Here is a 53,805-nt window from a genome sequence, read left to right as displayed (position 1 = left end):
GGATGGGGAATGTTCACCACCATCGTGGCAGAATGAATCTGCGGCTCTTGACGACCCCGGGCCCTGCCGCGCCCAAACCCAGTTTTTGATAAGTCTCGACCAAGTTCGACGGAGAGGTGTTCGTGTCCTCGAACGCGCGCAAGATACCCGCTGAGGTACTCGCCCACCCTGCCGTGAAGGCGCTGATCGACCAGGCCAAGCCAACCGGACGGGTCAGTCCCGACCAGGTCCGCCAGGCCAGCGAGGATGCCGCGGTCGAGCCCAGGCACCTCAAGGCACTGCTCGGTCACCTGAGCACGCTCGGCATCTCGGTGGACCTCGGCACCGCCGTCACCGGCCGTGCCGCGGCGGCGACTACCTCGACCCGCAAGACGACCACGGCCAAGGCGCCGGCGAAGAAGGCCGCCGCCAAGAAGGCGGCGGCTGCGCCCGCGAAGCCGGCCACCGAGGTCGCGGCGAAGAAGGCCGATGAGCCCGAGCCGAAGAAGACGACCGAGATCGACGAGGACGGCGAGGAGATCGTCCTCGAGGACGTCGAGGTCGATGTCGACGACATCGAGGTCGATGACACCGACACCGACGACGAGACCCCGGTCGTCCAGCTCGGTCCCGACGGCAAGAAGATCCTGCCCGACATCCCCGACGAGCAGTTCGAGAAGGATGTCGCCGCCGATCCCACGATCAAGGAAGACGAGAAGGAGGCCTCGAAGCAGAGCTTCGTCGTCTCCACCTCCGACGACACCGACGAGCCCGAGCAGACCGTCATGGTCGCCGGCGCGACCGCCGACCCGGTCAAGGACTACCTCAAGCAGATCGGCAAGGTCCCGCTGCTCAACGCCGAGATGGAGGTCGAGCTCGCCAAGCGGATCGAGGCCGGCCTCTTCGCGGAGGAGAAGCTCGGCAAGGGCGGCAAGATCACCCCGAAGATCCTCGATGAGCTCGAGTGGATCGCCGAGGACGGCAAGCGCGCCAAGAACCACCTCCTCGAGGCCAACCTCCGACTCGTCGTCTCGCTGGCCAAGCGCTACACCGGCCGCGGCATGCTCTTCCTGGACCTGATCCAGGAGGGCAACCTGGGTCTGATCCGTGCGGTCGAGAAGTTCGACTACACCAAGGGCTACAAGTTCTCGACGTACGCCACCTGGTGGATCCGTCAGGCGATCACCCGCGCCATGGCCGACCAGGCCCGCACCATCCGTATCCCGGTGCACATGGTCGAGGTCATCAACAAGCTCGCGCGCGTCCAGCGCCAGATGCTCCAGGACCTGGGCCGCGAGCCCACCCCGGAGGAGCTGGCCAAGGAGCTCGACATGACCCCGGAGAAGGTCATCGAGGTCCAGAAGTACGGCCGTGAGCCGATCTCGCTCCACACCCCGCTGGGTGAGGACGGCGACTCCGAGTTCGGCGACCTGATCGAGGACTCCGAGGCGATCGTCCCGGCCGACGCGGTCTCCTTCACGCTCCTCCAGGAGCAGCTGCACGCGGTGCTCGACACGCTCTCCGAGCGTGAGGCCGGCGTCGTGAGCATGCGCTTCGGCCTGACCGACGGTCAGCCGAAGACTTTAGACGAGATCGGCAAGGTCTACGGGGTCACCCGCGAGCGCATCCGCCAGATCGAGTCCAAGACGATGTCGAAGCTGCGACACCCGTCCCGATCGCAGGTTCTGCGCGACTATCTCGACTGAGGCTGTAGGGGTGTAGCACCTGTTCTCGCAGGTCAGACACGCTATTCGCCGTCCGACAAGCGACAGGCTACACCCCTACAGCGTTGCTAGTCCAGATATTCTGGGTCTACGATTCGTCTCATGGCGAGACGAGGTAGCGCATCCGAACCCGGACTGAGCGTGGCCGAACTGCGCGACCTGGCCGAGTCCTGGTCCCTTGCGCTGCGGGCCGAGCGCAAGAGTGCCCCCACCCTGAAGTCGTACGGCGACGGGGTCCGGTTCTTCCTGGACTGGTGCGAGGAGACCGAGGCTGAACCGCTGCTCCGAACCAGCCTGCAGGGATGGGTCGCGCACCTGCTCGAGGAGGGTCGGGAGGCCTCGACCGCAAACGCCCGACACCTGGCCGTGCGTCGGTTCGGGGAATGGCTGGACACCGAGGGCGAGATAGATGTCTCGCCCTTCATCGGGCTCAAGGCGCCGAAAATCGACGCGAAGGTCATCGAGCCGCTCAGCGACGACGAGCTGCGCGCCATGCTCCGCGCCTGTCAGGTCGCCCGCGGCACCGACGAGAAGGAGACCTTCCGCCGACGCCGAGATGAGGCCATCATCCGCGTCATGTTCGAGACCACGGCGCGCGCGGGGGAGACCGCGAACATGACCCTGGCTGACCTCGACCTGAAGGCCGGGATCATCATCATCCGCCGCGGCAAGGGCGGGAAGGGGCGACGCGTGCCCTTCGGCCCTGACGCCGCCCGAGCCATCGACCGCTACCTACGACTCCGCAAGCACCACCGCCTCGCCGACTCGGATGCACTCTGGCTAGGCGACCGTGGCAAGGGCTTCACCTACGACGCCCTGCACAAGACGCTGGCCAACCGTGCCGCCGACGCCGGCCTCGAGGGGTTCCATCCGCACCGCCTGCGCCATACCGCCGCCCACCGATGGCTCGAGAAGGGCGGCAGCGAGGGCGGCCTCATGGCCGTAGCAGGCTGGACCCGGCCCGACATGCTGCTGCGCTACACCAAGGCCCGCGCCGAGGACCGCGCGGCCGAGGAGGCTCGCTCGCTCAACCTGGGGGACCTGTGAGCGACTTTCCAGACGGTGGGTCGGAAGAGGCGTACCCAGAGAGTTGGTCGGAAGAGACTCGGGAGAAGCATCGACGGTTCGTAGCGGCGACGCAGGCGCCGAGCATGGTTGTTAGCTTTCGCTGCGACTGCGGCAACTACGTCGGGTACATGAAGTTCCACCCCTTCTACGGCCTCGAGGGACTGGGCGAACTCGCGACCGGTGTCGAGAGCATCGCTGACGATGGGACGCCGTTGCCCGGGGACATCACAGAGGCGGCGATCGCCGCCTTCAAGAAGGCGCACGGAGAGCTCCGGACGCGCTACCGCCTCACCTGCTCCGCCTGCGGCACCACGTTGCCAGTGAGGGCAGAGAAGCTCGCCGAAGTGGCTCGGCGCATCCATGAGCGACCGGCCGAGATGATTGCCGCCCAGCGGATCGTCCTGGTCAACCGCGTGCCGCATCTCAAACTAAGCGCTCTGCGCGCTATGCTTAGCGATATCTAAACCGGCACTGCATCCAGTGCAGGGCAGTCATGCCCTGACGTTTGCAGGAGCCGAACGTGGCCGAACAGACCACATCCACCGCGTCCCAATGGGGACGTATCGGCGCCCACCTGAAGTGGGCCAACACCGCCGACCGCACCGCCGCCACCGCGCCCGCTCGGGCTGCGCTCGACCAGAAGTTCCTCGACCAGGCCGATGGTGACCCCGACCGTGCGGCGCACCTGCGCAAGGCGCACTTCCAGCGACTCGCGCTGAAGTCGGCTGCGTCCCGTCGTGCGAAGGCCGCCGCCCGCCGAGGTGAGGCCGCATGAGCCCCGGGAACGACAGAGGCCGCCCCCGCCAGGACGGCCCCACGCTGTCGAACACCAGCGATTCTAGCGTCCGCTGCTGGCTCTGTGGTCGACCGCTGACCGCCGAGTCGAGTCGCGTGCTCGGCATCGGGCCGAAGTGCTGGGCCGACCGGATGGGCGGTGCGGCATGAGCGCCCCTGACGAGACCTTCGCCGAGACCTTCGCCCGCGCGAACCTGCTCACGCCCGCCCTGGTGCGTGACCTACACGCCGGCGACCAGGGCGCAGCAGCCGAGCGGCTCGTCGCCTACATCGAGCGGCTGCACGACGAGGCCGAAGACAAGCGCGCGCTGTTCCGGGCCATCTTCCTGACCGTCTACGACTTCGCCAACGCCCTGACCAGCACGGTCGAGCAGATGTGCGACGAGGACGACGCGGCCATCGCCGAGCTACTCGACGGGTGGGAGCGAATCGGGCTCGCCGCAGACGCTCGCCGGGGCGAGGAGGGCTCTTCATGAGTGGCTACTGGAGCGACCGCGTCCGGGTCGAGCAGCTACTCGACGAGACCGCCGAGGACGACCTGTCACCGCTCGACGTGCGCCTGTTGGCCATCCGCCGGCGCAAGGCCGCCGCCGAGGCCAGGGACCGACGCCGGGCCGAGGCTGACGAGCGCCAGAGGTACTGGCTGAACGAGATTCTCGGGGAGAGTGGCGCATGAGGGGCCGCGAGGTCTGGGTCGGCCACAAGGGCACGCTCGGAGCCCCGCCGTCTTACGCCGGCACCATCCGGCCTCAGCAGCTCCGGGTCGCCTACTGCAACCGCTGGGCCGCCTATGCCCGGGGTGTCCTGGCTCGAGTACTCATCGGCGACCTCGGTATTCGCCCGATGTACTCCGCACCTTCGGGCGCGTGGGCGATGTTGCCCGCCCGCCTCGATGAGCTGCGCGCCGAGGCCGCCCGCCGTGGCATCCCCTGCGAGGTCGTAGAGCACGAGCACCTGCGGAGCCTCGCCCGTCGGGAGAGGGACGAGAAGAACGCCGAGGCTGCCGTGCTGAAGGCCGAAGAACGAGGGCAGCTCTGGTGATTCCGTTCGATGAGTGGTGCGCCAGTGACCAGCACCGGCTTCGCCAGATGGCCCGCGACCCTGAGCTCAAGCCCCTCAAGTTCCGCGTGATGTTCGCGGCCGAGGGCTGGGCCAACCTGATTGGTCACGCCGAGTTCGCCCCTGGTGGCTTGGGGCTGGTCCTCCAGTCCGCGAACCCCCGGACCGGAGAGCTACGGATCCCGTCGAAGACCACGATCGCGCACGCGATCAAGGAGGCGATCGACCTCGGGCTGATCGGCAAGGAGTCGACCGCACGATGCCTGGTCGCCGACCCCGAGAAGTTCGCCAAGTCTGGCGGACATGGCGGGAAGACCTGCCGCACTCATGGGCTGAACGCGCGACCTCGAAGAGGGGTGAATCGGTGATGGTTCACGCTCAGAAGTTGCTCAATCTCAGCAACTCGACCTGCAAGAAGTTGCTCAATCTCAGCAACCCGGTTGCTCAATCTCAGCAACTTTCACGCTCAGATTCCCTATCTCTTTTCTGTTCTCAGGAGCGCTCGCGCGACTTCCTTCCGCGCCAGCGGCCGGCGCCCCGCGCCTATGCCCCCGCAGGGGGACGCCGTCACGGCGAGGACCACGCGGCCCTCGCCGCCCCGAGTGCCTGCGCCCTGCCAAGTGGACCGGGCAGCGCCTGGTCATCAACCACGCCTCCGGCTGCACCCTGGCCGGCGAACCGAAGCAGGTGAGCTGATGCCGCGCCACGACCGCCACACCCACCCCGCCATCAAGCGCCGGCGAGCAGAGGCCCGGCGACGGCACCGCGAGCGCGTGGCCGAACGCGCCGCTGGCGGACACCACAAGACCGAACACCCAATCCACCGAGGAGAACCCAGATGAGCACGACCACGAAGGAACCGACACTCACCCACGTCAAGGGCTGCCGGCGCGACCCCGGCCGACTCGAGGTCACCGACTACCCCGATCAGGGACTACGCACCCTGCACTGCGTCGACTGCGCCGCGCACAGCGCCATCGTCATCGACACCGGCGAGGAGCTCCCCGAGCCGACCGCCGTCGGCGCCTGGTCCGGCGTCAGGCAGACGCCCGTCTCCATGGAGCGCGCACCGGTGGACGGTCCGCCGCGTCGCCAGCGCGGCTCGCGAGGTGTCCTCTGATGGCGAAGCACGGTGAGTACCAGGTCGGCAGGGGTTGGTTCGACTCCTCACGCAAGGGCTGGGTCGACAAGCCCGACAAGCTGACTCCGGTCGTCCTCGGCGCCCCGCCACGGGAGGACCAGCGCGAGCAGGTCCGGGCGTGGGGCAAGCCGCGCGCCTTCAAGGAGCGCGAGGACATGGAGTCACTCATCCGGCTCCGCGACTCCGACCGCGTCGAGGACCGGCAGACGTTCGACAAGATCGCCAAGGGCGGGATGCGGATCCAGATGCACGACTACGAGGCAGCCAAGGCTGCCGAGGCGAACGGGGGCTGAGATGCCAGCCGTGCACGGCGTGAACGTCACCCATCGGGAGAGCAAGGGCCCGGATCACATGGGAGCGAAGGTTGCGAGCGAGGTCCTTTCTCCCGCACAGACCAGCCTGCGCCGTGCCACGGCGGGCGTTCCCCGCACCCCCCGGCGACCCCCTCCACCTGGCCCCAGCGGGACCGGGGGGAAGGCGTCTCGGAGGTGCGTCGACCAATCAACCTCAACGACGAACGACCGGACGGAGGGCTCTGATGCCTGCTGCTAGGAACGCTACGAAGCCACACAGCCGAGCTCACCGCGGCCAGATGGGCGCCCGCGTGCCGCTCCTCGACCTCCCCTCGGAAGGCTGTTCGCTCCCGGTCCCGGACATGCCGGCCGGTCGCGAGTGGACCAACGACGAGGCCGACCGCTGGGCGGAGCTGTGGAGCAGTCCTCAGGCCACGCAGTGGGACGAGACGGCCCGGGGAACGGTCGCCTGCCTGGTGATCTACGAATCGGCCATCTTCGCCGGTACCGCTTCGGCCTGGCAGGCACAGGAGGCCCGCTACGCCACCGAAGCCCTCGGCCTGACCCCCAAGTCGCTGGTCGCTCTCGGATGGCGGATTGCCGAATGAGCGCCCGACGACAGGCACGCGCCGCGCAGACCGCGACCGCGGTCCAGACGCTCGGCGGAATTCCTCGCTGCCTCGCCATCGGCCCCTGCCTCGAGGTGTGGGCCGATGGCGACGTGATCGACATCGGTGAGGACTTCGCCGTCAGCATCACGCGTGACGTCGCCGTCCTTGGCGGCGCCCGCCGGCGCTACGGATCCGCGCGCCGCCACTGGGTCGAGGGATCCGGCATGGATCCCCGCAAGTCCTGGGCGATCCTGCCCGCCCGCCGCGCCTGGTCGATCACGGAAACCAACGAAACAGCCGCACGCCTCCGGGCCATCGGCTGCACCCTCGCCGACCTCCCGGCACTCGCCGACGAGGCAGACGAGCTTCACCGTCGGGCCACGCTCGACGACTCACGGAAGGCACCGACTTCATGACCGCCGCACCAACCATCGACGACCCAGTCGCGGAGTTCACCGAGCTCCCGCCGAACGCGCAGCAGGAGCTACTCAAGCTGTACGCCGCAATGGAGCTGATGCTCCCGGAAGAGCGTTACGCCTGCGCCGCCACTCAAGCCGACGTCGCCGAGACGCTCGAAGCACTGGGCGCCCTTCCCCTCACCCACCGCGTGAGCATCGCGGTGATCCAGCTGCTGACTGCGGCCACGCTCGCCGAGCGGGCCGCCGACGAGAGGAGTCTCTGATGGGAGTGAAGCGTGAGCTCATCATCCTCGAGCTCGAGGACCGCGCGAGCCGCGAGGCGCTGGAGGCCGCCGCGGCCTTCAAGACGCTCGGCGGCTCCATCAACAGGCTGTCAGGCGTCGCGTCGACCAACTCCCGGGCGTTCCGCTCGATGGGCCGCGACGTCGACGGCATGGGCGCGTCGTTCATCCGCGCTGGAACCAGCATCGACACGTTCTCGGGTCGCCTCAGCGTGCTGGGCCAGTCCGCCCTGGTGCTCGGCCCTGCGCTGGCTCCCATCGGTGCAACGATGGTTCCCGCGGTCGCTGGCCTCGCCTCCGGTCTCGCGGGCGCCGCTGGCGCTGCCGCCGCCGCTGGCCTCGCGTTCGCCGGAGTCGGCGACGCCCTCGGCGCGCTCAACGCCTACCAGCTCGAGCCGACCACGGCGAACCTGGAGAAGCTGAACCAGGCCATGGCCGTCCTCGGTCCCGCCGGCGAAGGGTTCGTGCGCTATCTCGACTCCATCGGCGGCTCGCTGGAGCGCCTGCAGCGCATCGCCGGGGCCCACATGTTCCCGGGCATGCAAGCGGGCCTGGAGTCGCTGCTGGGCATCATGCCGCGCGCTGAGTCGCTCGTGGCCGAGTTCTCCGCCCGCCTCGGCAACCTGTCCGCCGACGCCGGCGCTGCGCTGGGCGGCCCGGAGTGGGACTCGTTCTTCGCCTTCCTGCAGCGCGACGCCGCGCCCATCTTCGACGAGTTCGCGCGGTCGGCCGGCAACGTCGCGCTCGGCTTCGGCAACCTGATGGCAGCGTTCGCGCCCCTGTCGCGTGACTTCGCCTCGGGGATGCTGGAAGCCTCCCGTGCGTTCGCAGCTTGGTCGGCCGACTCGAGCAGGTTCGAGGGCTTCATCGACTACGTGCGCCAGGTCGGACCCCAGGCCACCGAGTTCTTCGTAGCTCTCGGCGAAGCCTCCGTGGCACTGGTCCAGGCCATCGCGCCGTGGGGCTCGGTCGTACTGCCCGCGCTGACCGCGGCGCTCAACGTCTTCACCGCGATTGCCGACTCTCCGATCGGTCCCGCCCTGACCACCGCGGCCCTGGGATTCCTGGCCTTCAACAAGGCGGCCGCCGCCAGCACGGCCATCATGGGCCGCTTCGGCCCGGCAGTCGGCGGGATGAGCGCCTCCTTCGGCCAGATGCGCGCCGACCTGGGGACCGTGGCGACCACCTGGGCCACTGCGGGCGCAGCGAGCGAGCGCGAGTCCAAGAAGATGGCCGCCGCGACCGGCCGGCTCAAGTCCAACATGGCCACCATCGGCAAGGGTGCCGCCGGCGTCGGTGCGGTCGGCGTCGCTGCCTCGGGGGCCGCCCAGGGCATCGGCCTGCAGAACACCGCCATGCTCGGCCTTGCCGGGACCATGGCCGGCCCCTGGGGCGCTGCTGCGGGCGTTGGCGTCGGGCTGCTGCTCGACTTCAAGGCCGCCCAGGACTCGGCCAAGCAGTCGGCCTCCGACTTCGCCGCCGCTCTCGATCAGCAGACCGGCGCACTCACCCAGACCAACCACGCCATGGCCCTGGACGCGCTCAGCGCCGAGCAGCTCCAGATCTTCAAGGACGCCGGGGTCAGCATCCAGGAGATGACCAACGCCGCACTGGTCGGCGGGGAGACCTGGGAGCGGTTCCGCGCCGAGATGGTCGCTGCCAACCCGGAGTTCACCAACTCGGCCTACGGCTGGAACTTCATGGCGACCGAGGCCGAGCGCGCCATGGGCGCCATCGACGGCGTGGCGAAGCAGTCGGCCGAGGGGCGCAAGGAGTTCCAGCTGGAGAAGCCAGCCAAGGACGCAGCCGCCGACTCCACAACGCGCTATGCCGCCGCAGCCCGCGAGGCAGCGGCTGCCATCGAGGCCGAGCGCAACGCCGCCCGTGCCACCGGCCGCCAGTTCGTCGGCCTCGGCAAGTCCCTCGATGACGCGAAGGTCTCTCTCGGCGGATGGCTGGCCGAGATGGAGAAGTCAGCCCGCGACCTCGAGCGCTTCGGGGCGAATGCACAGCGTGCTGCACGCCGCGGCCTCGACAACGGGCTGATTGCCTCCCTCAACGAGGCGGGACCGGCCGGCGCTCGCCGCATGGCGCAGCTCGCCAACGCGACCGATGCCGAGATCGCCCGCGCGAACGCCGCATGGCGCCGTGGCCAGGCCGCCATTCAGAACTACGTCAACACCCGAGTGCCCCCGAAGCAGATCACCGTGGACATCTCTCAGGCGGTCTCCAACGTCCGCGCGGTGCAGGCGGTCATCAACTCGCTGCAGGGGAAGACCGTCACGGTCACGACCCTGCAGAAGTCGATCTACATGTCGGGCAAGCAGTCCAGCATCGCCAAGGGGAACTGGCCAGACATGGCTGACGGCGGCACCATCCTCGGGGCTCGCTACCCGTACGGAGACAAGGTCTTCATCCACGCTGCACCTGGCGAGGAGATCATCTCCAACCGCTACGGCCAGGCCGACCAGTTTCGCGCCGACCGCGCCGCCGGCCGTATCCCTGCCTACGCCAACGGCGGAACGGTCGGGATCCCTGCCTACGCCAACGGCGGAACGGTGCAGGGCTCGCCGACGAAGTCCCTGGAGCGCTCGCTGGGCCGCCTGGAGAAGGCGGTCGACCGCCAGCGCGACCGCCTCGACTTCTGGAACAACAAGCGCTCCGAGCTCAGGTCGGACGTCTCGAACTCCCTCAAGCTGGACTGGCTCTCCGGCGGCTCGTCGAACCCGTTCTCCGGTGCGGGCATGAGCGGCACCGCCGCCTTCGCCCAGCAGCAGTGGGCCAAGCAGCGAGACAACTCTCGGCTCCTCTCGCGGACAATCGCGAACCTGCGCAAGAACGGCGCTGGGGATGCGTTCATCGCCGAGGTACTGCGCTCCGAGGACCCGCTCGCGGCCGCGCAGATGTTCAACCGCCAGTCCAAGGGCGGGATGCTCCACAGCCAGAGCCTGTTCCTGCAGGCCACCCGCGCCACCGCCTCGGCCGCGAACTCGACCTCTTCCATCTACGCCGACGAGCAGCGCGCAGCAACGAGTGTGCTCCGACGCATGGACAAGAGGGTCGCCGGCCTCGAGAAGGCCATCAACCGCAACCACAAGGACGCCAACCGCTCCCGCGACAAGAACGGCGCCCGCAAGGCCGTCTCCTCGGGGTCCCGTTCCCGGACCCGGAGCAAGAGGGGCAGCTGACAGGCAAACGGGTGGACGCTCGGTCATGCCATGCTCAGAGCATGGCGTTCATGGTGACCTTCCCCGACGGAACCGAGAAGAAGTACCTCGACCTAGTTGTCTGCTCGGTGGACGACGTCGGCGCACTGACGATCACTGACGGTGAGGACGTGCGGACCTACTCTGCGCTCGAGTGGGAGACGGTCGCCCCGCTGAGGCGCCGAGCCCTCTAGGTGGAACGACAGCAGCCCCGGACGAGATGCCCGGGGCTGCTGGTCCTCTTGCGCGCTACTACTGCGACTCGAGCCACTCGGCGGCCTTGAGCGCGTCCTCGGCGAGCTGGCGGAGTGCCGCCGGACCCTCGATGTCACGGCCCCTCGACTCAAGGAAGAGGTCGACGGTCGGCGCCGTCAGTTCGGCCACCTTTTCCGCTCCGTACTCACGGCGGTACCTCGCGATGGTCAGGTCCGAGTGCCCTTCAGTGATGGCGATCTCGAACAGCCCGAGCTGTCCCCTATGCGTGCGCACGGTCGGGTCCTCGAACTCGTCCTCGTCGATGTCCCGGTGCCCGGCAGGCTCCTCACACCAGGACGGGCAGGCCGAGAGCGCTCGGGCAGCGACTGCGGCGCTCATCGGATGTCCTCTTCGGCGTCCTTGACAAGCTCCGACGGCTTCACGCCGAGAGCCTGGGCAAGCAGGTCGAGGTGGGCGATGTTGAACTCGTCGGGGTTCTGGCACAGGTGCATCAGCATGCGGCAGCCGAAGTCGGCCCATGCCTTCTCCTCGGCCGCCGGGTCCTCGATGTTGTCGAACCGGCTGGAGATGCTGCGGGTGACGCGCCAACTCGTGGTCCGCGCCTCCTCCTCGATGGTGTTGGTCATGGTTCTACCTCTCTGGGTTACTTGGTCGGACTGCAGTGCGTGGGTGTCGCCGTAGAAGACCGCGCTGGTCTTCATGATGAAACCGCTACCGGTCGCGCCACACGAGCAGCGCCAGCGGTAGCGTCGGAGCAGCCGGCCGTAAGGCTCGACCTGGAAGACGTGCGGGTTGACCGACTCTTCCCCGCTCATCAGTTGACCTCGCGCGGCCGTGCGGCGCTAGTAGAAGATGTGGTCACGGTGCTGGACCTGCTCTCTCAGGTTGAGTGCCTAGGCCCTGGTCGGGTGCTGCAACACCTGCCGGGGCCGCTATTGTCAGTCGGTGATATTCCGGCCCACAGCGCTTGGCCCGCGATGGCTGGTGAGCACGACACCTACAGCGTTCGTTCGTCCCTAATGCGCGACTATCTCGACTGAATCTGGCTAAGATCTCCTCGAACGCCTTCCCGGACTTCTGGGAGGGCGTTCGCCATTTCCTGCACTTCTCGGGCATTGCAGCGCCTGAGAAGTGCAGGGATACCCGGTTGACCGGGTATCCCGAACCGGCGACTACGGGGTGATGACGAGCCCCACGACCCAGGTGATGGTGGCGAAGGTGGCGGCGGTGGCGTCGATCAGGATGAACAGGCCCATCGCCTTCAGGGCGGTCCAGGTGGAGGTCCAGGCGGCACCTGCGTCACCGCCGTGGCGGCGGAGCTCGGCGAGGAAGACGCCGACGGGGAAGCCGACGAAGATGCCGACGACGGGGATCACGAAGAAGCCGATGATGGCCAGGACCGCGCCGACGATCTGGGTGGACAGCGGCATCCCGGAGTCCTTGAGGCGCTTGCCGGGGATGGCGTACTTGGTGATCAGCCCGATGGCGATGAAGGCGGCCGAGATGCCGAAGATCACCCACCCGGTGGACTCTCCCAGCCAGATGGCCCAGCCGAGGATCGCGGCGGCGACGAGCAGCGCTCCGCCGGGGAGGACAGGGACGATGATGCCGGCGATGCCGAAGGCGATGGCCAGCGCGACGAGAACTTCGACGAGACTCACGGAGCGAACCCTAGCCCTGTGGCACCCCGCAGACGCCGAAGGCCCGGACCGTCGTGGTCCGGGCCTTCGGGGAGTCGGTGGGTGGGGTCAGTTCTTCTCGGTGAGCTTGTGGGTCTCGTCGGTGATCGAGCTCGCGATCTCCTTGAGCTTCTCACCGTGCTCGCGGGCGTGGTGGGCGCAGAACAGCAGTTCGCCGCCGGAGTGGAGCTCCGCGCGTACGTAGGCCTGCGCTCCGCACCGGTCGCAACGGTCCTCGGACGTGAGCGGCGAGCTGGTGGCAACGGCAGTGGTCACATCGGCCTCATTTCTGAATCATGATTGCGCCGGGATAACGTACGTGAGTCTTAGAAGATTCCCTAGATCGCTAGCGTTTCCTCGTGGACTCTTACCGCCGCCGCACCTCTAATCCTTGCAGTTGTCGCTCCGGGTTGGGGATCCGGGTCGGACCTACCCCGCGGGACATCGCTGTCCGTGACAGACATTCTTACCTGTCGACTGACCATTTCGTGCATCGAAACCCGCAAGTTCCACGTAACGGACCGATCACGACGTACGTGTGCCGCCCGATGGCGCGTGGGCGGTTGCCGCGTGCCTGCGTGAGACCCGGGCGTGTCGCACGGTAGATTTCTTCCAGGAAACACCCCCACGCAGTACCCCGGGTACCACGCAGTTACGCAGGAGCCGATCATCTCTGACAACACCTACAACGCCGCGCACCTCCTCGTCCTCGAGGGCTTGGAGGCGGTGCGCAAGCGTCCCGGTATGTACATCGGCTCGACCGATACCCGCGGCCTCATGCACTGCCTGTGGGAGATCATCGACAACGGCGTCGACGAGGCGCTGGCAGGAGTCGCCGGCCACGTCGAGGTGACGATGCACCCCGACGGCTCGGTCGAGGTCTACGACGACGGCCGTGGCATCCCGACCGACAAGGAGCCCCGCACCGGGCTCCCGGGCGTCGAGGTGGTCGCGACCAAGCTGCACGCGGGCGGCAAGTTCGGTGGTGGCTCCTACAACGCGACCGGCGGTCTGCACGGTGTCGGCCTCTCGGTCGTCAACGCGCTCTCGAGTCGCATGGACATCGACGTGGACCGCTCGCCGGCCCAGCAGGGGATGTCGTTCCGCCGGGGTGTGCCCGGGGTGTTCGACGGCGACGGCCCGACGGCCGCCTTCACACCGCAGAGCGGCCTGACCCGCAAGGGCAAGCGAGTCGCCAAGGGCAAGACCGGCACCAGGGTCAGGTTCTGGCCCGACCGGCAGATCTTCACCAAGGACGCCCGCTTCGAGCTCGAGGGCCTGCTCGGCCGGGCCCGGCAGACGAGCTTCATCGTGCCCGGGCTCGAGCTGGTCATCCGCGACCTGTCCGGCGATGACCCGGTCGAGGAGAAGTTCCGCCACGACGGCGGCATCGCTGAGTTCGTCGACTTCCTGGCCAAGGACGAGCCGGTCAGTGGCGTACTCCGCCTGCAGGGTTCGGACACCTTCACCGAGACCGTGCCGATGCTCGACGACGCCGGCCACATGACGCCGCAGGACGTCGAGCGCGAGCTCGGCGTCGACATCGCGGTGCGGTGGGGCAGCGGCTACGACAACGAGATCCGCTCCTTCGTCAACGTGATCGCCACCCCGAAGGGCGGCACCCACGTCAGCGGCTTCGAGAACGCGCTGACCAAGACGTTCAACGACGCCATGCGCGCCACCAAGGTGCTCAAGGTCAATGACAAGGACATCGTCAAGGAAGACATCCTCGAGGGTCTGACCGCGGTGGTGACGGTGCGTCTGGCCGAGCCGCAGTTCGAGGGCCAGACGAAGGAGATCCTCGGCACCCCGGCTGCCCGCAGCGTGGTGCGCAAGGTCGTGGCCGCGGAGATGAAGACGTTCCTCACCGAGTCGCGCGGGGCGCAGAAGCAGCAGGCCAAGCTGGTGATGGAGAAGGTGTACGCCGCCTCCAAGACCCGGCTCTCGCTGCGTCAGCAGAAGGAGAACCAGCGGCGCAAGAACGCGCTGGAGTCTTCTGCGCTGCCGTCCAAGCTCGCCGACTGCCGCACCACCGACGACCGGGCGGAGCTGTTCATCGTCGAGGGTGACTCCGCGCTCGGCACCGCGAAGGTGGCCCGCAACTCGGAGTTCCAGGCGCTGCTGCCGATCCGCGGCAAGATCCTCAACGTCCAGAAGGCCTCGGTCGGCGACATGCTGAAGAACGCCGAGTGCTCCTCGATCATCCAGGTGGTCGGGACCGGCACAGGTCGCAGCTTCGACCTGGACGCGGCGCGCTACGGCAAGATCATCTTCATGGCCGACGCCGACTCCGACGGCGCCCACATCCGTACGCTGCTGGCGACCCTGTTCTTCAAGTACATGCCCGAGCTGATCGCCGCCGGCAAGGTCTACACCGCGGTCCCGCCGCTGCACCGGATCGAGATCTCCAACCCCAAGAAGGGGATGGAGAAGTACATCTACACCTACTCCGACCCGGAGCTGCAGCGGAAGCTCGCCGAGCTGAAGAAGAAGAACATCACCTGGAAGGACCCGGTGCAGCGCTACAAGGGTCTGGGTGAGATGGACGCCGACCAGCTGGCCGAGACCACCATGGACCCGCGCCACCGGACGCTTCGCCGGCTGACGCTGGACGATGCCGACGAGGCCGCGGCGGTCTTCGATCTGCTGATGGGATCCGAGGTCGCTCCGCGCAAGGAGTTCATCGTCGCCGGGGGCGGTCAGCTCTCCGAGACCGACCTCGACTTCTAGGGCCGTGACCTCAGCGATGGACCAGAAGGCAGCCCGGACCGCGGCGACCAAGGCGTTCAAGACGGGCGGCATGCCACTGCGCAAGGGCCATCACCGGCTCGGCGACCCCAAGACCGACGACATCGTCTGGTACGTCGACCTGCGCGCCCAGGGCGCCGGGCCGAGCGCGCCGCTGCGCTATGAGATCGGCTGCTGGGTCGCCGCCCTGGGCCACCCGGAGCCGGAGGGCGGCCCGGTCGACTGCCCGCTGCTGCTCGACCGGCCGGTCGCGGCCACCACACCCGCCGAGATCGGCGAGGAGGTCGACGAGCTGGTGACACTCGTCGCCGATCTCGACTCGGTCACCGCGCTGCGTGACGCGCTGGCGGAGGGGACGCTGGGGCGGCCGCTGGTCGACCAGTCGCTGCGTACGTTCTTGGACGGGTAGAGCCTGGACGCTGACGCTCGGTCAGCGCTCGGCCAGCAGGGCGAAGAGGTCGCCGACCTCACCCAGGTGACCGAGCTTGTCGGGGTTGAGGACGTTGTGCATGCGTACGATCCGGCCGCCGTCAACGTCGAGGGCGATGACCCCGAGCAGGGCGCCGTCGGCGCCGCGGGTGAGCATCGCCGGCTGACCGTTGGCGTGCGAGAGCTCCAGACGTACGCCGAAGCGCTCGCCCTGACGCATGAGCCCGAGCAGGAAGCGGGCGACGGCGACGGCGCCCAGCATCGGCTTCTGGATGGCGGGAGCCCGGCCACCGCCGTCGGCGACGAAGACGACGTCGTCGGCGAGGAGGCGTTCCAGGCCGGCGATGTCGCTCGCGGAGAGCGCGGCGACGAACTGGGAGGCGAGCTGGTCGCGGCGCTCGCGGGACGGGTCGAACCGCGGCGTGCCGTCGGCGATCCGCTTGCGGGCACGGGTGAAGATCTGGCGGCAGTTGGTCGCGCTCTTGTCGACGACGGGGGCGATGTCCTCGTAGTCGTAGCCCAGCACCTCACGTAGCACGAACACGGCGCGCTCGACCGGCGTGAGTGACTCCAGCAGGACCAGGAACGCGGTGCTGACGGTCTCGTCGAGCTCGAGGCGGTGGCTCGGGTCCTCGTCGGAGACGAGGATCGGCTCGGGCAGCCACGGCCCGACGTACTGCTCACGGCGGTGGCGGGCCGAGCGCAGGGTGTCGATGGCGATCCGGGTGGTCACCGTGGTGGCGTACGCATCGAGGTTGTCGACCTCCTCGCTGCTGCGATGCATCCGTAGGAACGCCTCCTGCACGACGTCCTCCGCCTCGGCGACGCTGCCGAGCATCCGGTAGGCGATCGAGAACATCAGCGGGCGGAGCCCGTCATGGGCGGTTGCGAGGTCCACGAGTGCAGGACCTTACGCCAGCTGTCACAGGAGCGCAGGTTGTTTCGTCGGTGGGGTCAACAACGACGAAAGGAACAGAACGATGCGTATCTTCATCGCAGGCGGAACCGGGGCGGTCGGCGTCAGGATGGTGCCGCTTCTGGTGGCTGCCGGACACGAGGTCTACGGCTCGACCCGGCACGAGGCCGGGTGCGAGACCCTGGCCGGCATGGGTGCGACCGGGATCGTGATGGACCCGCTGGACGCGCAGAGCGTCCACGACGCCGTCGCCAAGGCGGCGCCCGAGGTGGTCGTGCACCAGCTCACCGCGCTGGGCGGGCTCAGCGGGAACCTGAAGAAGTGGGACCAGGACTTCGCGATGACCAACCGGCTGCGTACCGAGGGCACCGACCACCTGCTGGCGGCGTCCCGGGCGGCCGGGGTGCGGCGGTTCGTCGCGCAGAGCTTTGGCGGCGGCTGGACCTACGAGCGCACCGGCGGCTGGGTCAAGGACGAGACCGCCCCGCTCATCGTCGACCCCGGCAAGGAGGCGCGCGGCACCCTGGCGGCGATCCGTCACCTGGAGTCCGCGGTCACCGCGGCGACCGACCTCGAAGGCGTCGTGCTCCGCTACGGCAACTTCTACGGCCCCGGCAACGCCACCTCCCGCGAGGGAGCGCTCGGTGAGATGCTGCGCAAGGGCAAGATGCCGGTGGTCGGCGGTGGCACCGGGGTGTGGTCGTTCGTCCACATCGACGACGTGGCCTCCGCGACCGTCGCGGCCCTCGACCGGGGTGCGCCGGGCATCTACAACATCGTCGACGACGAGCCGGCTCCGGTGAACCAGTGGATCCCGCTCCTCGCCGAGGAGGTCGGCGGCAGGAACCCGATGCGGCTGCCGGCCTGGCTCGCCCGGCCGCTGATCGGCGAGTTCGGGGTCGCGCTGATGACCTCCGTGCGCGGCTCCTCGAACGCCAAGGCCAAGCGGGAGCTCGGCTGGACGCCGTCGTACGCCACCTGGCGCGAGGGCTTCCGGACCGGGATCGGCTGATCGTGGTTATGGTGGCGCGGTGAAGATGATCGCGTTGCAGGACGAGTGGTGGCCGACGATGACCTGCTTCGGGTGCGGGCCGGCCAACGCCGAGGGGCTCCGGCTGAAGAGCTATCCGCAGCTGGACGGTAGCGTGACCGCGACCTTCCAGCCGTGGCCGCAGCACGACAACGGCGGCGGGTTCCTCAACGGCGGGATCATCGCGACCGTCCTCGACTGCCACAGCGCCGCCGCGGTGCACCAGGAGGCCTTCCTCAACGGCTGGATGCCTGCCGAGGGGGAGTCGCTGGCCTACGTCACCGCAGGGATCGACGTACGCTACCGGCGGCCGGCCCCGCTCCGGGAGCCGGTCACGCTGATCGCGTCCACCAAGGACGCCAGCGAGGACCAGATCACCTCGCTGGTGCGGCTGGAGTGGGACGGGAAGGTCCGTGCCGAGGGCGAGGCGCTGTGGAAGCGGTGGCGCCCCCGCGACTGAGAAATGGGAGACGGCCCCCACCAGGTGAGGGCCGTCCCATCTCGTCGAGCAGCTCAGTCGAGAAGCTCGGTCACGGTGCCGGCGGCGACGGTGTGACCGCCTTCGCGGACCGCGAACCCGAGTCCGACGTTCATCGCGATCGGCTTCTCCAGCTCCACCCCGAGCTCGATCGTGTCGCCGGGCGTGACCAGGGCGATCTCACCCAGGTCGATCCCGCCGGGCACGTCCGTGGTCCGGAAGTAGAACTGCGGCCGGTAGTCCGCGGCGAACGGCGTGTGCCGGCCACCCTCGGCGGTGGACAGCGCGTGCAGGTTCGCCCGGAACTTCCGGTGCGGCCGTACGCTGCCCGGCAGCGCCACCACCTGGCCGCGACGGACCTCGTCGCGCTTGACGCCACGCAGCAGCACCGCCGCGTTGTCGCCCGCGTCCGCGGACTCCAGCGACTTGCCGAACGTCTCGAGCCCGATCGCCGTGCTGGTGATCGTCGCGCCGAGGCCCACGACCTCGACCGCGTCGCCGACCTTCAGCGACCCGCGCTCGACGGCACCGGTGACCACCGTCCCGCGGCCGGTGATGGTGACGACGTTCTCGATCGGCATCAGGAACGGCTCGCCGAGCTCGCGCTCCGGCACCGGCACGTAGCCGTCGATCGCGTCGAGCAGGTCACCGATCGCGGCGGTCCACTCCGGGTCGCCCTCCAGCGCCTTCAGTCCGGAGACCCGGACGACAGGTACGTCGTCGCCGGGGAACCCGTACTCGGAGAGGAGGTCACGGACCTCCAGCTCGACCAGGTCGAGCAGCTCCGGGTCGTCGACGGTGTCGGCCTTGTTGAGCGCCACCACCAGGTACGGCACGCCCACCCGGCGCGCGAGCAGCACGTGCTCGCGCGTCTGCGGCATGGCGCCGTCCTGCGCGGAGACGACCAGGATCGCGGCGTCCACCTGGGCGGCGCCGGTGATCATGTTCTTCACGTAGTCGGCGTGCCCGGGCATGTCGACGTGCGCGTAGTGCCGGGTCGCGGTCTCGTACTCGACGTGCGAGATGTTGATCGTGATCCCGCGCTGCAGCTCCTCCGGAGCACGGTCGATGCCATCGAAGGCGATGAAGCGGTTCACGCTCGGGTCGCGCTCCGCGAGCACCTTGGTGATCGCGGCGGTCAGAGTGGTCTTGCCGTGGTCGACGTGACCCATCGTCCCGATGTTGAGGTGCGGCTTGGTCCGCACGAACTGGCCCTTGGCCATGAGAGTTCCTTTGTGTGTCAGAAGATTTCGGGGTGAGCCAGGACCCTCCGGCAAGCCCTCACAGCGCTGTCACCGCGATGAGGGGGCCGGTGCGGGCCACCCTCCTCCGCGGGTCCTGCAGAGCAGGAGGAGGGTCAGCTTCGCGCGCCGGTGCAATCGACTGACGGTGCCCACGTGGGAGCGCCCGTCAGGCTCGTGCCTGACAGGTGGTGCTCGGAAACCACGCGGAACATGCTCATCACGTTAGGCATCAACACCGGCCCCGGCAAAGTAATTCCGACGCCCCACAACCTGTCGAGTCGGCGCGTCATGACGCGCCGACTCGGCAGGGATTGCGGTCAGGATGAGCCGACTCGACCGGATTTCAGGTCAGGACGAGCCGACTCGGCGCGGGTCGAGGCGGACCACGACCGACTTCGAGGTCGGGGTGCGGCTGCCGTCGGCGTAGGAGTCGAGCGGGATGAGGACGTTCGTCTCCGGGAAGTACGCCGCGGCGGAGCCGCGAGGGGTGGCGTAGGCGACGACGCGGAAGCCCTCGGCCCGGCGTTCGCCGTCGGTCCAGACCGAGACGATGTCGACGGTGCCGCCATCCGCGATGCCGAGCTCGCGGAGGTCCTCGGGGTTGACGAAGACGACGTGGCGCCCGCCCTTGATGCCGCGGTAGCGGTCGTTGTAGCCGTAGACCGTGGTGTTGAACTGGTCGTGGGAGCGCAGGGTCTGGAGCAGCAGGTGGCCCGGGGGAGCCGAGACCGCGGTCAGCGGGTTGGCGGTGATCCGGGCCCGGCCGGTCGTGGTGTTGAAGGTGCGTGAGTCGCGGGGGCCGTTGGGCAGGGCGAAGCCGCCGGGGGCCTTCAGCCGGGTCTCGAAGTCCTCGAACCCGGGGATCACCGCGGAGATGTGCCAGCGGATCCGGGAGTAGTCCGAGCCCATCGTCGCCCAGTCGACGCCGTTGTCCGAGCCGAAGAGCGCCTCGCCGATGGCGCAGACGATGCCGACCTCGCTGCGCAGCTCCTTCGAGCCCGGAAGCAGCCGGCCGTGAGAGGCGTGGACCATACCCATCGAGTCCTCGACGGTGACGTACTGCTCGCGGCCGCCGGTCTCGTCGCGCTCGGTGCGGCCCAGGCAGGGCAGGATCAGACCCTCGCGGCCGTGGTGGAGGTGGCTGCGGTTGAGCTTGGTCGAGATCTGGACGGTGAGGCCGACGTTGGCCAGCGCGGCCGTGGTGACGGCGGTGTCGGGGGTCGCGGCGGCGAAGTTGCCGCCCAGAGCGAGGAAGACGTCGACGGCGCCGTCGCGCATCGCCTCGATCGCGGCGACCACGTCGAAGCCTTCCTCACGGGGCGGCGTGATGCCGAACTCGGCACCGACCGCGTCGAGGAACCACGCCGGCGGCTTCTCCCAGATGCCCATCGTGCGGTCGCCCTGCACGTTGGAGTGGCCGCGGACCGGGCAGGCGCCCGCGCCGGGCTTGCCGATGTTGCCGCGCAGCAGCAGGAACGAGGCGATCTCGCGGATCGTGGCGACCGAGTTCTTGTGCTGGGTCAGACCCATCGCCCAGCACACGATGACGCGCTCGCGGGACTCGACCAGGTCGGTCAGCGATTCGATCTCCTCGCGGGAGATGCCGCTGAGCCGGGTGATCTCGTCCCACTCCATCGCTGCCCACGCCTGCGCCGCGACCTCGAAGCCGTCGGTGTGCTCCTCGATGAAGGGGTGCGCGATGGCGTCGCGCTCGACGAGCAGTTTGTTGATCCCGGCGAACAGCGCCAGGTCGCCGTTGACCTGCACGGGGACGTGGACGTCGGCGAGCTGGGTGCCGACGCCGGTGACGCCGCGTACGGTCTGGGGGTTGCGGAACCGCCCCAGCCCGGCCTCGCGCAACGGGTTGATCGAGACGACCTTGGCGCCGTTCTCCTTGGCGGACTCGAGCGCGGTCAGCATCCGGGGGTGGTTGGTGCCGGGGTTCTGGCCGACCACGAAGATCAGGTCGGAGTGTTCGGCGAGGTCGTCGTAGGTGACCGTGCCCTTGCCGATGCCGATCACCTCGCCGAGCGCGGTGCCGCTGGACTCGTGGCACATGTTGGAGCAGTCGGGCAGGTTGTTGGTGCCGAGCTGGCGGGCGAGCAGCTGGTAGACGAACGCGGCCTCGTTGGACGCCCGGCCGGAGGTGTAGAAGACCGAACGGTCGGGGTCGGCCGCGCGCATCCGGTCGGCGATCAGCGCGATCGCGTCGGACCAGGTGATGGGGGAGTAGTGCGTCTCGCCGGGGGCGACGTACATCGGCTCGGTCAGCCGGCCCTGCGACTCCAGCCAGTGGTCGTCGCGCTCATTGAGCGAGGCGATCGAGTTGGCCGCGAAGAAGGCGCGGTCGACCCGCTTGCGGGTCGCCTCCCAGGCCACCGCCTTGGCACCGTTCTCGCAGAACTCCGCCGCCTTGCGGTGGTCGGGGTCCGGCCAGGCGCACGAGGGGCAGTCGAAGCCGCCGACCTGGTTGACCTTGAGCAGCGTCTGCAGGCTGCGCCTGGGGCCCATCTCGCGCAGTGCGTACTCCATCGAGTGGGCCACGCCGGGGAGTCCGACCGCGGCCGTCTCCGGCTCCTTGATGCGGAGAGTGGGTTCGGGCAGGTCTACGGAGTGCTCGGTGCTCACCCGAGGCACACTACTCCGAGGCGATCGCCTTGAGGACGTCTTCCCTCCCGGCGCGGATGGCCGGGAGGAGCGCGGCCAGGACGCCGACGACGACGGCGATCGCCATGAAGATGGCCAGCTGGTCGAGCGGCACCCACAGGCTGGTGAGGTCGTCGCGCAGCGCGTCGCGCAGCAGCACCCCGAAGAGCACCCCGAGTGCGAGCCCGAGCACCGCGCCGAGGACCGCGATCGTCACCGACTCCAGGGTGATCATCCGGCGCAGCTGTCCGCGGGAGAGGCCGATGGCGCGCAGCAGCCCGATCTCGCGGGTGCGCTCGATGACACTGAGGCCGAGGGTGTTGACGATGCCGATCACGGCGATCACGATCGCCAGCGCGAGCAGGCCGTAGATCATGTAGAGCAGCTGGTTGACCTGCCCCTTGATCGACTCGGCGAACTCTTCCTTGTCCTGCACCGCGACCACAGGACGGTCCTCGACGAGCTTGTCGAGACGGTCGTGGACGACGGCCTGGTCGGCTCCGCGGGCGAGCATGATGCTCAGCGATGCGTCCTCGCGCGGCACCTTGGCCGCGACCAGGTCCTCGATGCGCACCGTGATGTCGCCGGTGACCTGGGTCCGGGCGATGATCCCGCTGATCTGCGGGCGCTGCTGGCGGCCGCTGACGAAGGTGAGGTCGATGCGGTCACCGAGCTGCCACTTGTGCTCCTTCGCGGCCTCGTCGGTGACCAGCACCTGGCCGGGCTTGACGTCCTCGCTGCCCTCGAGCACCTCGAGGTCATAGACCTGTGACAGGTGCTCGTCGACGCCGAAGAGGAACTCGACCTCGTTCTTCTTCGGGTTCTGCAGGTCCACCTTGCCGACGACGGCCTGGGCGATCTGGGAACGAGAGACGGTCGCGACGCCCTCCACCTTCTCCATCTCGTCGCCGATCGAGGTCGGGAACGGGGTGAACGTCGGGCTCTGCACGACCAGGTCGGGCTTGAACTGCTCCTCGACCACATCGGAGATCGAGGCGTTCATCGAGGCGGCGAGCACGCCGATCAGCGAGACCAGCGCCAGGCCGATCATCAGCGCCGACGCGGTGGCGCCGGTGCGCCGCGGGTCGCGCATCGCGTTCTGGCCGGCCAGCTTGCCGGTCATCCCGAAGACAGCCCCCGAGACCGTACGCAGCGCCGCCAGCACCGGGCGGCCCAGGAACGCGCTGATCCAGGCGACCGAGAGGATCGAGATCCCGGCGCCGACGCCCACCCACAGCGCCGGGCTGGTCGGCACCTCGAAGCCGCCGGGGAGAGTGATCTCCGGGGCCCCGACCCGCGGCACCGCGGCGATCGCGAGCCCGGCGGCCAGCAGGACGAGCCCCACCGACGTACGCAGGACGGTGGATCTGGCCGGAGGCTGGGTGTCCTCGCGCATCGCCGCCACCGGCGGGACCTTGCCCGCCCGACGAGACGGGAGCAGGGCCGCGGCGAGCGTGACGCAGACGCCCACGACGTAGGAGATCCAGATGGTACGCGGGGTGAGGACGAGGACGTCGGAGGCGATCTCCAGACCCGCCTGACGGAAGACGGCGGCCAGGGCGTGGGCCAGCCCCCAGCCGGCGAGGACGCCGATGGTGGCCGCGATCAGCGACATCACCAGCGCCTCGAAGAGCACCGAGGCGGTGACCTGGCGGCGGGAGGCCCCCAGGGCGCGGAGCAGCGCCAGTTGGCGGGAGCGCTGCGCGATCAGGATGGAGAAGGTGTTGACGATGATGAAGGCCCCGACGATGACCGCGATCACCGCGAAGACGATCAGGAAGACCGAGATCACGTCGAGGAACTCGCCGATCGCGTCCTCGGACTCCTCGACCATCTTGTCGCCGGTGACGGCCTCGAACCCCTGCGGGACCACCGTCTCCGCGGCCTCGACGAGCTCCTTCTGGGAGACGCCGGGGGCGGCGGTCAACGAGATCCCGGAGTAGACGTCCTTGCCGTCGGTGAACAGGCTCTGGGCACCGGCCGTGCTGAAGATCAGCAGCTGCGCGCCCGCGGTGCCACCGCCGTTGAAGGAGGCGGTGCCGGTGAGGGTGACCTTGCGGCGGGTCTCGCCCTGGGGTGCGATCAGGGTGACGGAGTCGCCCACCTGGTAACCGGCCTTCTCCGCGGTCGCCTCGTCGAGGACGAGCTCCTTGTCCGCGGTCGGCCAGCTCCCGCGGATGAGCTCGAGCGACGGCTCGCCGAGCAGGTTGGGGGTTCCGGTGCGGTTGAACGCCAGCGTCGGCGCACCCGAGCTGCTGACCAGCTTGTCGTCGGAGTCGAGCACGTAGAGCCCGGCGCCCTGGACGACGCCGTCGGCGCGGGCGACCTCCGGCAGCGTACGCAGCTTCTCGATGGCCGCCGGCCCCAGAGTGGCCGCGCCGCCGCTGCCGGGGCGGCTGGCCTCGGCCGAGCTGGCGCTGTTGGTCGGGCGTACCTGGCCGTCGGGCGTGGAGCCGTTGATGATGCCGGAGAAGGTGCGGTCGAGCCCGTGCGAGAAGGTGAGTACGCCGGCCAGGAAGGCCACGCCCAGGACGATCGCGAGCGTCGACATCAGCAGGCGCACCTTGTGCGCGGCGAGGTTGCGCAGCGTCAGCCGGAGCACCTCAGGCGCCTTCGCGAATCGGGTCCAGGCCCATCGCCCGTGCCTGCAGGTCGGCCATGTGGGCCAGGATCTCCTCGCGGCTCGGCCTGGCCAGCTCGTCGACGATGCGGCCGTCGGCCAGGAAGATCACCCGGTCGCAGTAGGAGGCGGCGACCGGGTCGTGGGAGACCATGACGATGGTCTGGCCCAGGTCGTCGACGCTGTGGCGCAGGAAGTCGAGCACCTGGGCGGCCGAGGTGGAGTCGAGGTTGCCGGTCGGCTCGTCGGCGAAGACGATGTCGGGCTTGGAGACCAGCGCCCGGGCACAGGCGACCCGCTGCTGCTGTCCGCCGGAGAGCTCGCTCGGCTTGTGCGAGAGCCGTGGTCGCAGGTCGACGGTGTCGATGACCTGGTCGAACCACCCCGGGTCCGGCTTCTTCCGGGCCAGCGAGAGTGGCAGCAGGATGTTCTCCTGCGCGGTGAGCGTCGGGACCAGGTTGAACGCCTGGAAGACGAACCCGATCTTGTCGCGCCGCAGCGAGGTGAGGCGGCGGTCGCGCAGCTTGCCGAGCTTGCGACCGCCGACGATCACCTCACCCGTCGTGGGCTTGTCGAGCGCCGCCAGGCAGTGCATCAGCGTCGACTTGCCCGAGCCTGATGGACCCATGATCGCGGTGAACTGCCCCGCATAGAGGTCCAGGCTCACGCCGTCGAGCGCACGGACCTCTGCGGCGCCCTTGCCGTAGGTCTTGTGCAGGTCGATCGCCTGGGCGGCGATCTCGAGTCGGTCTGCGTCGGTCACGACCCCAACTCTGGCTCACCCATGGTGAGCGCGCATCGGGGTTTGTACCGATTTTCAGATCTTCTGGTTGAGCAGACCCGTGTCGACGTCGTAGATGAACCCGCCGACCTTGACGTCCTCGGGGACGAACGGGTGCGAGCGCACCTTGGCGACATCCTCGGCGAGCGCGCGGGCCTGGTCGTCGACGACGACGGTCAGGTCGAGCCAGGACGCGTCCTGGCCCGCGGACTCGGAGAGCTTGGCGCGCAGCTCGGCCTCGGTGTTGGAGGCGACCGCACAGCGGGTATGGGGCACGACCAGGATGCGCTTGACGTTGAGGAGGTGCACGCCGAGCACCAGCGCCTCCATCGCCTGCGGGGTCACCCGGCCACCGGGGTTGCGGAAGATCTTGGCGTCCCCGAGGCTCAGTCCCAGCATGGCCAGCGGCTCGATGCGGGAGTCCATGCAGGTCACGATCGCCACTCCGGCGTGGGCGACGCCGTCGAAGCCGCCGGTGTCGAACGTGTCGGCGTAGGTCTGGTTCGCGGCAAGCAGGTCATCGAAATCGGCCATGGGGTCAAGGTAGCCGATATCGCGGCGCCGACCCCGACCTGTGTCAGATAGCGTGCGTGATGTGATCGACGCCCTACTCGAGCCCAGTGACCTGCCCCACCGCCTGCCCCGTTTCGCGGACATCTCGATCGAGGACTACGGCCCGGCGATCGAGCAGGGGATGGCCGAGCAGCTGGCCGCGCTGACCGCGATCACGGCCTCGGCCGAGGAGCCGACGTTCGAGAACACGCTGGTCGTCCTGGAGCGGTCCGGGGAGCGGCTGGACCGGGTGCTGCGGATCTTCTTCTCGCTGCTCTCCGCGGACTCCGACGACGATCTGGACGAGCTCCATGCTGCGTACGCTCCACGGCTGGCGGCCCACCACGACGCGCTGCTTCTCGACGATGCGCTCTTCGCCCGGGTGAACGCTGTCTACGAGAAGCGAGCCGAGCTGCAGGGCGAGGACCGCTATCTGGTCGAGCGCTACCACCGCGACTTCGTGCTCGCCGGCGCTGCGCTGGGGCCCGCGGAGAAGGCACGCCTGCGGGAGCTCAACCAGGAGATCTCCGGGCTGGAGGCGGCGTTCGGGCAGGCGGCGCAGGCCGACTCCAACGACCTCGCCGTGGTCGTCGACACCGTCGAGGAGCTCGCCGGGCTGACCCCGGGGGAGATCTCCGCGGCCGCGGCGGCCGCCGAGGGCAGGGAACTGGCGGGCAAGTTCCTGATCACGCTGACCCTGTTCACCGCCCACCCCTACCTGTCCGTGCTGGAGAACCGGGAACTGCGCCAGCGGCTGTTCGAGGCCCAGCTCGCCCGCGGCTCGCGCGGCAACGCCAACGACACCCGCGGCATCGCGCTCGACGCGCTGCGGCTGCGGGCGGAGAAGGCGCAGCTGCTCGGGTTCGACAGCTACGCCGGCCTGGTGACCGCCGACAACACCGCCGGCACCCCGAAGGCCGTCCGCGACATGCTGGAGCGGCTGGCGGCGCCGGCGGCTCGCAACGCCCGGGCCGAGCAGTCCGCGCTCGAGGCATCGGCGGGCGGACCGATCGAAGCCTGGGACTGGCCCTACTACGCGGAGAAGGTCCGGGTCTCGGAGTACGACGTCGACCTGGCCGTCCTGCGGCCGTGGTTCGAGGCCGACCGGGTGCTGCGCGACGGCGTCTTCTTCGCCGCCGGCCGGCTCTACGGGCTGACCTTCGATGAGCGCCCCGACCTGCAGGGCTACCACCCCGAGGTACGCGTCTTCGAGGTCTCCCGCGACGGCGAGCCGATCGGCCTCTTCCTGCTCGACCTCTACACCCGGGACTCGAAGAAGGGCGGCGCGTGGATGAACTCCTACGTCACCGCCAACACGCTGCTGGGTGAGCCGTCGGCGGTCGTGACCAACAACCTCAACGTGCCCAAGCCGGCGCCGGGGGAGCCGACGCTGCTCACGTTCGACCAGGTCAACACACTCTTCCACGAGTTCGGGCACGCGCTCCACGGGCTGCTGGCGCGGGCGACCTACCCGCGGTTCGCGGCGACGTCGGTCTACCGCGACTTCGTCGAGTACCCGTCCCAGGTCAACGAGATGTGGATGCTCTGGCCCGAGGTGCTCGCCAACTACGCCGTGCACCACGAGACCGGTGAGCCGATCCCGGCCGACGTTCTCGGCAAGCTCGAGGCGTCCGCCACGTTCAACGAGGGGTTCGCGACCTCCGAGTACCTGGCCGCCGCGCTTATCGACCTCGCCTGGCACGAGCTCGGTCCGGCCGACGTGCCGACCTCGCCGGAGGCTGTCGAGGAGTTCGAGGCGGCCGCGCTCTCGGCGGTCGGCCTCGACAACCCGGCGGTGCGCCCCCGCTACTACACGGCGTACTTCAAGCACATCTTCGGCGGCTACGCCTCGGCCTACTACTCCTACATCTGGTCTGAGGTCCTCGACGCCGACACGGTCGCGTGGTTCAAGGAGAACGGTGGCCTGACGAGGGAGAACGGCGAAGCGTACGTCCGTTACGTGATCGGCATCGGCGGCACTCGGGACCCGTTGGAGTCCTATGCGGAGTGGCGCGGCCGGCCTGCCCCGATCGCTCCGCTGCTGGAGCGCCGCGGCCTCGTCTGAGGCGCTCGGATCAGAACCGAGCGGCGCCGTTTATCAACTAGATGGTTGACAAGCGGCGCCGCTTCGAGCTTTCCTGGTAGTCAACCAATCGGTTGACTAATGGAGAGTGGTGGGGACGATGACGGTGATCATGCAGGCGGTCGTGTCGGTCGACGGGTTCATCGGCTACGAGGACGACATGCCGGGGCACCTGTTCGACTGGTACAGCAACGGCGACGTCGAGGTGCTCGGCGGTGCCGGACGGATCTCGAAGGCGTCGTGGGACTACGTACGCGACTTCTGGGAGACCTCGACGACGATGGTGATCGGACGCCATCTCTTCGACATCACCAACGGCTGGGAAGGCAAGCCGCCGACCGGCGATCATGTGGTGGTCGTCAGCCACCGGCCCAAGCCCGAAGGGTGGCATCCCGACGCCAGCTACCACTTCGAGACCTCGGTCGAGGCGGGCATCGCCAAGGCGAAGGAGCTGGCCGGTGGCACTCCGATCGGCCTGTGCGCCGGCGAGGTGGCGGGTCAGGCCCTGGCCGCCGGGCTGGTGGACGAGATCCAGCTCGATGTCGCCCCGTTGCTCATCGGGCGGGGAAAGCCGTTCTTCGGGACGTACGCATCCTCGGTGCTGCTCAGCGATCCGGAGGTGGTCCAGGGCGACCGGGTGACGCACCTGCGATACCGCGTCGAGGGTCCGGCCGACCCTGGCCACACTGCCTGGAAGGCCTGAGGCTCAGCGGTCCCGCGGGTCCGCAGGGCCGGCCCAGCTGGACTGCGGATCGCTGGCGGGAAAGGTCTCTTCCTCGGTCTCGTCCTGGCGATCGCGCTCGGTGCCTTCCTCCTCGACCCGATCTGGGGTGGGGAAGGGGATCGGAGACTCGGTGCTCTCGTCAGCGCCGGTCACCGGGTCCTTGGTTTCCTTCTCGACCATGTTCTCTGCTCCCATCTGAAGACTTCGATGCTGTCGTCGATGCCGTTCAGCATCCACTGTGCCACGGGCCACGTCAGGATCGGCTCAGCGCATCCTTGACGCGGTCCGCGATGGAGTGGAACGGCATGGTGGCCAGCTGCTTGGGCACCGATCCGGCGGAGCCGGGGTGGGGGTGGGTCGGTGCGATGAGCTCGGTCGCGGTCAGGCGCTTGCCCATCATGTGGCGAGCCGTCTCGTCGATCGTGCTGAGGAGCAGCGGGAACTCGACACGCTCCTCCTCCTCGGCGTGCTGCTCGACCGCGATCTGGAAGATCGGGAAGGTCTCGTCGAACTCGGGGCTCTCGACGCCGACCTCCTCGAGCCGGGCCAGCATCTCGGTGGCCTCCTTCTCATCGGCGTTGAGCGCCTTGGCGAGGGTTTCGCCGCCATGGGTCGAGGTGACCGTGTGGACGACGATCTGCTCGGCGGTCTCGTGCACCGCGAGCAGGACCCGGAGGTCGTCGAACGCCTGTCGCTTGGCCGGGCCTTCGGAGTTCTCCACCGTGGCGCAGAGCTGCCGGATGCCGGCGTGCTGCTGCAGCAGGATCCTGACCACGTCGCCCTGGGGTAGCTCGGAGGCCTTCTTGAGGTCTTCGGTCACGTGGGACATGGGCTGCTCCTGTCTCGAATTTGTGTACATAATCCCAGGTACCCACGGCGTGTTCTGTCCATACGCCTGTCCAACTGACCACCGATCTGAGAAGGTTCAGGGGTGATGAGGATGGGGGTGTTACGGGTCGCGGTGGTCAGCCCGCAGGAGGTTGTCATGCGCGGGATCATCAGCATGCTCGCGGACTTTCCTGACCGGGTCGTCGTGACCGCTCTTCCGTCTGTCCGCAGCCGGGCTCCGGGCGTCGACGTGATCCTCTACGACACCTTCGGCCTGTACCTGAGTGACGGGTCCGACCTGCAGCATCTGCTGCACGAGACCGACGCCGAGGTGCTGATCTTCAGCCGCGACATGCGCCCCGATCTGCGGGCCCAGGCCTACTCGCTGGGAGCCCATGCCTGGGTGTCCATGAGCGTGCACGCCGGTGAGCTCGTACGCAGCATCGAGCTCACCGCCGCCGGCGAGCCGATCGGTGAGCACGAGGACCGGATGGGCACGCTCGCCGGGCTCAGCACCCGTGAGGTCGAGGTGCTCGCGCTGATCACCCAGGGGCTGTCCAACAAGGAGATCGCCGCCAAGCTCGTGGTGAGCGTGAACACGCTCAAGAGCCACATCCGTCAGGCCTACCGCAAGATCGAGGTCACCACCCGCAGCCAGGCGGTGAGCTGGGCGATCACCCACGGGTTCGCGCCGCCCGACGAGAATTCCATGGAGTCGGGCGCATCGGTGGCGGCACGGATGGTTACCGATAGCGTATCGACAGAGCAGTCTGGGTGACTGCCGCCGGCCACGTGTACGGGGGTGGACACCACGTCGGTGCTGTCGGTGCCGCGGTCCCGGCAACGGACCCGGGACCGCGGTTCTACCCCTAGGGGTGAGTGAGCTGTGGGGGTTGAGCTCACCCCTGGGGGCCATTTCTCGTCTGAGCAGGTGTCATTCGCACGTCCGCGCGAAAGACTCGGGTCATGGATACGACACGGGATGCATCGCCGCTGCCTCCGCCTCAGCAGGAGGATCTGGTCGTACGCCACCTCCCGGTGGCACGCTCGCTTGCCGCCCGCTACTCGGGCCGCGGCATCGAGGCCGACGACCTACGCCAGGCCGCCCACATGGGGCTGGTGAAGGCAGCCCGCCGCTATGACCCCGCCGAGGGCGAGTTCCTGAGCTATGCCGTGCCGATGGCCAAGGGCGAGATCCGCCACTGCTTCCGCGAGCTGGCCCGCTGCGTACGTCCGCACGGTGCAGACGACGAGCTGCTCGAGCAGATGGGGGAGGCCGACCCGGGCTTCGACCGCGCCGAGGCGCGAGTCGTGGTCGCGGAGGCGGTCGGCGATCTCCGTGAGGCGGACCTGATGATCCTGCAGCTGCGGTTCGTCGACGGTCTTTCTCAGGCCGAGATCGGCGAGCGGATCGGCGCCACCCAGGCGCAGGTCTCCCGCGCCCTGGCCCGGATCCTCCGCCGGATGCGGGTCGCCGTCGCCGCGTAACCGACGCATCGAGGGGGTACCGGAGGGTATGACTACCCAAGCCGTCATCTTCACCGTGATCGGGGTGATCGTCGTCCTGGTCGGCGTTGCCGCCTGGCTCTACGACGCCCGCCGGAACAAGCGCGTCGCCGATGACGAGGAGCGCTTCGATCAGCCGAGAAGGAGGAGGAGCTGAGATGCCGCAACGTGCCTGGAGCAAGAAGCGAGAACGACAGTACGAGCACATCAAGGAAGGTCTGCTCGAGCGCGGTGAGAACGAGGACACCGCCGAGGAGATCGCGGCTCGTACGGTGAACAAGGAGCGTGCCCGCGGGGGAGAGTCCCGCGAAAGCAGCCGCACCTCGACCAAGGACATCTCCTCAGGCCGCCGCGGTGGCTTGCGCAGCCACCGCGGCTCCGGCGGGCGGACCAAGGCCCAGCTGTACGAAGAGGCCAAGGACAAGAACGTCAAGGGGCGTTCGAAGATGAGCAAGGCCGAGCTCGAGAAGGCGGTTGGGCGCTAGTTCCGTTCTACGGAGACCTGTGGGCCGCCGACCCGTGATCGGGTCGGCGGCCCACAGCTGTGTGCTGAGCCGGCAACCATCTATGGATGCGGCCGAGAGACGTACGCCGTCGAGGTCCGCTCGAACACACCGTCGGCGTTGTCGGGAGGCGGGTTGGTGGGGGCTCGGTGGTGGCCGGGCCGCCCGATCGGGAAGGTCTCGGACATGATGCCGATCCGCTCGCGGGCCAGACCCAGGGTGATGCCGGCTCCGTCACGTAGCTTCTCGTACGTGGCGGCGGGGTAGCGGCCGACGACGTAGCCGGCTACCCCACCCAGGGCGAAGGTGAAGAGGTGGCGCTTCGTCCTCACTTCTTCTTACCTCCCTTGACCTTTCGCAGCAGTGCCTCGGTGCCCTTCTTGCGGATGACCGTGGTGGCGACGGTGATCACGATCGGGACCGCGAAGGCGGCGACAGCCGTGAGCCGCTTGCCCCAGGACGACTCCTGCCACTTGGTCTTGGGCGTCGTGCCGTTCCACAGCGAGCGCTGAGCGTTCTTGGAGCGCTCGCCGGTGATCGTTGAGTACGTCATGCCAGATCTCCTTGTGTCGGGGTCGGCTTTCGTGTCCCGTACCCGTCGTGGGTGCGGGTCATGCGGCGAGTCCTACGCCTTCGAGCTGCGCACGGAGCTCGTCGATGATCCGGGTCAGGATCCGGGAGACCTGGGTCTGGGTGACGCCGATGGCCTCGCCGATCTCTGCTTGGCTGCGGTCCTCGATGAAGCGCAGCCTCACCACGAGCTGGTCACGCGGGCACAGCACGTGAATCGCCTGCTCCAGGGCCAGACGGGTCTCGCAGTCGGCGAGTCCGCCGTCGACTCCCGGCAGCATGTCGCCGATGGTCGCCTCGGCCGAGGACTGGGCCTCGCCGGGGCGCAGCGGAGCGTCCAGCGAGGAGGGGGTGAAGCAACCGCGGGCATCGAGCGCCTCGCGTACCTTCTGCTCCGGCACGTGGGCGATCTCGGCCAGCTCGGAGGTGGGCAGGTTGCCGCGCTCGGACCCGATCCGCAGCAGCGTGCTCTGCAGCTCCTGGATGGGTCGCGGCGGCCGTACCGTCCAGCCGTGGTCACGGAACCAGCGCTTCACCTCACCACGGATCGTGGGTACCGCATAGGTGAGGAAGTCGTCGGCACGATCGGGGTGGAAGCTCTTCGCGGCCCGGACCAGGGCGATGTACGCCACCTGCTCCAGGTCCGCACGGGGGATGCCACGGCCGGTGTAGCGGTGGGCGATCGAGCGGGCGACCGCGGCGTTGAGGAGGATCACCTCCTCGAGGATCCGGTCCTGCTCCTCACCTTCCGCGGTGTGTGCCTTCGCCAACAGCTCTGAGGTCAGACGCTGTCGCTCGGCCCGGGGTAGGTCTGTCTCGAAAGTTGTCGTCGTCATGTGTAGGTAGTGCCGGACACGACCGCCGCCCAACGGTTTCGCCGCAAGGTTCACCCCCGTGGGTGTGCGTCTTCGCGGGCGCAATCACCCCTGCGGGTGGTAATCGGGAGGGTCGGGCTGGGATGGGTGGCCGCGGGTACCGGTGCAAGCGAGACGGACACACGCCCTGGGAGGAACACCGATGGACGCCTGGGAAGAGTCATTGCGCGGCGCCCGGGTGGTGGTCACCGGCGGGGCCGGGTTCCTCGGCTCATGGGTGAGCGAGCGACTCCTGGACGCCGGGGCCCAGGTGTGGATCGTCGACAACCTGCTCACCGGCTCGGCCGACAAGATCGAGCATCTCTTCGGCCGCCCGGGGTTCGCGATCACCATCGCCGACGCCAGCGATTCGACCCCCGACCCGGGTGGAGTCGACCTGGTGATGCATCTGGCCTGTCCCGCCTCTCCGGTGCACTACGAGCGGCTGCCTCTCGAGACGCTACGAGCGGCGAGCGAGGGTACGGTCAACGCACTCGAGCTGGCCGCCCGCCACAACGCCAGGTTCGTGCTCACCTCCACCTCCGAGGTCTACGGGGAGCCCGAGGAGCACCCCCAGCGCGAGGAGGACTGGGGACACGTCAACCCGATCGGCGTACGCAGCGTCTACTACGAGGGCCAGCGGTTCGCGGAGGCGACCACGATGGCCTATGCCCGCGAGCGAGGTGTCGACGTCGCGGTGGCGCGTCTCTTCAGCACCTACGGCCCGCGGATGAGTCGCGACGACGGCCGGGTCGTGCCGGCCTTCCTCGACCAGGCCTTGGGCGGGGCCCCGCTGACGGTCGCCGGAGACGGCTCGCAGACCCGGTCGCTGTGCTGGGTCGAGGACACCGTCGAGGGACTCCTGCGGCTCGCCTGCGCCGACGTGGCGGGACCCGTCAACATCGGCAACGACCACGAGGTCACGATGCTCGAGCTGGCCCGGATGATCATCGAGCTGACCGGGTCCGAGTCGCGGATCCACCATGTAGCGCTGCCGACGGACGCCCCGCACGTACGCCGCCCGGACCTGACCCGCGCGCGGGTGCTGCTCGGCTGGGAGCCGGAGATGCCGCTCGAGGAGGGGCTCAAGCGGACGGCGCGATGGCGCGAGGAGACGAGCCCGACGGCGGCAACGGACGCAGAGCCGGTGCGCTGACCTCGGAACTTGTCCTGATTCGCCGCATCACCACAGGGGCTCCCGGGCACCGAGAGGGAATGAGAATTCTGATCTGGCACGTGCACGACTCCTGGACGAGGGCGTTCGTGCACGGTCGCCACGACTATCTCCTCCCGACGACCGCCGACCACGGCCCCGACGGTCTCGGCCGCGCCAGCACGGGGGAGTGGCCGTCGGCGGCCCGCGAGGTGAGCAGCGAGGCCCTCGCGGACGAAGAGGTCGACGTCGTCGTCCTGCAGCGACCGCACGAGGTCGAGCTGGCCGAGCGGTGGCTCGGCGGGCGGCGCCCGGGTCGCGACCTACCCGCCGTCTACGTGGAGCACAGCACTCCCGCCGGCGCGATCCCCGACACCCGTCACCCGATGGCGGGCGGTGGTGTCCCGATCGTGCACGTCACCGGCTTCAACGACCTCCTCTGGGACTGCACCGGCACTCCGACCACCGTGATCGAGCACGGCATCGTCGACCCGGGCCGTCGCTACGCCGGCGACATCGAGCGCGCCGGAATGGTCGTCAACGATCCGGTACGCCGCGGCCGCTCGGTCGGCGCCGACCTGATCCCGGCGCTGGCCGAGGGTGTCGGCGCCGACGTCTTCGGCCGGCGCGTCGAAGGCCTGCCCTCCTGCGAGGGGCTGCGGACGTACGAGGACCTGTCGCAGGAGGATCTGCACGACCACCTCCCGCGGCGTCGCGTCTACGTCCATCTCAGCCGCTGGAGCTCGCTGGGCCTCTCGCTGATCGAGGCGATGCACCTCGGTATGCCGGTGGTCGCCCTGGCCACGGCCGAGACCCCGGTCGCGGTGCCGCACGAGGCCGGGTTCGTCACCACCCGCCGCGACGAGATCGTCCCGGCCGTACGCCACCTGATGAAGGATCCCGACGTCGCCGAGGAGGCCGGGCTCATCGGGCGCCGGCACGCGAGAAGGCGCTACGGCCTGGAGCGGTTCCTCGATGAGTGGGACGACGTGCTCCGGTGGGTCGCCGCGCACTGATCGGAGGAGAGGTTCTCGCTCTGCTGACGGGTTTGCCGGATCGAGAGGTTTGCGAGGGCGCGGATGTGGGTACCGACAGGGCTGCACGAACGAGAGGTCATGAGGAGTGATCCCCGTGAGCGACTTCGTGAGCATCCCCCGCAACAACTACACACCGAGGTGAGATCCACATGGCACTAATTCTCTGGCTGATCGCGGCAGTCCTGGTTATCGGCGGCATCCTGGCCCTGGTACGCGGCCAGATCCTATGGGGAGCAGTCCTCATCATCGTCGGCCTGTTGGTCGGCCCTGGTGGGGTCAGCATCTTCACCTAGACACCATGCGGCCCGGGCCTTCGAGGCCCGGGCCGCGTGGCGTCCGGCGTGAAGTCCGGGACGAAGCAAGGAAAGGACCGAACCATGGGTAAGTGCGTCACGTGCGGCAACGACTACGACGAGAGCTTCGAGGTGACGACGGCTTCGGGTGAGCACCACGTCTTCGACTCGATCGAGTGTGCTGTGGCGGTGATCGCGCCCGTGTGCGTCAACTGCGGCACCCGCATCCTCGGGCACGGGGTGCAGAACGAGGAGCACATGTTCTGCTGCGCCCACTGTGCCCACTCGGTCGGAGTGACGGGTGTGAGCGACCGGGTCACCAGCGGCTCCTGACGGGAGGCGACCGGATGTCCCACGATCTCGCCGCGGACCTGCTCCGGCACGGCTACCACGCGATCCCCGACGCTCGGCGGCGGGCCGGCGACCCGCCGGTCTGCCCCGTCAAGCTCCTCGGGGACGATGCCGTCGTCGTGAGCGGTCCTGCCTCCGTACGCCGCTTCTACGACCCTCGGCTCATCCGCCGCTCCGGTGCGGTGCCCCCACCTCTGGCGACCCTGCTCTTCGGCCGTGGCGCGGTCCACGGACTCGACGGTGAAGAGCACCGACACCGCAAGGGGCAGTTCCTCGGCCTGCTCGACGATGCCGCTGCCTCGACGCTCGAGGATCTCGTACGCCACCACCTCGGCACAGCGATCCGGGAACGCCACGGGGAGACGGTGAGCGTGTTCCACCTGCTGTCCGAGGTCTACGCCCGCGCGGTCCTGGCATGGGCCGGCATCTCGGTGCGCCACCCGGACAAGGTCGGGCGTCGGCTGGCCGGGATCGTCGACGGGTTCGGTATCTCCGGTCCCTCCTATGCGACGGCGTGGGCTGCCCGGCTGTGGGCCGACCGCTGGGCCCGAGGGCTCATCCGGGAGGCGCGCTCGGCCACGACCCAGCCCACCACGCCGGTGGAGACCATCGCCACCTGGCGGGACCCGGAGGGCGAGCTGCTGCCGGTTCCGGTGGCGGCGGTCGAGCTGCTCAACGTACTGCGGCCCGCGGTCGCCGTGGCCTACCTCGGCACCTTCGCCGTCCAGACCCTCGACGACGAACCCGCGCTGCGCCCGATGCTCGCCGAGGATCCCGCGCGACGCCACGCCTTCACCCAGGAGGTACGCCGCATCTTCCCGTTCGTCCCGGCGCTCGCCGGCATCGCGCGCCAGCACGGCGACTGGGACGGCCAGATCGTCCCGCGGGGGAAGCGGGTCGTCCTCGACGTCCCCAGGACCAACCTGGACCCGGCCTCGTGGTCCGCGCCGTACACGTTCTCGACCGAGCGGTTCCTCGGCCGAGAGGTCGACGAGTTCGAGCTGGTGCCGCAGGGCGGGGGAGACCCCGCCGAGGGACACCGGTGCCCGGTGAGCCGTCGACGATCGCGATGATCTCGGCAACCGTCGAGGTCTTCGCCGCCGCTCCCTGGCGCGTGGTCGAGCGTGGAAGCACCTATCCGCGGATCCCCGCCCGCGAGCGGCTCCGCGTCCGGATCGGGTAGATCAGCGGCGCCCGGCGAACCGCAGGGCACTGTGGTGCTCGTGGGCCAGCCGGCGCAGGCAGAGGAGGAACTCGCCGAGGACCACCTGACCCACGACCATCTGCTCCATCATCGCCTCGCGATCCTGGGTGTCGTCGATCTGGCCGAGCTCGTAGGCAGCGATCGCATCGACGAGGGGAAGATAGGTCGCCGCGCCCTCGGGGTCGGTCGGCAGACCGCTGTCGAGGATGACCTCGATGATGCCAGCGAGATGGTCGCGCTCGGGGGCATCGGCCCTGACCTCGGTCCACCCCGCTTGGGCGACGATCTGGTCGGCGAGCTCGCGGGTGTGATCACCCCGGGACACGGGGACGGTCGTCTCGATGCGGAGCGCGTCGCAGGCCTTGCCGAACATGTCGTGCACCGACGCGGTGCGGTCCTGGGTCGCGTCGACCAGTGCCTTGAGCGCCCCGACGGGGACGGCGCCGACATCGCGTAGCACGCGGAGCAGGCGAAGGCGGCGTACGTGCTGGTCGTCGTAGTCGGCCAGACGCTCGGAGAGTTTCTTGCCGGGGGAGAGGAGGCCCTCGCGCACGTAGTACTTGATGGTCGCGACGCTCACGCCGGTCGAGTCGGCAAGCTCGGAGATCCGCATCGTTCCTCCGTGAAAGGGGTTGACGGCATTGCTGGATAGGAGCACTATCTTAGACTAGATACTAATGCTATCCAGCCAGGAGGACGGCCATGTCGAAGATTGCCCGGGGCTATCGAGGGGCTCCCGAGAACGTCCCGGACGGCGTCACGCCCGGCCACAGCGTCGCCGACGTCGGCACCGACGAGGTCGTCGTGTTCCTGATCGGGATGCGCATCCACCGCTGGCACAAGGTGCGCAGCTGGTTCCCGGCGTTCGTCGGGATGCCCCGGATGCTCGCCGAGCTCGCCAAGAACCCCGACCTCGGGCTGCTCTCGGCGCGCAGCTACTGGTCGGGGCGCGTGCTGATGACGGTGCAGTACTGGCGCAGTGTCGAGGACCTGGGCCGGTTCGCCAAGGACCCGTCCCTCACGCACGCTCCCGCCTGGGCCGCCTTCAACCGGCGCGCGGCCTCGACCGGCGACATCGGGATCTGGCACGAGACCTACCGGGTCCCCGGCGACCAGGTCGAGACGCTCTACGGCAACATGCCGGCGTTCGGCCTGGGTGCCGCCCTCGGGGCCATCGAGCGCGCATCCGGACGGCGGAACGCGACCCACGAACGGATGGGCTCGACCCGCCCGGAGTACGTCCCTACAGCGCGGTGACGGTCTCGGTGGGGGACAGCGCCCGGGTGGGCGCGCCTCGCAGGAGCACCACGGAGAGCAGGGCGGCGATCCCGGCGCAGACCGCGGCGCCGGCGAAGACGGTGTGCTCCTGGGCGATGGCGGCGCCGATGAGCAGGTCCTGATACTCCTCGCACATGCCGCCGCCGGTGCACACCGACGACAGCGACGGCAGGTCGGCCTGGGCGGCGTAGTAGCTGCGCAGGCCGATCGTGGTCAGCGCCGAGATGCCTACCAGCATCCCGACCATGCGGGCCACCACGGTGAAGGAGGTGGTCAGGCCGTGCATGGACTGCTCGGTCGTGGCCAGGATCGCCGCGTTGACCGGCGCCAGGGCGAGGCCGAAGCCGAGGCCGCCGGCGACGAGCACGACGGTCGCGGACAGCGAGCGCAGCGCGTCGGCGTCCCAGCGGGCCATGAACACGAACGCCACCGCGGCCAGCAGCATCCCGGCACCCGCGATCACGCCCGCCGGCAGCCGCCGGGTCAGGAAGCCTCCCGCGATGGCACCCACGGGCAGTGCGACCAGGAACTCGAGCAGCACCAGGGCCGCTTTCAGCTGGCTGTCGCCGTAGATCGTGGTGCGGGCGAAGAGCGGTACGTCGATCAGCGCCGCCACGAGCGCGGCGCCGACGAAGAACGAGATCAGCACCGAGCCCCACGCGGGCGTGCGGGCGAACGCGCCCCGGGGCACGATCGGGTCCTGCGCCCGGCGCAGGTGGAAGACGAATCCGAGCAGTGCCAGCCCGCCGGCGACCAGGTACCAGGTGCCCTGCTCGGAGAAGACCGCCACCTCGGGGTCGGCGGTCGCGAAGGCCAGGATCACCCCGGCCAGGGCGAACGAGAGCAGCAGCGCCCCGAGGAGGTCGACCTCGGCGGCGATCCGGCCGAGCACGCGGCGTACGCCCGGCCGCAGGCCGCACTTCACCAGGAACCCGACGGTGGCGATGATCGTGACCAGGCCCAGCGGGGTCAGCCAGCGCGTCGATCCGGCCGCGGGCACGTAGAGCGCGCCCCAGGTCAGGTCCTGGACCAGGGCGGTCGGCTCGACCGCCAGCAGCACGAACGCGACGCCGGCGACCAGCAACAGCAGCAGCGCCAGTACGTCGGTCGAGCCGCCGGAGCCGCTAGGCGGAGGCGTGTCGAGGCCAACAGAGTTCGAAAGCGACTGTGTTGGTCTCGACACCGGCTCGCTGCGCTCGCCGGGCTCGACCAGCGACGGCTGCGGGTGTGTGGTTCGGCCCATCTGCCTGATGGCGATCGCCAGCACGACGCCGACGACGAGGTTGAGCCCGAAGATCGCCCGCCAGTCCGCGACGGCGAGGACGGCCGCGCCGATGAGCGGCCCGAGCACGGAGCCGAGCTCCTGGACCGCCGAGACCAGCCCGAGCGGGACCCCGCGGCGCTCAGCGGGGTAGAGCACCGCGACGAGCGCGAGGGTCGCCGGTACGAGCGCGCCACCGCCCAGCCCCTGGAAGAACCGGCCGACGACCATCGCGGCCAGGTCCCATGACAGGGCGGTCAGGAACGAGCCGAACGCGAAGACGACCAGCCCGCCGACGAGCACCGGCAGGTGCCCGAGCAGGTCGGCGAGGCGGCCGATCAGCGGCAGCACCGCCACATAGCCCAGCAGGAACCCCGAGATCAGCGGTGCCGCCCGCTGCAGTTCCTCGATCGAGAGCCCGACGCCCGCCATCATGTCCGGCAGTGCCAGCACCACGACATAGGTGTCCGCGGCGGCGAACGCCACCGCGATCGCGGCGAGCCAGAGAACGGCTCTCACGGCTTGGCGATCTCCTTCTCGACGCCGTACTCGGTCACGTCGATCGTGTACGAGTACGCCGCCTCGCCCTCACCGCTGAACTTGCCCTCGATGGTGGCCTCGGTGAGCTCGTCGGAGTCGTTGATGATGTAGGTGACGTCGAAGTCGCCGGTCGCGCCGGCGAGGATCTTCTGGACCGCGGTGTCCGGGAGCGTGCCGGTGTAGGTCGAGAGGATCTCGTCGTTGTCGGCGCCGCCGCGTACCGACTTGCCGATCTTCACGTCCTCGGTCGCGGCGAGCAGCGAGGAGATGCCCGTCTCCGGGGCGATCAGCGCGGCCGGGTCGGGCACACCGTAGTCGGCCGGGTCGAGCTCCTGGAACGTGGTCGTGAACGGCAGCTTCGCGTAGACGACGCCGTCGACCGAGACCACCTCGACCTGCGCCTCCGTGCCCATCACCGGCACGGTCAGCGTGCCCTCGAAGGCGGGCTCGCGGGTCAGCGTCCCGGTGGCCGCTTTCAGCGTGGTGATGCCCTCGGGCAGGTCGTCGGAGGCGATCGAGAAGTTGATCCCGCTCGTCTCGTCGAGGTGCTTCTGTGCCGCCGCGAGCACCTGCTTCGGCGTACGTCCCTTGGCCGGGTCCTCGTCGCCGCACGAGGTCATCACGAGAAGCGCGGCCAGAAGGGCGACGAGAGCGAAGGCGAGGCGTGGCAGGCTCAGGGGCATGCGGGTCAGAATGCCACGCCCCGCAACCGTCAGGGAGCCCAGGTCGCCTCCTCGGCGATGCGGCGGCCGTTCTCCGCTGCGTTCGTGAGGACGCGGCGGGTGAGGAGGGCGAGGAGGAGAGCGACGGCGCCGACGAGGACCACGGCGGCGCCGAGGCCGCCGAGGGCACCGGTGAAGGCGACGACCAGGAGCGGGCAGACGAACTCGCCGAGGAAGAGGGCGGCGGTCCACAGGCCGGTGCCGCGACCGCGCTGCTCGAAGGTGAGGCCGGACTGGGCCCAGACGAGCAGGGTGGGCAGCATCAGGCCGGTGCCGGCCGAGGCGATGACCGCGCCGAGCACGATGACGGGCACCACCGAGGTGGCACCGAGCACGACCAGGCCGATCCCGGCCAGCCCGAAGGCGAGCGGCAGCAGCGCGGCGGTGCCGCGACCGGAGACCCGGCCGAAGGCGTACGCCCCACCGGCGGTGGCGAGGGAGGCCAGTGCGGTGAACGCACCGATCGCCGGGACGGCGGTGATGCCAGCCGCGTCGAGCAGGTAGGGGAGCTCCACGATCGGGGTGTAGAAGACGATGCCGCCGACGACCGTGATCGCGCAGGGCAGCGCGAGGGTGCGAACGGGCAGCGGCGGGAGCGGGGCACGCTTCCCGGTGGAGGTGGTCTCGCCGGCGGGCTGCCAGATGAGCGCCGCGGCGAGGACGAGGAAGAGCAGACTGGAGGCGTAGAGCCAGAACGGGGTGCGCCAGTCCTGAGCGCCCAGCGCGCCGCCGAGGGCGAAGAAGACGGTGGCCGACAGCGCCGCGAAGACGGTCTGCATGCCGAGCCAGCGGTCGCGCTCGGTGCCCGAGAAGTAGTCGGAGATCAGCGTGGTGCAGCAGGTCATGATCGCCGCCTCGGCGACCCCGACCCCCGCGCGGCTGAGGACGATCGCTCCCAGCCCGTCCAACCACAGCGGCGCGGTGCCGAAGACGGTGTAGACCGCCAAGCCGGTGAGCAGCAGCCGCTTGCGCCCGAACGTGTCCACGATGCGGCCCGCGAACGGCGCCAGCAACGCGATCATCAGCGCCGGGACGGTGAGGGAGAGCGGGACGAGCGCGGTCGCGGCACCGCTGTGGCCGAAGTGGTCCTGCATCCGGGGCAGGACGGGAGCGAGCAGCACGGCGCCGAGGACGGGCAGGCAGCTCATGAACATCAGCAGGAAGCCCTGCGTGCGGCCGGCTTGCCGGACGGGCGTGAGGGTGTCGGACATGGGGTCTCCATGGATCAGGCCGAGATCGTGTGACAGCAGTCACAGCATCGTGGGAGATCCGGGAGGTATTGCGGAAGCCAAACCTGCTTCTGCCGGGTATCAGCGTCGTCGATACCTGACGGTCAGTCCGCCTCCAGGCGCGCGGCGGCACGCGTCATCATCCGGCGCAGCCAGCCGTGTGCCGGGTCCGCGCGGTGGGCGGGGTGCCACCAGAACGCCTCCTTCAGCGGGACCACGTCCCACGGGCAGTCGAGGATGCGTACGCCGGCGGCGCCCGCCAGCCGGGTGGCGAGCTGGCGCTGCAGGAGGGCGACGCGTGGGGTCCCGGCGACCAGGAACGGCACCGGGAGGAAGCTCTCGGTCACCACATGGACGTCAGGCTCGACCCCGATCATGCTGAGCTGGCGTACGGCTGGGGTGAAGGCGGTCGGGGCGTGGTGGGTGACGACCCAGGGCATCTCGGCGAGCTCCTCCATCGTGATCGTCTCGCCGACGGCGTCGTTGTCGGCGGACACGACCAGCACCCAGCCGTCGGTGTGGAGCTCGACGGCGGGCTGGTCCTGCAGGAAGCCGTGGGGGAGGATTAACCCGTCCACGTGTCGCAGCGATTCCGGCGCCTGGTCGACGTCGTCGTGGGTCTGCATCTGGAACCGGAGGCGTACGCCGGGGGCCTCGCGGGCCAGCTCGGTGGCGAGATGGTCGCCGAGGACGGTGGTGGAGTAGTCGGAGGCGACCACGGTGAACTCGCGGGTCGAGGTCGCCGGGTCGAAGCCCGGCTCCGCCTCGAAGACGCGGCGTACGCCGGCCAGGGCCGTCGTGGTGGTCCCGCGCAGCTGGGTGGCCAGGGGAGTGAGGTCGTAGCGGTTGCCGGTGCGGACGAGGAGGTCGTCGCCGAAATGACGCCGAAGGCGCCGCAGCGCGGCCGAGACCGCGGGCTGGCTCAGCCCGAGCCGTGCGGCTGCGCGGGTGACGTTGCGCTCCTCGAGCAGTGCGTCCAGGGAGAGCAGCAGGTTGAGATCGAGGTTGCGGAGCGGATCGGTCGCCATGGCGTCCGACTATAAACGCCGTGTATAGGCGGGATAGGAAATCTGCTCTTCCCGAATAGTTGCGTGCGGTTCAGAGTGGTGCTCGTCACTTCACCATCTCGCACATCAGGGAGATCTCATGCCCGCCATCAGCTCGGTTCTCGTCATCGGTGCCGGAACCGCCGGGACGGCGACCGCCATCCTGCTCGCCGAGCGGGGCGTCTCCGTCGACCTCGTCGACGCCAAGCCGGACCTCTCCGCCCTCGGCTCCGGGATCACCCTGCAGGGCAACGCGCTGCGGGTGCTGCGCGACCTCGGCGTGTGGGAGCAGGTGCGCGCCGAGGGCTACGGGTACGACACCCTCGGGCTGCGCGCGCCGGACCCGGCCGGCACGCTGCTCGTCGAGCTCGAGGACCACCGCACCGGCGGTCCGGACCTGCCGGCGACGATGGGGATGTACCGGCCCGCCCTCGCCCGGATCCTCCTCGACCGCGCCGTCGCGGCCGGCGCCAAGGTGCGCTTCGGGATCGCACCGACCGGCATCGAGCAGGACGAGACGGGAGTCGACGTCACCTTCGCTGACGGGTCGCACGGGCGCTACGACCTCGTCGTCGGCGCCGACGGGGTGCGGTCGTGGACACGTCGGGCGATCGGCATCGACGTCGAGCCCGAGTCGGTGGGCATGGGCATCTGGCGAGCGTTCACGCGTCGACCGGCCGAGGTCACCCGCACCGACCTCTTCTACGGCGGACCGTCCTACATCGCGGGCTACTGCCCGACCTCGGAGGAGAGCCTCTACGCCTACGTCGTCGAGCCGGCCCAGGACCGGAGCGGGCTGTCGGCCGAGGAGGGGCTGGCGGTGATGCGCGAGCTGGCCGAGGCGTACCACGGGCCGTGGGACGAGATCCGCGCGTCTCTGACCGACGCCGAGCGGGTCAACCACACCCACTTCGAGAGCCACGTCGTCGACGGACCGTGGAACCGGGGCCGGGTCGTCGTCATCGGCGACGCCGCGCACAGCTGCCCGCCGACCCTCGCCCAGGGCGCCGCCCAGGCGCTCGAGGACGCCGCCGTGCTCGCCGAGCTGCTCACCGCTGCCGACGATCTGGCCGCCGTCTGGCCCGCGCTCACCGAGCGCCGGCTGCCCCGTGCGCGGGCGGTCGTCGAGGCCTCGCTCCAGCTCTGTACCTGGCTGAAGGCGCGCGAGCGCGGTGACGTACCCGGGCTGATGGCCCGCGTCGCCGCCCTCGTCACCCAGCCCGCCTGACCACCCCCCATCTCACGAGGAGAACACCGTGACCGACCCAGCGACCGATTCCATCATCGAGACCCCGCCCGCCGAGCGGCTGATCACCCATCTGCGTCACGTCGACCTGGCCGTGCCCGACTACGAGCGGCAGCTGGAGTTCTACACGAACACCTGGAAGCTCAAGGCCGAGACGACCGACGGTGGCCTGGCGTTCCTGGCCGCGGAGGGCTCCCCGGAGCACTACTCCGTCCGTCTGCGCCGCGCTGATGACAAGCGCCTGGACCTGATCGCGTTCGGTGCGGCCAGCCCGGCCGACGTGGACGCGATGGCCGAGCGGCTCGGCCGTGCCGGGGTGAAGCTCGTCAGCGAGCCGGGCCCGGTGCTGACGCCGGGCGGTGGCTACGGCTTCCGCTTCTTCGACAACGACGGACGTACGGTCGAGGTCTCCTGCGACGTCGCCGTGCGGCAGCACCGCCAGATCGAGGAGGGCGAGGCGGTCCCGGTCAAGCTCTCCCACGTCGTCATCAACTCGCCCAACCCCGAGCAGACCGTGGCGTTCTACCAGCGCCACCTCGGCTTCGCGCTCTCCGACACCCTGATGCACCCGCGGCTGGGTTCGATGATGTGGTTCCTGCGTACGAACCGGTTCCACCACAGCCTCGCGATCGCCCGCGGGCCGCACGTCGCGCTGCACCACGCCTCGTTCGAGATGCGCGGCCTGGACGAGTACATGCGCGGCACCGGGCGGCTGCTGCGGGCCGGCGTGGAGAAGATCTGGGGGCCGGGGCGGCACCTGGCCGGCAACAACACCTTCAGCTACTTCCTGGACCCGCACGGCAACACCGTCGAGTACACCACCGAGCTCGAGGAGCTCGTCGAGGACAACTGGCACCCGCATCTGTACGACTTCAGCGACCCGGAGGTCTCCGACCAGTGGGGCACCGCCAACCCGATGGACGAGCTGGTCGCCGGCAAGTCGTTCAACGACCCGGACAAGGGCGTCTTCGTCGCCCCGCCGGTCTGAGGAGGGCCGATGAAGCTCGCCACGTATCTCGACCAGGGCCTGCGGGTGCCGCGCGTCGGGCTGGTCACCGACGAGGGCCTGCATCCGTTCGCCGTCCGACACACGATGCGCTCGCTGATCGAGGCCGGACGCGATGTCCTCGACCGTGCCGCCGAGCACGCCCGGGCGGCGGAGCCCATCGACCTCGCCGAGGTCGAGCTGCTGGCGCCGCTGGAGCCGGCCTCGGTCCGCGACTTCGTCGCCTTCGAGGAGCACGTCGAGGGCGTACGCCGCTCGGTCGACGGCGCCGTCGGCGTCCCCGACGCCTGGTACGACGCCCCGGCCTTCTACTTCACCAACCCGCACGCGATCCTCGGCCCGAAGGCCGAGGTCCCGTTCCCCGCGGCCTGCGCGGCCCGCGACTTCGAGCTGGAGGTCGCTGCCGTCATCGGTGTCGAGGGCCGGTCCGTCCGGCCCGAGGAGGCCGGGGCGTACGTCTTCGGCTACACGATCCTCAACGACTGGTCGGCCCGTGACCTGCAGGGCCGCGAGATGCAGGTCGGTCTCGGGCCGGCCAAGGGCAAGGACTTCGCCACCACGCTCGGGCCGTGGATCGTGACGGCCGACGAGCTGGATCCCTACCGCGACGAGGACGGTTTCCTCGATCTGCTGTGCACGGTGTCGGTCAACGGCGTCGAGGTCGGCCGCGACCGGCTCTCGAACGTCGGCTGGACCTTCGAGACGATGATCGCGTACGCCTCCCGCGACTCCCGCGTCGTCGCCGGCGACGTCCTCGGTTCGGGCACCGTCGGCAACGGCGGGTGCCTGGCCGAGCTGTGGGGCCGTCATGGCTCGCAGGAGCCGAAGCCGCTCCAGCCCGGTGACGTGGTCACCCTCGAGGTCGAGGGGATCGGCACCCTCACCAACACCGTCGGCGTCGCGCCGCCCGCCCCCGAGCTGCCGCCGGTGCGCCGCCGCGGCGGTGACGAGCGCGCGGCTGTTCGACAGGGTTCCCGATGAGCTCGCTGGCCGGGCGTACGGTCGTCGTCACCGGGGCCGCCTCGGGGATCGGGGCAGCGGTCGCGGCCGCCGTGGCGACTCAGGGCGGCACGGTGGTGGGCCTGGACCGCGAGCCCGGTCCCGGCGTGCGGACCTTCGACGTCCGCGACGACGACGCCTGGACCGGGCTGAGGGACCAGCTCGCCGGGCCTGTACACGGGTTGGTGAGCTGCGCCGGGGTGACCCGACGTGCCCGGGTCGGAGCGGCCAGCGTCGCCGACATGCGAGACGCCCACGACGTCAACGTGATCGGGCCGCTGCTCGGGATCCAGGCGCTGGCGCCGCTGATGCCGGCCGGCGGGTCGATCGTCACGATCGGATCGCTTGCCGCGATGCAGGGGCACTACCCGGTGGCCTACACGACCAGCAAGTGGGCCGTCCGTGGACTCACGCACGCCGCGGCGCTCGAGCTGGGCGAGCGCAGGATCCGCGTCAACGCGGTGCACCCCGGCTTCATCGAGACCGCCATGACCGCCTCCGCCTCGCCCGCCTTCCGGGACGCCTCCGTAGCCGCGACCCCGCTCGGCCGGGTCGGCACGCCTGACGAGGTGGCGTCGGTGGTGGTCTTCCTGCTCGGTGACGGCGCGGCGTACGTCACCGGTGCCGAGATCCCGGTCGACGGCGGGGTCGCCTCGCACGCCGGCGCCAAGGCCGTCTCCGACGCCCTGCGCTGAGAATCATCCATCAGAAGAGGACAAGAGATGTTCGAGTACTTTCCCGGCAACTACGTGTGGAACCTGGGTGTGGTCGCCACGCTCAACTCCGGCGGCCTGATCGACGAGGTCGACCGTGCCTGCCGGCCGCTCAAGGAGCTGGCCGCGCAGGGCTCCGACGTGGGCACGGCCGAGTTCATGGCCGCCTGGCGCGGTGTCGCCGACCAGCTCGAGGAGCAGGCGGGCGAGGCAGAGAAGGCCGGCCACCGGCGTACGGCCGGGCAGAAGCTCTTCCGCGCCTCCGTCTACGTCTCCCAGGCCGAGCGGATGCAGAGCGCGAAGGACCCGAGCCGCAACGCCGAGTACCAGCGCAGTGTCGACCTGCTGGTCCGCTCCTTCGAACTGCTCGACCAGCCGACGGTGAAGGTCGCCATTCCGTACGTCGAGAACGGCCGTGAGACCAGCCTGCCCGCCTACTTCCACCCGGCTCACGGGGACGGGACGCCGGCCCCGGTCATGATCGTGTGGAACGGCCTCGACTCGACCAAGGAGATGATGGTCGGCGCCGGCGTCCACACCGAGCTCGCGGCTCGTGGCATCTCGACGCTGATGGTCGACTGCGGCGGCGCCGGCGAGGCGCTGCGTCTCGACGGTCTCACCGCGCGCGTCGACACCGAGGCCTGGGCCGCGGCCTGCGTCGACTGGCTCGAGACCCGCCCGGACGTGCGCGCGGACCGGATCGGGCTCGTGGGCTGGTCGCTGGGCGGCTACTACGCGCCTCGCGCCGCGGCGTACGAGAAGCGGCTGGCGCTGTGCGTGGCCTGGGGCGCCAACCACGACTGGGGTGCGGTGCAGAAGCGGCGGCTGCAGCGTGAGGGCGAGAACCCGGTGCCGCACTACTGGGACCACGTGCTGTGGGTGTGGGGGCAGCCCGACGTCGACACGTTCATCGACTTCGCGGAGTCGATCAAGCTCGACGGTGTCGTCGAGGAGATCACGGTGCCGTTCCTGATCGCCCACGGGGAGAACGACCGCCAGATCCCGCTCTCCTACGCGCATCGCTCCTACGACCAGGCGGTCAACAGCCCCAAGCGCGAGCTGCGGATCTTCACGCCGGAGGAGGGCGCCACCGAGCACATCGGCCTGGACCACTTCCCGCACGTCATCGGGTTCATCGCCGACTGGGTCGCCGACACCTTCGCCGAGCTGGACGCGTCATGACGGCCCTGGACCGCACCGATCCCGAGGGCGAGATCGCGAAGACGGTCGCCCGGGTCTCCAACTGGGGACGCTGGGGCGAGGACGACGTCCGTGGGACGATGAACTTCCTCACGGATCAGAAGAGGGTCGAGGCCGCGGGCCTGGTGCGGACCGGTCGCTCCTACTCGCTCTCGCTGCCCTTCGACATGGACGGGCCGCAGAACGGCTGGCGGCGGCGTACGAACCCTGTGCACACCATGCTCGACACCGGTACCGACGCGGTGGCGGGCATCCAGGGTTTCCCGCACGGGATCGGCGGCGCCGACGACGTGATCGCGATGCCGCTGCAGTGCTCGACCCAGTGGGACGGGCTCGGGCACATCTTCGACCACGGGCGGGCCTGGAACGGCCGCCCGGCGGAGTCGGTGGTCACCTCGCTGGGCGACGGTGTCACCGGGATCGAGACGGTCGCCGACGTCGTCTGCGGCCGTGGGGTGCTGCTCGACGTCGGCCGCGCGGTCGGGACCGACGGAGAGCTTCCCGACGGCTTCGCCATCACCGAGGAGCACCTGGAGCGCACCATCGCCGCCCAAGGTGCCAGCGCGGCGGTGGGTCGCGGGGACATCGTCGTCGTACGCACCGGTCAGCTCTCCCGCGCCCGCCGGGGCGTCGCCGCAGGTGAGGGTTGGGGCGGCTATGCCGGGGGAGCGGCCCCCGGCCTCTCCTTCACCACCGCCGACTGGCTGCACCGCACCGAGATCGCCGCGATCGCCACCGACACCTGGGGCTTCGAGGTGCGGCCCAACGAGTTCGACGACGCCTTCCAGCCGCTGCATCAGGTCGCGATCCCACACCTGGGCCTCTTCCTGGGCGAGATGTGGGACCTGGACGGACTCGCCTCAGCGTGCGCGGAGGACGGTCGCTACGACTTCTTGCTCACCGCGGCACCGCTGCGGGTCACCGGAGCCGTCGGCGCACCGGTGAACCCCATCGCGCTGCGCTGAGGGGGTGGATGCTCACCGAGGTACCTCGGTGAGCATCCGCTTCCCTCGTGGAACTCCGTGAGGGAAGCGAGCGCTGACCGAGTTACCTCGGTCAGCAGCCACACCTACCCGGCCGCAACCGGGAACGTGTGAGCCACCGGACCCGCGACGGCGTCGATCGGCTGCTCCAGCGGGAGCCCGGAGCCGTCGCGGCGCGGGTCGACCTCGGGCAGGTCGATGGGCGCCCCGGAGGCCGCAGCGGCCATCGCGGGAGCGGCGCCGACCCAGGCGAAGACGATCGAGTCCTCGCCCTTGAGGTAGCGGTGCGCACGTACGCCGCCGGTGGCCCGGCCCTTGGCCGGGTACTCGCTGAACGGCGTGGTCTTCACCGAGCCGGTCTCGGTCCCGGGCAGAGCGCTCGACGACCCGGCGACGGTCACGACCGCGGCACCTTCGGGGGCGTCGGGGGAGACGACGCCGAAGAAGACGACCTTGGACCCGTGGGCCATCCGGACGCCGGCCATGCCGCCGGCGCTGCGGCCCTGGGGGCGGACAACATCCGCCGGGAAGTGCAGGAGCTGAGCGTCGGAGGTGACGAAGACCAACGACTCGGTGCCGGTGCGCAGCTGGGCGGCGCCGACCACCTCGTCGCCGTCGGCGAGCTTGATGACCTCCCACTCGTCCTTGTTGAGCAGCACCTCGGGGTTGACCCGCTTGACGACACCGAGCTTGGTGCCGAGCGCGATGCCGGGACCGTCTGTGGCCAGCGTCGTGAGCGCCAGAGCGCGCTCGTCGGACTCCAGCGAGAGCAGCGCGGACAGCGGCAATCCGCCGGAGAGGTTCGGGTCGCCGTGGGTCGGCGGCAGCGCCGGCAGGTCGAGCACCCCGAGACGTACGAGACGGCCGCGGGAGGTGAGCACGCCGATCTGGCCGCGCGCGGTCGCCGGGACCACCGAGACGATCACGTCGTGGTTGGCACGACCCGAGCCGGTCGAGAAGGGCTCGGCGTCCGAGGAGCGGGCCAGGAGACCGGTCGAGGAGAGCAGCGCGAAGCACGGGTCGTCGGCGACCTCGAGGCTCATCGCCTCGAGCGCGGGGGTGCCGGCGGAGGCGAGCAGCACGGTGCGCCGCGGGGTGCCGAACGTCTTGGCCACCTCGCCCAGCTCGTCGGAGACGACCTTCCGCAGCATCTCGTCGTCGCCGAGGATCGAGTCGAGGTACTCGATCGTCGAGCGCAGGTCGTCGCGCTCCTTCTCCAGCTCGATCTTGGAGAACTTCGTCAGCCGGCGCAGCGCCATGTCGAGGATGTACTCCGCCTGCGGCTGGCTCAGGTCGAAGACCGACATCAGCCGCTCCTTGGCCTCGCCGGCGTTGTCGGAGGAGCGGATCAGCTGGATGACCTCGTCGATGTCGAGGATCGCGATCAGCAGGCCGTCGACCAGGTGGAGCCGGTCGGCGGCCCGGTCGCGGCGGAACTGGCTGCGGCGGCGGACGACGTCGTAGCGGTGTCCCAGGAAGACCTCGAGCAGCTCCTTGAGGCCGAGCGTGCGCGGCTGCCCGTCGACGAGCGCGACGTTGTTGATCCCGAAGGAGTCCTCCAGGGGCGTCATCTTGTAGAGCTGCTCGAGGACCGCCTCGGGCACGAACCCGTTCTTGACCTCGATCACCAGCCGGGTGCCGTGCTCGCGGTCGGTGAGGTCCTTGAGGTCGGCGATGCCCTGGATCTTCTTGGACTGCACCAGGACCTTGACGCGCTCGATGATCTTCTCGGTGCCGATGTTGAACGGCAGCTCGGTGATCACGATGCCCTTGCGGCGCCCGAAAGGCTCGATCCGCGTGGTGGCGCGGATCTTGAAGGAGCCGCGGCCGGTCTCGTACGCATCCCGGATCCCGTCCAGGCCGACGATGGTGCCGCCGGTGGGGAGGTCGGGGCCGGGGATGAACTTCATCAGCGTGTCGAGCTCGGCGCCGGGGTGCTTGATCAGGTGGCGCGCGGCAGCGATGACCTCGACCAGGTTGTGCGGAGCCATGTTGGTGGCCATGCCGACCGCGATGCCGGTGGCGCCGTTGACCAGCAGGTTGGGGATCGCGGCGGGGAGCACGCTCGGCTCCATCTCCCGCGAGTCGTAGTTGGGCCGGAAGTCGACCGTGTCTTCCTTGATGTCATCGGTCATCGCCTGCGCCGCCGGGCCCATCCGGGCCTCGGTGTAACGCATCGCGGCAGCCGGGTCGTCACCGCCGGGGGAGCCGAAGTTGCCGTGCCCGTCGATCATCGGCAACCGCATCGCCCACGGCTGCGCCATCCGGACCAGGGCGTCGTAGATCGCGCCGTCGCCGTGCGGGTGCAGCTTGCCCATCACCTCACCGACGATGCGGGCACACTTCACGTGGCCGCGGTCCGGACGTACGCCCATGTCGTTCATCGTGTAGAGGATCCGGCGCTGCACGGGCTTGAGACCGTCGCGGGCGTCGGGCAGTGCCCGGGAGTAGATGACGGAGTAGGAGTACTCCAGGAATGAGGACCGCATCTCGTCCCCGATGTCGGTGTCGAGGATGTGCTCCTCGAAGTCGTCGGGGACGTCCTGTTTGGTCTTGCCGCGTGCCATAAGGGGCATTGTCTCGAATCCCTGTGCGAGTCCGCCACCGGGCTCGCCGTAAGAGCGCGGTCAGTGGTCTGCCGACCACTCCTTCGCCCAGGCGTCGAGCGGTGTCATCAGGTCGAGCAGGCTCCTGCCGTGGTCGGTGAGGTCGTAGCCGCCGTCGTGGGTGACCAGACCGGCCTCGGCCAGCTCCTGGAGGCGGGCGGTCAGCACGCTGGAGGAGATGTCGCCGGCGGCGTGCTGCAGCTCGCGGAAGGTCATCGCCCGGCCGTCGCTGAGCTCCCACAGCACTCGGAGCGCCCAGCGGCGTCCGAGCAGGTCGAGGAGCACCATGATCGGCCGACCCGTCCGGGAACCGCGGACCGGCCGGCCCGGCATCGGTGTCGTCATAATTGCTTTCCTTTCCGAAGCACTGAGGCTAGCATCCGAGTATGCCTCTGAAATCGAAGCAACCCCGGGTCGCTCCCGTCAGTCCGCCCTACGACGAGGAGACCCAGGCCGCCCTGGACCTTCTCGGTCCGCCGATCCAGCTCTTCCGGGTGATGGCGAGGCGGCCCGGTCTGGCCCAGGGGGTGGCCGGCTGGGGCCGCCACTACTTCTCCGGGCGCTCGGCGCTGACCCTGCGCCAGCGCGAGCTGGCCATCCACCGCACCACGGCGCTCTGCGGCGCCGACTACGAGTGGGGCGTCCATGTCGCCCATTTCGCCGAGAAGGCCGAGCTCGATCCCGCGCAGCTCGCCTCGCTTGCCCACGGGACCCCCGAAGACCCCTGCTGGGTGGCGGCCGACCGAGCGGTGCTGCGGGCGGTGGACGAGCTGCATGCGGACGCTGACATCAGCGACACGACCTGGTCCGCGCTGGTCGACGCGGCCGGCGAGGACGCCGCGGTCGAGCTCACCCTGCTGGCCGGCTGGTACCACGCGATCTCGTTCGCCGTACGCGCCCTCCGGCTGCCTCTCGAGCCCGGCACCGAGCCGCTGGACGCCATCGCAGGAGGTATCCGGTGAGCATCGCGCAGACACCCGAGCCGCCGTACACGGCCGTCATCTTCACCTCGCTGCGCACGCCGACCGGCGAGGGCTACGCCGAGACCGCCGCTCGGATGGAGGAGCTCGCCGCCCAGCAGCCGGGATACCTGGGCATCGAGTCGGCCCGGGACGGCCTCGGCATCACCGTCTCGTACTGGACCGACGAGCAGGCCGCCCGGTCATGGAAGACGCTCGCCGAGCACCGTCGTGCGCAACAGACCGGTCGCAGCCTCTGGTACGAGGACTACCAGGTGCGCGTCGCCACCGTGACCCGCGCCTACGGTATGAGTGGCCGCTAGCCGGACCCTCCTCTCGTCGCCCATCGGGCGCGTACTCTGGATGGACCAGGACATCAACCGCTGATGCACATGGAGGTGCTGACGATGGCTGTCACCCAGATCGAGCTCGACGACGAACTGCTCGCGGAGATCCAGCGGATCTCCGGCGCGACCACGCCCCAGGAGGCGGTGGAGTTCGCCGTGCGCGAACTCGTCATCCGCAATCATGAGGGCGACGCTCCCAAGCACGCCCAGAAGCTGGCGCGGAACTGGGACTATGACGGCTGGCGGGTGCTCAACGAGCGCGACCGCGCCAACGCCGTACGTCACTGATCAGCGGCCGCCGGGCCGACCGGGTTGCTTGTTCGGCTCGTGTGGTCTCGCTGCCGCGGTGTTTGGCCGCCGACCTTTCGGGCGGGTCCGATCGAGAAAATCTGGCTGGCTGTCGGGTCGGCGGCCAGCCCTGTCGGGCTTCGGATTGGGTTGGGAGCCGGCACTCACGGCGCCTGCACATCGGTCGCGAAACCGGTGGCGCAACGCGCCAAACTGGGCCGTCTAAGATGGCGTGAATACGCCACCTGACCTGCGGAAATACCGTCCACAACAGGGCCTGGACTTGGTAAAATACGAGGTATGGAAGCACTCCTCGACCCCGACGACACCACCAGCGATCTGCTGGCTGTGGTGCGTACGT

63 protein-coding genes are annotated in these 53,805 nt (G+C 69.5%); 41 read left to right on the top strand and 22 right to left on the bottom strand.

All coding sequences use genetic code 11. The annotated features are described in order from the left end of the window. Positions 1-311 precede the first annotated feature (311 nt). The 16 genes from ABT304_RS21110 to ABT304_RS21035 all read left to right on the top strand — a co-directional run bounded on the left by ABT304_RS21110 (position 312) and on the right by ABT304_RS21035 (position 10,770). Positions 312-1,685 carry an RNA polymerase sigma factor gene (locus ABT304_RS21110; protein ID WP_502890399.1) on the top strand — a complete coding sequence of 458 codons (1,374 nt, stop codon included), beginning with the start codon at positions 312-314 and terminating at the stop codon, positions 1,683-1,685. Positions 1,686-1,805: 120 nt separating this feature from the next. Continuing rightward, complete coding sequence (locus tag ABT304_RS21105; RefSeq protein ID WP_350718159.1) at positions 1,806-2,750, top strand: tyrosine-type recombinase/integrase; 945 nt, start codon at positions 1,806-1,808, stop codon at positions 2,748-2,750. Then, positions 2,747-3,235: a hypothetical protein gene (locus ABT304_RS21100; protein WP_350718157.1), complete on the top strand. Its 489-nt coding sequence runs from the start codon at positions 2,747-2,749 to the stop codon at positions 3,233-3,235. The genes ABT304_RS21105 and ABT304_RS21100 overlap by 4 nt, the downstream gene beginning before the upstream one ends. Before the next feature lie 56 nt (positions 3,236-3,291). Continuing rightward, a complete protein-coding gene (locus ABT304_RS21095) occupies positions 3,292-3,546 on the top strand; it encodes a hypothetical protein (protein ID WP_350718155.1) in 255 nt (84 codons plus the stop codon). Next, entirely contained in the window at positions 3,543-3,716 is a 174-nt protein-coding gene (locus tag ABT304_RS21090) for a DUF6011 domain-containing protein (RefSeq protein WP_350718154.1), read from the top strand. Before ABT304_RS21095 ends, ABT304_RS21090 begins: the two co-directional genes overlap by 4 nt. Then, complete coding sequence (locus tag ABT304_RS21085; RefSeq protein ID WP_350718153.1) at positions 3,713-4,042, top strand: hypothetical protein; 330 nt, start codon at positions 3,713-3,715, stop codon at positions 4,040-4,042. Before ABT304_RS21090 ends, ABT304_RS21085 begins: the two co-directional genes overlap by 4 nt. Continuing rightward, entirely contained in the window at positions 4,039-4,242 is a 204-nt protein-coding gene (locus tag ABT304_RS21080; protein ID WP_350718151.1) for a hypothetical protein, read from the top strand. The genes ABT304_RS21085 and ABT304_RS21080 overlap by 4 nt, the downstream gene beginning before the upstream one ends. Beyond that, positions 4,239-4,607, top strand: a complete 369-nt coding sequence (locus ABT304_RS21075) for a hypothetical protein (RefSeq protein ID WP_350718149.1) — start codon at positions 4,239-4,241, stop codon at positions 4,605-4,607. The genes ABT304_RS21080 and ABT304_RS21075 overlap by 4 nt, the downstream gene beginning before the upstream one ends. Positions 4,608-4,654: 47 nt before the next feature. After that, complete coding sequence (locus ABT304_RS21070) at positions 4,655-4,993, top strand: hypothetical protein (RefSeq protein ID WP_350718147.1); 339 nt, start codon at positions 4,655-4,657, stop codon at positions 4,991-4,993. A gap of 470 nt (positions 4,994-5,463) precedes the next feature. Next, positions 5,464-5,745, top strand: a complete 282-nt coding sequence (locus ABT304_RS21065) for a hypothetical protein (RefSeq protein WP_350718145.1) — start codon at positions 5,464-5,466, stop codon at positions 5,743-5,745. Beyond that, entirely contained in the window at positions 5,745-6,059 is a 315-nt protein-coding gene (locus tag ABT304_RS21060; RefSeq protein ID WP_350718143.1) for a hypothetical protein, read from the top strand. The genes ABT304_RS21065 and ABT304_RS21060 overlap by 1 nt, the downstream gene beginning before the upstream one ends. Positions 6,060-6,304: 245 nt before the next feature. Then, on the top strand, positions 6,305-6,667 hold the full coding sequence (locus ABT304_RS21055) for a hypothetical protein (RefSeq protein ID WP_350718141.1): 363 nt from the start codon (positions 6,305-6,307) through the stop codon (positions 6,665-6,667). Then, on the top strand, positions 6,664-7,086 hold the full coding sequence (locus ABT304_RS21050; protein WP_350718139.1) for a hypothetical protein: 423 nt from the start codon (positions 6,664-6,666) through the stop codon (positions 7,084-7,086). Before ABT304_RS21055 ends, ABT304_RS21050 begins: the two co-directional genes overlap by 4 nt. Further along, positions 7,083-7,352 carry a hypothetical protein gene (locus tag ABT304_RS21045; protein ID WP_350718138.1) on the top strand — a complete coding sequence of 90 codons (270 nt, stop codon included), beginning with the start codon at positions 7,083-7,085 and terminating at the stop codon, positions 7,350-7,352. Before ABT304_RS21050 ends, ABT304_RS21045 begins: the two co-directional genes overlap by 4 nt. Continuing rightward, the gene (locus tag ABT304_RS21040; protein ID WP_350718136.1) at positions 7,352-10,558 is read left to right on the top strand and encodes a hypothetical protein; all 3,207 of its coding nucleotides are present in this window, start codon (positions 7,352-7,354) and stop codon (positions 10,556-10,558) included. The genes ABT304_RS21045 and ABT304_RS21040 overlap by 1 nt, the downstream gene beginning before the upstream one ends. A gap of 41 nt (positions 10,559-10,599) precedes the next feature. Beyond that, positions 10,600-10,770 carry a hypothetical protein gene (locus tag ABT304_RS21035; protein WP_350718134.1) on the top strand — a complete coding sequence of 57 codons (171 nt, stop codon included), beginning with the start codon at positions 10,600-10,602 and terminating at the stop codon, positions 10,768-10,770. A 58-nt stretch (positions 10,771-10,828) separates the two neighbouring features. Here ABT304_RS21035 and ABT304_RS21030 read toward each other — a convergent pair whose 3' ends face one another. The 4 genes from ABT304_RS21030 to ABT304_RS21015 all read right to left on the bottom strand — a co-directional run bounded on the left by ABT304_RS21030 (position 10,829) and on the right by ABT304_RS21015 (position 12,747). Beyond that, positions 10,829-11,170: a hypothetical protein gene (locus ABT304_RS21030; protein ID WP_350718132.1), complete on the bottom strand. Its 342-nt coding sequence runs from the start codon at positions 11,168-11,170 to the stop codon at positions 10,829-10,831. Next, positions 11,167-11,607 carry a hypothetical protein gene (locus tag ABT304_RS21025; protein WP_350718130.1) on the bottom strand — a complete coding sequence of 147 codons (441 nt, stop codon included), beginning with the start codon at positions 11,605-11,607 and terminating at the stop codon, positions 11,167-11,169. The genes ABT304_RS21030 and ABT304_RS21025 overlap by 4 nt, the downstream gene beginning before the upstream one ends. Before the next feature lie 357 nt (positions 11,608-11,964). Further along, positions 11,965-12,453 (bottom strand): DUF456 domain-containing protein, encoded by a 489-nt coding sequence (locus tag ABT304_RS21020; protein ID WP_350718128.1) that lies wholly within the window; start codon positions 12,451-12,453, stop codon positions 11,965-11,967. An 87-nt stretch (positions 12,454-12,540) separates the two neighbouring features. Beyond that, positions 12,541-12,747: a DUF7455 domain-containing protein gene (locus ABT304_RS21015; RefSeq protein ID WP_040756289.1), complete on the bottom strand. Its 207-nt coding sequence runs from the start codon at positions 12,745-12,747 to the stop codon at positions 12,541-12,543. 390 nt (positions 12,748-13,137) lie between these two features. Between ABT304_RS21015 and ABT304_RS21010 the strand changes: the two genes are divergently transcribed. Continuing rightward, a complete protein-coding gene (locus ABT304_RS21010) occupies positions 13,138-15,201 on the top strand; it encodes a DNA gyrase/topoisomerase IV subunit B (protein WP_502890398.1) in 2,064 nt (687 codons plus the stop codon). A gap of 4 nt (positions 15,202-15,205) precedes the next feature. Beyond that, positions 15,206-15,628, top strand: coding sequence for a hypothetical protein (locus tag ABT304_RS21005; RefSeq protein ID WP_350718126.1), 423 nt, complete (start codon positions 15,206-15,208; stop codon positions 15,626-15,628). Between the two features lie 21 nt (positions 15,629-15,649). On the opposite strand, the gene ABT304_RS21000 is transcribed toward ABT304_RS21005, so the two are convergent. After that, positions 15,650-16,546 (bottom strand): RNA polymerase sigma-70 factor, encoded by an 897-nt coding sequence (locus ABT304_RS21000; RefSeq protein ID WP_350718124.1) that lies wholly within the window; start codon positions 16,544-16,546, stop codon positions 15,650-15,652. A gap of 82 nt (positions 16,547-16,628) precedes the next feature. Here ABT304_RS21000 and ABT304_RS20995 point away from each other — a divergent pair, with 82 nt between their 5' ends. Together ABT304_RS20995 and ABT304_RS20990 are read left to right on the top strand one after the other, a co-directional pair. Continuing rightward, a complete protein-coding gene (locus tag ABT304_RS20995; protein ID WP_350718123.1) occupies positions 16,629-17,576 on the top strand; it encodes an NAD-dependent epimerase/dehydratase family protein in 948 nt (315 codons plus the stop codon). Positions 17,577-17,601: 25 nt separating this feature from the next. Beyond that, a complete protein-coding gene (locus ABT304_RS20990) occupies positions 17,602-18,054 on the top strand; it encodes a PaaI family thioesterase (protein ID WP_350718236.1) in 453 nt (150 codons plus the stop codon). 53 nt (positions 18,055-18,107) lie between these two features. On the opposite strand, the gene tuf is transcribed toward ABT304_RS20990, so the two are convergent. The 5 genes from tuf to ABT304_RS20965 all read right to left on the bottom strand — a co-directional run bounded on the left by tuf (position 18,108) and on the right by ABT304_RS20965 (position 25,897). Then, a complete protein-coding gene (gene tuf, locus ABT304_RS20985) occupies positions 18,108-19,295 on the bottom strand; it encodes an elongation factor Tu (protein ID WP_350718121.1) in 1,188 nt (395 codons plus the stop codon). 369 nt (positions 19,296-19,664) lie between these two features. After that, the gene (locus ABT304_RS20980) at positions 19,665-21,944 is read right to left on the bottom strand and encodes an FdhF/YdeP family oxidoreductase (protein ID WP_350718119.1); all 2,280 of its coding nucleotides are present in this window, start codon (positions 21,942-21,944) and stop codon (positions 19,665-19,667) included. Between the two features lie 10 nt (positions 21,945-21,954). After that, positions 21,955-24,564, bottom strand: coding sequence for an ABC transporter permease (locus tag ABT304_RS20975; protein ID WP_350718118.1), 2,610 nt, complete (start codon positions 24,562-24,564; stop codon positions 21,955-21,957). Between the two features lies 1 nt (position 24,565). Further along, a complete protein-coding gene (locus ABT304_RS20970) occupies positions 24,566-25,345 on the bottom strand; it encodes an ABC transporter ATP-binding protein (protein WP_350718116.1) in 780 nt (259 codons plus the stop codon). Between the two features lie 54 nt (positions 25,346-25,399). After that, positions 25,400-25,897 (bottom strand): beta-class carbonic anhydrase, encoded by a 498-nt coding sequence (locus ABT304_RS20965; protein ID WP_350718114.1) that lies wholly within the window; start codon positions 25,895-25,897, stop codon positions 25,400-25,402. Between the two features lie 61 nt (positions 25,898-25,958). On the opposite strand from ABT304_RS20965, the gene ABT304_RS20960 reads away from it, so the two are divergent. Further along, entirely contained in the window at positions 25,959-27,980 is a 2,022-nt protein-coding gene (locus ABT304_RS20960; RefSeq protein ID WP_350718112.1) for a M3 family metallopeptidase, read from the top strand. A gap of 118 nt (positions 27,981-28,098) precedes the next feature. Continuing rightward, a complete protein-coding gene (locus ABT304_RS20955) occupies positions 28,099-28,701 on the top strand; it encodes a dihydrofolate reductase family protein (RefSeq protein ID WP_350718110.1) in 603 nt (200 codons plus the stop codon). Positions 28,702-28,704: 3 nt separating this feature from the next. On the opposite strand, the gene ABT304_RS20950 is transcribed toward ABT304_RS20955, so the two are convergent. Continuing rightward, positions 28,705-28,902 (bottom strand): hypothetical protein, encoded by a 198-nt coding sequence (locus ABT304_RS20950; protein ID WP_350718108.1) that lies wholly within the window; start codon positions 28,900-28,902, stop codon positions 28,705-28,707. A 73-nt stretch (positions 28,903-28,975) separates the two neighbouring features. Beyond that, positions 28,976-29,551 (bottom strand): hemerythrin domain-containing protein, encoded by a 576-nt coding sequence (locus tag ABT304_RS20945; protein ID WP_350718106.1) that lies wholly within the window; start codon positions 29,549-29,551, stop codon positions 28,976-28,978. Between the two features lie 156 nt (positions 29,552-29,707). Here ABT304_RS20945 and ABT304_RS20940 point away from each other — a divergent pair, with 156 nt between their 5' ends. The 4 genes from ABT304_RS20940 to ABT304_RS20925 all read left to right on the top strand — a co-directional run bounded on the left by ABT304_RS20940 (position 29,708) and on the right by ABT304_RS20925 (position 31,541). Then, complete coding sequence (locus ABT304_RS20940) at positions 29,708-30,328, top strand: helix-turn-helix transcriptional regulator (RefSeq protein ID WP_350718104.1); 621 nt, start codon at positions 29,708-29,710, stop codon at positions 30,326-30,328. A 188-nt stretch (positions 30,329-30,516) separates the two neighbouring features. Beyond that, the gene (locus tag ABT304_RS20935; RefSeq protein WP_350718103.1) at positions 30,517-31,038 is read left to right on the top strand and encodes a sigma-70 family RNA polymerase sigma factor; all 522 of its coding nucleotides are present in this window, start codon (positions 30,517-30,519) and stop codon (positions 31,036-31,038) included. Positions 31,039-31,066: 28 nt separating this feature from the next. Then, complete coding sequence (locus ABT304_RS20930) at positions 31,067-31,213, top strand: hypothetical protein (RefSeq protein WP_350718101.1); 147 nt, start codon at positions 31,067-31,069, stop codon at positions 31,211-31,213. A gap of 1 nt (position 31,214) precedes the next feature. Beyond that, entirely contained in the window at positions 31,215-31,541 is a 327-nt protein-coding gene (locus tag ABT304_RS20925) for a plasmid stabilization protein (protein WP_160024232.1), read from the top strand. 80 nt (positions 31,542-31,621) lie between these two features. On the opposite strand, the gene ABT304_RS20920 is transcribed toward ABT304_RS20925, so the two are convergent. The 3 genes from ABT304_RS20920 to ABT304_RS20910 are packed head-to-tail and all read right to left on the bottom strand — an operon-like array spanning position 31,622 to position 32,965. Continuing rightward, positions 31,622-31,891, bottom strand: a complete 270-nt coding sequence (locus ABT304_RS20920) for a hypothetical protein (protein WP_350718099.1) — start codon at positions 31,889-31,891, stop codon at positions 31,622-31,624. Then, positions 31,888-32,112, bottom strand: a complete 225-nt coding sequence (locus ABT304_RS20915) for a hypothetical protein (protein WP_160024230.1) — start codon at positions 32,110-32,112, stop codon at positions 31,888-31,890. The genes ABT304_RS20920 and ABT304_RS20915 overlap by 4 nt, the downstream gene beginning before the upstream one ends. A 58-nt stretch (positions 32,113-32,170) precedes the next feature. After that, positions 32,171-32,965, bottom strand: a complete 795-nt coding sequence (locus ABT304_RS20910) for a sigma-70 family RNA polymerase sigma factor (protein ID WP_350718097.1) — start codon at positions 32,963-32,965, stop codon at positions 32,171-32,173. Positions 32,966-33,146: 181 nt separating this feature from the next. Here ABT304_RS20910 and ABT304_RS20905 point away from each other — a divergent pair, with 181 nt between their 5' ends. The 5 genes from ABT304_RS20905 (at position 33,147) to ABT304_RS20885 (ending at position 36,890) form a co-directional block, all read left to right on the top strand. Further along, positions 33,147-34,139: an NAD-dependent epimerase/dehydratase family protein gene (locus ABT304_RS20905; protein WP_350718095.1), complete on the top strand. Its 993-nt coding sequence runs from the start codon at positions 33,147-33,149 to the stop codon at positions 34,137-34,139. Between the two features lie 59 nt (positions 34,140-34,198). Further along, complete coding sequence (locus tag ABT304_RS20900; protein WP_350718093.1) at positions 34,199-35,152, top strand: glycosyltransferase; 954 nt, start codon at positions 34,199-34,201, stop codon at positions 35,150-35,152. 170 nt (positions 35,153-35,322) lie between these two features. Next, positions 35,323-35,466, top strand: a complete 144-nt coding sequence (locus ABT304_RS20895; protein WP_168381108.1) for a GPGG-motif small membrane protein — start codon at positions 35,323-35,325, stop codon at positions 35,464-35,466. Positions 35,467-35,550: 84 nt separating this feature from the next. Then, the gene (locus ABT304_RS20890) at positions 35,551-35,799 is read left to right on the top strand and encodes a metallothionein (RefSeq protein ID WP_350718091.1); all 249 of its coding nucleotides are present in this window, start codon (positions 35,551-35,553) and stop codon (positions 35,797-35,799) included. Between the two features lie 14 nt (positions 35,800-35,813). Then, a complete protein-coding gene (locus ABT304_RS20885) occupies positions 35,814-36,890 on the top strand; it encodes a cytochrome P450 family protein (protein ID WP_350718089.1) in 1,077 nt (358 codons plus the stop codon). A gap of 111 nt (positions 36,891-37,001) precedes the next feature. On the opposite strand, the gene ABT304_RS20880 is transcribed toward ABT304_RS20885, so the two are convergent. Further along, positions 37,002-37,634, bottom strand: coding sequence for a MerR family transcriptional regulator (locus ABT304_RS20880; protein ID WP_350718087.1), 633 nt, complete (start codon positions 37,632-37,634; stop codon positions 37,002-37,004). Between the two features lie 89 nt (positions 37,635-37,723). Between ABT304_RS20880 and ABT304_RS20875 the strand changes: the two genes are divergently transcribed. Further along, a complete protein-coding gene (locus ABT304_RS20875; RefSeq protein WP_350718085.1) occupies positions 37,724-38,278 on the top strand; it encodes a DUF4188 domain-containing protein in 555 nt (184 codons plus the stop codon). Here the strand turns inward: ABT304_RS20875 and ABT304_RS20870 are convergent. From ABT304_RS20870 to ABT304_RS20855, 4 genes are all read right to left on the bottom strand, one after another. Beyond that, a complete protein-coding gene (locus ABT304_RS20870; protein WP_350718083.1) occupies positions 38,265-40,079 on the bottom strand; it encodes an MFS transporter in 1,815 nt (604 codons plus the stop codon). The two genes, ABT304_RS20875 and ABT304_RS20870, sit on opposite strands and share 14 nt — an antisense overlap. Next, positions 40,076-40,783, bottom strand: coding sequence for an LppX_LprAFG lipoprotein (locus ABT304_RS20865; RefSeq protein ID WP_350718081.1), 708 nt, complete (start codon positions 40,781-40,783; stop codon positions 40,076-40,078). The genes ABT304_RS20870 and ABT304_RS20865 overlap by 4 nt, the downstream gene beginning before the upstream one ends. A 29-nt stretch (positions 40,784-40,812) precedes the next feature. After that, positions 40,813-42,033, bottom strand: coding sequence for an MFS transporter (locus ABT304_RS20860; protein WP_350718079.1), 1,221 nt, complete (start codon positions 42,031-42,033; stop codon positions 40,813-40,815). Positions 42,034-42,155: 122 nt separating this feature from the next. Further along, positions 42,156-43,079 (bottom strand): LysR family transcriptional regulator, encoded by a 924-nt coding sequence (locus tag ABT304_RS20855; protein ID WP_350718078.1) that lies wholly within the window; start codon positions 43,077-43,079, stop codon positions 42,156-42,158. Between the two features lie 118 nt (positions 43,080-43,197). Between ABT304_RS20855 and ABT304_RS20850 the strand changes: the two genes are divergently transcribed. The 6 genes from ABT304_RS20850 to ABT304_RS20825 are packed head-to-tail and all read left to right on the top strand — an operon-like array spanning position 43,198 to position 49,226. Beyond that, positions 43,198-44,325: an FAD-dependent monooxygenase gene (locus ABT304_RS20850; RefSeq protein ID WP_350718076.1), complete on the top strand. Its 1,128-nt coding sequence runs from the start codon at positions 43,198-43,200 to the stop codon at positions 44,323-44,325. 28 nt (positions 44,326-44,353) lie between these two features. Further along, entirely contained in the window at positions 44,354-45,331 is a 978-nt protein-coding gene (locus tag ABT304_RS20845; RefSeq protein ID WP_350718074.1) for a VOC family protein, read from the top strand. A gap of 9 nt (positions 45,332-45,340) precedes the next feature. After that, a complete protein-coding gene (locus tag ABT304_RS20840; protein ID WP_350718072.1) occupies positions 45,341-46,330 on the top strand; it encodes a fumarylacetoacetate hydrolase family protein in 990 nt (329 codons plus the stop codon). After that, a complete protein-coding gene (locus tag ABT304_RS20835) occupies positions 46,327-47,043 on the top strand; it encodes an SDR family NAD(P)-dependent oxidoreductase (RefSeq protein WP_350718070.1) in 717 nt (238 codons plus the stop codon). Before ABT304_RS20840 ends, ABT304_RS20835 begins: the two co-directional genes overlap by 4 nt. A gap of 27 nt (positions 47,044-47,070) precedes the next feature. Beyond that, positions 47,071-48,243, top strand: a complete 1,173-nt coding sequence (locus ABT304_RS20830; protein WP_350718068.1) for an alpha/beta hydrolase family protein — start codon at positions 47,071-47,073, stop codon at positions 48,241-48,243. Further along, complete coding sequence (locus ABT304_RS20825; protein WP_350718066.1) at positions 48,240-49,226, top strand: cyclase family protein; 987 nt, start codon at positions 48,240-48,242, stop codon at positions 49,224-49,226. Before ABT304_RS20830 ends, ABT304_RS20825 begins: the two co-directional genes overlap by 4 nt. Before the next feature lie 104 nt (positions 49,227-49,330). Here ABT304_RS20825 and ABT304_RS20820 read toward each other — a convergent pair whose 3' ends face one another. Together ABT304_RS20820 and ABT304_RS20815 are read right to left on the bottom strand one after the other, a co-directional pair. Further along, entirely contained in the window at positions 49,331-51,811 is a 2,481-nt protein-coding gene (locus ABT304_RS20820) for a DNA gyrase/topoisomerase IV subunit A (RefSeq protein WP_350718064.1), read from the bottom strand. Positions 51,812-51,871: 60 nt separating this feature from the next. Next, the gene (locus tag ABT304_RS20815; protein WP_350718063.1) at positions 51,872-52,195 is read right to left on the bottom strand and encodes a winged helix-turn-helix transcriptional regulator; all 324 of its coding nucleotides are present in this window, start codon (positions 52,193-52,195) and stop codon (positions 51,872-51,874) included. 41 nt (positions 52,196-52,236) lie between these two features. Here ABT304_RS20815 and ABT304_RS20810 point away from each other — a divergent pair, with 41 nt between their 5' ends. The 3 genes from ABT304_RS20810 to ABT304_RS20800 all read left to right on the top strand — a co-directional run bounded on the left by ABT304_RS20810 (position 52,237) and on the right by ABT304_RS20800 (position 53,444). Continuing rightward, the gene (locus tag ABT304_RS20810; protein ID WP_350718062.1) at positions 52,237-52,812 is read left to right on the top strand and encodes a carboxymuconolactone decarboxylase family protein; all 576 of its coding nucleotides are present in this window, start codon (positions 52,237-52,239) and stop codon (positions 52,810-52,812) included. After that, a complete protein-coding gene (locus ABT304_RS20805; protein ID WP_350718060.1) occupies positions 52,809-53,132 on the top strand; it encodes an antibiotic biosynthesis monooxygenase family protein in 324 nt (107 codons plus the stop codon). Before ABT304_RS20810 ends, ABT304_RS20805 begins: the two co-directional genes overlap by 4 nt. A gap of 84 nt (positions 53,133-53,216) precedes the next feature. Further along, the gene (locus ABT304_RS20800; protein WP_350718058.1) at positions 53,217-53,444 is read left to right on the top strand and encodes a type II toxin-antitoxin system VapB family antitoxin; all 228 of its coding nucleotides are present in this window, start codon (positions 53,217-53,219) and stop codon (positions 53,442-53,444) included. The last annotated feature ends 361 nt before the right edge of the window (positions 53,445-53,805 follow it).

Source organism: Nocardioides sp. NPDC000445 (assembly GCF_040300245.1).
Lineage (GTDB): Bacteria > Actinomycetota > Actinomycetes > Propionibacteriales > Nocardioidaceae > Nocardioides.
The sequence above is the reverse complement of the archived record's forward strand: the minus strand, read 5'-3'. Positions and strand labels throughout refer to the sequence as shown.

Excerpts from the sequence above, each read along its gene's own strand:
- ABT304_RS20955 (WP_350718110.1), top strand. The coding sequence starts at position 28,099 with ATGACGGTGATCATGCAGGCGGTCGTGTCGGTCGACGGGTTCATCGGC.
- ABT304_RS20825 (WP_350718066.1), top strand. The coding sequence starts at position 48,240 with ATGACGGCCCTGGACCGCACCGATCCCGAGGGCGAGATCGCGAAGACG.
- ABT304_RS20875 (WP_350718085.1), top strand. The coding sequence starts at position 37,724 with ATGTCGAAGATTGCCCGGGGCTATCGAGGGGCTCCCGAGAACGTCCCG.
- ABT304_RS20965 (WP_350718114.1), bottom strand. The coding sequence starts at position 25,897 with ATGGCCGATTTCGATGACCTGCTTGCCGCGAACCAGACCTACGCCGAC.
- ABT304_RS20840 (WP_350718072.1), top strand. The coding sequence starts at position 45,341 with ATGAAGCTCGCCACGTATCTCGACCAGGGCCTGCGGGTGCCGCGCGTC.
- ABT304_RS21075 (WP_350718149.1), top strand. The coding sequence starts at position 4,239 with ATGAGGGGCCGCGAGGTCTGGGTCGGCCACAAGGGCACGCTCGGAGCC.
- ABT304_RS21035 (WP_350718134.1), top strand. The coding sequence starts at position 10,600 with ATGGCGTTCATGGTGACCTTCCCCGACGGAACCGAGAAGAAGTACCTC.
- ABT304_RS20800 (WP_350718058.1), top strand. The coding sequence starts at position 53,217 with ATGGCTGTCACCCAGATCGAGCTCGACGACGAACTGCTCGCGGAGATC.
- ABT304_RS20895 (WP_168381108.1), top strand. The coding sequence starts at position 35,323 with ATGGCACTAATTCTCTGGCTGATCGCGGCAGTCCTGGTTATCGGCGGC.
- ABT304_RS20835 (WP_350718070.1), top strand. The coding sequence starts at position 46,327 with ATGAGCTCGCTGGCCGGGCGTACGGTCGTCGTCACCGGGGCCGCCTCG.
- ABT304_RS20940 (WP_350718104.1), top strand. The coding sequence starts at position 29,708 with ATGCGCGGGATCATCAGCATGCTCGCGGACTTTCCTGACCGGGTCGTC.
- ABT304_RS20910 (WP_350718097.1), bottom strand. The coding sequence starts at position 32,965 with ATGACGACGACAACTTTCGAGACAGACCTACCCCGGGCCGAGCGACAG.
- ABT304_RS20915 (WP_160024230.1), bottom strand. The coding sequence starts at position 32,112 with ATGACGTACTCAACGATCACCGGCGAGCGCTCCAAGAACGCTCAGCGC.
- ABT304_RS20900 (WP_350718093.1), top strand. The coding sequence starts at position 34,199 with ATGAGAATTCTGATCTGGCACGTGCACGACTCCTGGACGAGGGCGTTC.
- ABT304_RS20810 (WP_350718062.1), top strand. The coding sequence starts at position 52,237 with ATGCCTCTGAAATCGAAGCAACCCCGGGTCGCTCCCGTCAGTCCGCCC.
- ABT304_RS21085 (WP_350718153.1), top strand. The coding sequence starts at position 3,713 with ATGAGCGCCCCTGACGAGACCTTCGCCGAGACCTTCGCCCGCGCGAAC.
- ABT304_RS21060 (WP_350718143.1), top strand. The coding sequence starts at position 5,745 with ATGGCGAAGCACGGTGAGTACCAGGTCGGCAGGGGTTGGTTCGACTCC.
- ABT304_RS21025 (WP_350718130.1), bottom strand. The coding sequence starts at position 11,607 with ATGAGCGGGGAAGAGTCGGTCAACCCGCACGTCTTCCAGGTCGAGCCT.
- ABT304_RS20885 (WP_350718089.1), top strand. The coding sequence starts at position 35,814 with ATGTCCCACGATCTCGCCGCGGACCTGCTCCGGCACGGCTACCACGCG.
- ABT304_RS20890 (WP_350718091.1), top strand. The coding sequence starts at position 35,551 with ATGGGTAAGTGCGTCACGTGCGGCAACGACTACGACGAGAGCTTCGAG.
- ABT304_RS21045 (WP_350718138.1), top strand. The coding sequence starts at position 7,083 with ATGACCGCCGCACCAACCATCGACGACCCAGTCGCGGAGTTCACCGAG.
- ABT304_RS20925 (WP_160024232.1), top strand. The coding sequence starts at position 31,215 with ATGCCGCAACGTGCCTGGAGCAAGAAGCGAGAACGACAGTACGAGCAC.
- ABT304_RS20815 (WP_350718063.1), bottom strand. The coding sequence starts at position 52,195 with ATGACGACACCGATGCCGGGCCGGCCGGTCCGCGGTTCCCGGACGGGT.
- ABT304_RS20855 (WP_350718078.1), bottom strand. The coding sequence starts at position 43,079 with ATGGCGACCGATCCGCTCCGCAACCTCGATCTCAACCTGCTGCTCTCC.
- ABT304_RS21065 (WP_350718145.1), top strand. The coding sequence starts at position 5,464 with ATGAGCACGACCACGAAGGAACCGACACTCACCCACGTCAAGGGCTGC.
- ABT304_RS20865 (WP_350718081.1), bottom strand. The coding sequence starts at position 40,783 with ATGCCCCTGAGCCTGCCACGCCTCGCCTTCGCTCTCGTCGCCCTTCTG.
- ABT304_RS20945 (WP_350718106.1), bottom strand. The coding sequence starts at position 29,551 with ATGTCCCACGTGACCGAAGACCTCAAGAAGGCCTCCGAGCTACCCCAG.
- ABT304_RS20990 (WP_350718236.1), top strand. The coding sequence starts at position 17,602 with ATGATCGCGTTGCAGGACGAGTGGTGGCCGACGATGACCTGCTTCGGG.
- ABT304_RS21090 (WP_350718154.1), top strand. The coding sequence starts at position 3,543 with ATGAGCCCCGGGAACGACAGAGGCCGCCCCCGCCAGGACGGCCCCACG.
- ABT304_RS20820 (WP_350718064.1), bottom strand. The coding sequence starts at position 51,811 with ATGGCACGCGGCAAGACCAAACAGGACGTCCCCGACGACTTCGAGGAG.
- ABT304_RS21030 (WP_350718132.1), bottom strand. The coding sequence starts at position 11,170 with ATGAGCGCCGCAGTCGCTGCCCGAGCGCTCTCGGCCTGCCCGTCCTGG.
- ABT304_RS20830 (WP_350718068.1), top strand. The coding sequence starts at position 47,071 with ATGTTCGAGTACTTTCCCGGCAACTACGTGTGGAACCTGGGTGTGGTC.
- ABT304_RS21050 (WP_350718139.1), top strand. The coding sequence starts at position 6,664 with ATGAGCGCCCGACGACAGGCACGCGCCGCGCAGACCGCGACCGCGGTC.
- ABT304_RS21070 (WP_350718147.1), top strand. The coding sequence starts at position 4,655 with ATGGCCCGCGACCCTGAGCTCAAGCCCCTCAAGTTCCGCGTGATGTTC.
- ABT304_RS20995 (WP_350718123.1), top strand. The coding sequence starts at position 16,629 with ATGCGTATCTTCATCGCAGGCGGAACCGGGGCGGTCGGCGTCAGGATG.
- ABT304_RS20935 (WP_350718103.1), top strand. The coding sequence starts at position 30,517 with ATGGATACGACACGGGATGCATCGCCGCTGCCTCCGCCTCAGCAGGAG.
- ABT304_RS21055 (WP_350718141.1), top strand. The coding sequence starts at position 6,305 with ATGCCTGCTGCTAGGAACGCTACGAAGCCACACAGCCGAGCTCACCGC.
- ABT304_RS21105 (WP_350718159.1), top strand. The coding sequence starts at position 1,806 with ATGGCGAGACGAGGTAGCGCATCCGAACCCGGACTGAGCGTGGCCGAA.
- ABT304_RS20860 (WP_350718079.1), bottom strand. The coding sequence starts at position 42,033 with ATGTCCGACACCCTCACGCCCGTCCGGCAAGCCGGCCGCACGCAGGGC.
- ABT304_RS21080 (WP_350718151.1), top strand. The coding sequence starts at position 4,039 with ATGAGTGGCTACTGGAGCGACCGCGTCCGGGTCGAGCAGCTACTCGAC.
- ABT304_RS20905 (WP_350718095.1), top strand. The coding sequence starts at position 33,147 with ATGGACGCCTGGGAAGAGTCATTGCGCGGCGCCCGGGTGGTGGTCACC.
- ABT304_RS20930 (WP_350718101.1), top strand. The coding sequence starts at position 31,067 with ATGACTACCCAAGCCGTCATCTTCACCGTGATCGGGGTGATCGTCGTC.
- ABT304_RS20950 (WP_350718108.1), bottom strand. The coding sequence starts at position 28,902 with ATGGTCGAGAAGGAAACCAAGGACCCGGTGACCGGCGCTGACGAGAGC.
- ABT304_RS21040 (WP_350718136.1), top strand. The coding sequence starts at position 7,352 with ATGGGAGTGAAGCGTGAGCTCATCATCCTCGAGCTCGAGGACCGCGCG.
- ABT304_RS20850 (WP_350718076.1), top strand. The coding sequence starts at position 43,198 with ATGCCCGCCATCAGCTCGGTTCTCGTCATCGGTGCCGGAACCGCCGGG.
- ABT304_RS20880 (WP_350718087.1), bottom strand. The coding sequence starts at position 37,634 with ATGCGGATCTCCGAGCTTGCCGACTCGACCGGCGTGAGCGTCGCGACC.
- tuf (WP_350718121.1), bottom strand. The coding sequence starts at position 19,295 with ATGGCCAAGGGCCAGTTCGTGCGGACCAAGCCGCACCTCAACATCGGG.